Here is a 43,677-nt window from a genome sequence, read left to right on the forward strand (position 1 = left end):
TGCATGGCGGACACCGTCATGCACGCCATCTCCCGGTGGACCGCCGCCCCGCTCCGGGGGAACAGTGGCGGCCTCTGCTGTCTGACTACTCGTCGGCAGTTGCCGGAGTCAAGACGCGCGAAAGCCCGGATCCAGAAGGATCCGGGCTTTCATCATTGCGGTCCTGACGGGATTTGAACCCGCGGCCTCCACCTTGACAGGGTGGCGAGCACTCCAAACTGCTCCACAGGACCAGGTTTTCGCTGCTTGCCTTGCGGCTGGCTGCGAAGACAGACTGTACAGCAGGTCAGAGGCTCAGGTCGAACTCACTGAAGGTGGCGACTCCGTCACGGTCGGATCGGCCTGTCCGGGCGGGCCCTCTCACGGCGCCGCCGCGTCGATCGCCTTCACGATCCGCTTGTCGGAGACCGGATAGGCCGTCCCCAGCGCATGGGCGAAATAGCTGACCCGGAGCTCCTCGATCATCCAGCGGATGTCCAGCACCTCCTGCGGTACGGGCCTGCCCTGCGGCATCTGTTCGAGCAGCCAGGCGTACTCGTCCTGCATCTCGTGGACCTTCTCCATGCGCGTGGTGTCGCGCTGGACGGCCGTCGGCATCTGCTGGAGCCGGCGGTCCACGGCGACCAGATAGCGCATCAGGTCGGGCAGCCTGCGCAGCCCGGTCTTCGTGACGAAGCCCGGCGGCACGAGGGCCGCGAGCTGGTCCCGGGCGTCGGTGACGTTGTTGACCAGGACCAGGCTGTTGGTGGCCTTCAGGCGCCGCTCGCACGCCTGCCAGGCGGCCAGCACCTGCTGGACCTGCTTGACCGTGTGCTCGGTCAGGGCGACCAGGTCGGCGCGCACCTTGTCGTACAGCTTCCGGAACGACTCCTCGTCCCAGGCCGGCCCGCCGTGCGCGCCGATCAGCCGGTCGGCGGCCGCCGTCGCGCAGTCCTCGAACAGCGCCTGGATGGAGCCGTGCGGATTGCGGGACAGCGCCAGCTTCTGCTGGTTCGTCAGCTTGTCGGAGGCGAACTTCGCCGGGTTCACCGGGACATTCAGCATGATCAGCTTCCGGGTGCCCAGCCACATCGCCTGCTGCTGCTCGGCCTCGGTGTCGAAGAGCCGTACGGCGACGGTCCCGCCCTGGTCCACCAGCGCCGGGTACGCCTTGACCGGCTGGCCGGCCCGGCGGGTCTCGAAGACGCGGTTCAGCGTGCCGATCGTCCAGTCGGTGAGGCCCGAACGCTCGATGGACTCGCCCGAGGGCCCGGCGGTGGCCGCCGCGGCCTTGGAGAGCGCCTGACGGGCCTTCGGGCGCAGCTGGAGCTTCAGCGCCTCCAGGTCCTTGTCCTCGGCCACCTTGCGGCGCCGCTCGTCGACGATCCGGAACGTGATCTTCAGGTGGTCCGGGACGCGGCTCAGGTCGAAGTCGTCGGCCGAGACCGGGACGCCGACCATCCGCTGGAGCTCCCGGGCCAGCGTGACCGGCAGTGGCTCCTGCTGTGACATCGGGCTGCCGGAGGCGGACGGCACCGCCCGGTCCAGGAACTTGTCCGCGTAGTTCGGCGCGGGGACGTAGTGCCGACGGATCGGCTTGGGCAGCGAGCGGATCAGCTCGGTGACCACTTCCTCCCGCAGACCGGGGATCTGCCAGTCGAAGCCCTCGGGCGTGACCTGGTTGAGCACCTGGAGCGGGATGTGGACGGTCACACCGTCGGCGTCCGCACCCGGCTCGAACTGGTACGTGACCTTGAACTTCAGCTTCCCCTGGCGCCAGGAGTCCGGGTAGTCGTCCTTGGTGACGGCCCCGGCCTTCTCGTTGATGAGCATCGAGCGCTCGAAGTCCAGCGCGTCCGGCTCGTCCCGGCGCTTGTGCTTCCACCAGGAGTCGAAGTGCGCCCCGGAGACCACGTGCTCGGGGATCCGCTGGTCGTAGAAGTCGAAAAGCGTCTCGTCGTCCACGAGGATGTCGCGGCGCCGGGCGCGGTGCTCCAGTTCCTCGACCTCGCCGAGCAGTTTGCGGTTGTCGTGGAAGAACTGGTGGTGGGTCCGCCAGTCGCCCTCGACCAGGGCGTTCCGGATGAACAGATCGCGGGAGGTCTCGGCGTCGATCCGGCCGAAATTGATCTTGCGCTGGGCGACGATCGGCACCCCGTAGAGCGTGACCCGCTCGTACGCCATCACCGCCGCCAGGTCCTTCTCCCAGTGCGGCTCGCTGTAGGTGCGCTTGAGCAGGTGCTGGGCCAGCGGCTCGATCCACTCCGGCTCGACCTTGGCGTTGACCCGCGCCCACAGCCGGGACGTCTCGACCAGCTCGGCCGACATCACGAACCGCGGCTGCTTCTTGAAGAGCGCCGATCCCGGGAAGATCGCGAACTTGGCGCTGCGCGCGCCCAGGTACTCGTTCTTCTCGGTGTCCTTCAGACCGATGTGCGACAGCAGCCCGGACAGCAGCGAGGTGTGCACCGACTGCTCCGGCGCGTCCTCCTCGTTGAGCTGGATGCCCATCTGCTTGGCGACCGTGCGCAGCTGCGCGTAGATGTCCTGCCATTCGCGGATGCGCAGGAAGTTCAGATACTCCTGCTTGCACATCCGGCGGAAGCTGGACGAGCCGCGCTCCTTCTGCTGCTCGCGGATGTACCGCCACAGGTTCAGGAACGCCAGGAAGTCGGACGTCTCGTCCTTGAAGCGGGCGTGCTGCTGATCGGCCTGCGTCTGCTTCTCCGCGGGCCGCTCGCGCGGGTCCTGGATGGAGAGCGCCGCCGCGATGACCATGACCTCGCGGACACAGCCGTTGCGGTCGGCCTCGATGACCATGCGGGCCAGGCGCGGGTCCACGGGCAGCTGCGAGAGCTTGCGGCCGAGCTGGGTGAGCCGCTTCCCCTTCTTCCCCTCCTGGGGGGACTTCTCCTCCGCGTCCAGCGCACCGAGCTCCTGGAGGAGCTGGATGCCGTCACGGATGTTGCGGTGGTCCGGCGGATCGATGAAGGGGAACTTCTCGATGTCGCCGAGGCCGGCCGCGGTCATCTGGAGGATGACGGAGGCGAGGTTGGTGCGGAGGATCTCCGGGTCGGTGTACTCCGGACGGGTCAGGAAGTCGTCCTCGGAGTACAGCCGGATGCAGATGCCGTCCGACGTACGGCCGCAGCGGCCCTTGCGCTGGTTGGCGCTGGCCTGCGAGATCCGCTCGATCGGCAGCCGCTGGACCTTGGTGCGGTGGCTGTAGCGGGAGATCCGGGCGTTGCCCGGGTCGATCACGTACTTGATGCCGGGGACGGTCAGCGAGGTCTCGGCGACATTGGTCGCCAGGACGATCCGGCGACCGGTGTGGCGCTGGAAGACCCGGTGCTGCTCGGCGTGCGAGAGCCGGGCGTAGAGCGGGAGCACCTCGGTGTGGCGGAGATTGCGCTTGTTCAGCGCGTCCGCGGTGTCACGGATCTCCCGCTCGCCGGAGAGGAAGACCAGGATGTCGCCCGGACCCTCGGTCTGCAGCTCGTCGACGGCATCGCAGATCGCCGTGATCTGGTCGCGGTCGGAGTCGTCGCCCTCCTCCTCCAGGAGAGGCCGGTACCGCACCTCGACCGGGTACGTACGTCCGCTGACCTCGACGATCGGCGCCTCGCCGAAATGGCGCGCGAACCGCTCGGGGTCGATCGTCGCCGAGGTGATGACGACCTTCAGATCCGGGCGCTTGGGCAGCAGCCTGGCCAGGTAGCCGAGCAGGAAGTCGATGTTCAGCGACCGCTCGTGGGCCTCGTCGATGATGATCGTGTCGTACGCGCGCAGCTCGCGGTCCGTCTGGATCTCGGCGAGCAGGATGCCGTCCGTCATCAGCTTGACGAATGTCGCGTCGGGGTTCACCTGGTCGGTGAAACGGACCTTCCAGCCGACCGCCTCGCCCAGCGGCGTCTTCAGCTCGTCCGCGACGCGCTCGGCGACCGTACGGGCCGCGATCCGCCGCGGCTGGGTGTGCCCGATCATGCCCCGGACACCGCGCCCCAGCTCCATGCAGATCTTCGGGATCTGCGTGGTCTTGCCGGAGCCGGTCTCCCCGGCGACGATCACGACCTGGTGGTCGCGTATCGCCTTGAGGATCTCGTCCTTCTTCTGGCTGACCGGGAGCTGTTCCGGGTACGACACGGCGGGCATCCGCGCGGCACGCAGCGAAAGCCGCTCGGCTGCCTTTCCGGCCTCGGCGGCGATCTCGTCCAGCACGGACTGCAGGGCCTCGGGCTTACGGATGCGGCGCGCCCCTTCGAGACGGCGGCCGAGCCGGTGCGCGTCGCGGAGCGAGATCTGTCCGAGCCGGTTCTGGAGATCAGCGAAGGAAGTAGACATACGGAGCCCAGGATCTCACCCGGGCCCGACGAACGGCGAACACATTTCGTGCGGTCCGGATCACCCCTGGGCACCGCGCGGAGGCGCGGGATCACAGCACGTACCATTTCGGGCAGCTGACCACCCGTTGCCCCTGTCCGGAAAGGCCGGTCGCCGTGTCCCGTACGCAGTGGTGCTGCCTGATGGCGGTGCTCGCGGTCGTACTGGGGCTGTTCTGCGGACCGGGGAAGACCGCCCCCGCCGACGGCACGTCCGCCACCGCGTCCGCCACCGCCGTCGTGGCCGCCGCGACGGACAAGGACGCCCCGGTGGTGGCGACGGACTCCGACCGGCACCCGACGCCGGGCTGCGGCAGGACCAGGAAGCACGACGGCGAACCCGCGCTCCCGGGCCGGGCCCGTGCCGCGTACGACCAGGCGCCCGGCCTCGCCGAGTGGGGCCTGCCCGCCGCCACCGGACAGGTCCCGGTCCACCCACCCGTGCGGCTGAAACTGCGCGCCCCCGCGCCCGCCGCTCCCACCCCCGTCGAGCTTTCCGTGCTGAGGGTGTAGCCGGCCGTCCCCACCCGGCCGCTCTCTTCCCTTCCGCCTCACCAGCACGGAGTCCCGCATGCCCAAGTCCACGTCCACGTCCACGTCCGCACGCAAGCCCTCGCCCAGGAACAGAAAGCCGCTGATCTACGGCGCCGGAGTCGTCCTCGCCGCCGCGCTCCTCGGCTTCGTCTCCTACCGGGCCACCGCCCCCGACCACTCGGGCTCCGGCTCCTCCTCGGTCGCCGACGTCACCGCCGACCCGGACGCGGGCGTCTATCCGGAGCTGGCGAAGCTCGCCCGCCGCGACGCCGGCGACAAGCTCGCACAGGGCCGCGCCGACGCGCCCGTCGTCCTGATCGAGTACGCCGACTTCAAGTGCGGCTACTGCGGAAAGTTCGCCCGCGACACCGAACCCGCCCTGGTCAAGAAGTACGTCGACAACGGCACCCTGCGCATCGAGTGGCGCAACTTCCCGATCTTCGGCGCCGAGTCCGAGGCCGCTGCCCGTGCCGCGTGGGCCGCCGGGCAGCAGGACCGCTTCTGGCAGTTCCACGCCGCCGCGTACGCCGAGGGGGCCAAGGAGAAGGGGTTCGGCAAGGACCGGCTGAAGGCGCTCGCCCAGCAGGCCGGGGTCGCCGACCTCGACCGGTTCGCCCGCGACGCGGACAGCGCCGCCGCCTCCGCAGCTGTGAGCAAGGACCAGGAACAGGGGTACGGAATCGGCGCGACCTCCACCCCGTCGTTCCTGATCAACGGCCGCCCGATCGCCGGGGCCCAGCCCATGGAGACCTTCACCGCGGCCATCGAGGCGGCGGCCGAGAAGGCCCGCAACACCGAGGACGCCAAGAGCGGCAACGGCTCCCAGGGCTCCGGGGACGACGCGAAATGACCGCTGACATCGGCTACTTCGCGGCCTTCCTAGGCGGGCTGCTCGCCCTGGTCAGCCCGTGCAGCGCGCTGCTGCTGCCCGCCTTCTTCGCCTACTCCATCGACTCCACCTCGCGCCTTCTGGCCCGTACCGGCATCTTCTACGCCGGACTGGCCACCACCCTGGTCCCGCTCGGCGCCGCGGGCTCGTACGCCGGACGGCTCTTCTACCGCCACCGCGACGCGCTCGTTCTCGGCGCGGGCTGGCTGATCATTGCGCTCGGCATCGCCCAGATCGTCGGTCTGGGCTTCGCCTCGCGCCGGATCGCCGCCCTCAGCGGCCGGATCCGCCCGACCACCGCCGTATCGGTCTACGCACTGGGCGCCGTCTACGGTCTGGCCGGCTTCTGCGCGGGCCCGATCCTCGGCAGCGTCCTCACCGTGGCGGCGGTCAGCGGCAGCCCGGTCTACGGCGGACTGCTGCTCGCCGTCTACTCCCTGGGCATGGCGGTCCCGCTCTTTCTGCTCGCGCTGCTCTGGGAACGCTTCGACCTGGGCCGCCGGGCCTGGCTGCGCGGCCGCGCCTTCCGGCTCGGCCGCTTCGAGCTGCACACCACGACCCTGCTGTCCGGGTTCTTCTTCATCGGTCTCGGCGCGCTGTTCCTCGCGTACGACGGGACGACGGCGCTGCCCGGACTGCTGGACGTGGACGATTCGTTCGCCGTGGAGCAGTGGGCCCAGCGCATCGGCGAACACGTGCCGGACGCCATGGCGCTGGTGGCCGTGGTCGCGGTGGTGCTGCTGGTGCTGGCGGTACGGGCGTGGCGCGGCCGGGACGGCGCGAACTCGGCGGACCGGGAAGAGGCCTGACACGGCGAAGGCCCCGTCCGGTGGACGGGGCCTTCGGGTGGTGGCTGGGGCCGGGATCGAACCGGCGACCTATCGCTTTTCAGGCGATCGCTCGTACCAACTGAGCTACCCAGCCACGCAGCTCATGAAAGCTGCAGCGGTCCTGACGGGATTTGAACCCGCGGCCTCCACCTTGACAGGGTGGCGAGCACTCCAAACTGCTCCACAGGACCAAGCTTTGTGCGACTAAGTGTCGCACAGGTTGTGCGTGCCCCCAACGGGATTCGAACCCGTGCTACCGCCTTGAAAGGGCGGCGTCCTGGGCCACTAGACGATGAGGGCAGAACTGCTCTTGCTTTTGCTTCTTCGTCTGTCGCCCCGGAGGACGTGAGAAGCATGTGACTCCGCTTCCCCCAAGAGGTTCCGCTTCTCCTGCAACCTCTTGAGGTTGCAGAACGGTCAAGCCCTGACCGGCGCCCTTGGGCACGTCGCAGACTGTACTACGGCGTTTCTGCGTCAGCCAAACCGAATAGGCGCAGTAGGGGGTCCGGGCCGGGGCGCCGCGACCGGTAGTACGGGACAATGGCGGGGTGCTGGAGATGACGCGCGAAGAGTTCGAAGAACTGGTCGCCGAGGCGCTGGACCGGATCCCGCCGGAGCTGACGCGGCTGATGGACAACGTCGCGGTGTTCGTCGAGGACGAGCCCGACCCGGGTGATCCGGAGCTGCTCGGGCTGTACGAGGGCACGCCGCTGACCGATCGCGGCGAGTGGTACGCGGGGGTGCTGCCGGACCGGATCACCATCTACCGCGGGCCGACGCTCCGGATGTGCGAGTCCCGCGAGGACGTCGTGGCGGAGACCGAGATCACGGTCGTCCACGAGATTGCCCACCACTTCGGCATCGACGACGCGAGGCTGCACGCGCTCGGCTACGGATGAGCCCCCCGGGCCACCGCCGGGTCCGCCCGGCGGCGTGCGGACGGAACGTGGAAGGCGTGCGGGTGGTGTGCGGGCCGGGGGCCGGGGCGTGTCCCCGGCGGGGCAACGGGAGTTGGGCACGGCGCCCCCACTTCTTCCGTACCGCTCCGCTCCTTCCCCGTACCCCGGAGGTGCCTCTCGTGCGCCAGCTGTCCGTCCCCGTCCGATGGGCGGCCGTCGTCGCCGCGACGGTCGCCGCGTCCACCGGCTGCATGAGCGTCGGCGACGACGAAGAGAAACCGGCGCCGTCGTCGTCGCCCGAGCACGCAGGGAGCGCCGCCCGGCCGGACGGCGGCACCGTGGCGGGCACCGGCCGGGTCCGTACCGGTGGCGGCCGGGCCGAGGCGCACTCCGAGCGGGAGGCCGTCGAATCGCCGGAGCCCGGCGACTCCGCCGGGCCCTCGCACGCCACCGGTGGCGTGCGCCCGGGTGCGGAGCCGGGTGGGGCGGAGCCGCCCCGGGGCACTGTGCCGCCGGCGCCCTCGGCCTCGCACCCCGGGCCCGGGGTGCCGCAGCAGCCCGAGTCCCCGGTGCCTTCCGCACCGCCGACCCCCGGGCCACCGAGCTCTCCCGAGCCCGAGCCGGAGCCGTCCGAACCGCCGTCGGCGCCGCCGCCGTCCGCCTCGCCCGCGGCGCAGCTCCGAAGCGAGGCGACGGGGGCGTCGGCCCGGTCGGTGCCGCTGCGGACCCCCGAGGCGTCGCCGCAGGTGGGGCCGGTGTAGCGAGGGGCTGGGGAAGGCCGGTTTGCGCGATGTGGGGGGGAGTGCGTATGGTAGTAGATCGTTTGATCCCATTGCCCGGCGCCGAAACAGAAGCGCGCCGTGTGGCGCGTACTCTCCCTTGCCGTGGCTGGACCGCATTGAGGCGGTCGAAATTGCGAATCACGGAGTTACGGGCGCGTGCCGAGACTCCGGAAGGTTTCGCATTTCGCATGTCAATTTCCAGTTCTGACCACACCGTCATGCCCGAGAGCATCGAGAACGACGAGCTCGTCGAGGCCGCCGAGGCCGCCGAGGCCGTCGTCGCCGAGTCCGCCGACTCCATCGAGGCCGACGCCCCCCTGGCCGAGCAGGCCGGCACCGACTCCGCCGACACCGACACGGACGCCGAGCCGACCGTCACCTTCGCCGACCTGGGCCTGCCCGAGGGCATCGTCCGCAAGCTCGCGCAGAACGGTGTGACGGAGCCCTTCCCGATCCAGGCCGCGACCATCCCGGACGCCCTGGCCGGCAAGGACATCCTGGGCCGCGGCCGTACCGGCTCCGGCAAGACCCTCTCCTTCGGTCTGCCGACCCTGGCCACGCTGGCCGGCGGCCACACCGAGAAGAAGAAGCCGCGCGCCGTCATCCTCACCCCGACCCGTGAGCTCGCGATGCAGGTCGCGGACGCGCTCCAGCCGTACGGCGACGTGCTCGGCCTGAAGATGAAGGTCGTCTGCGGCGGTACGTCGATGGGCAACCAGATCTACGCGCTGGAGCGCGGTGTCGACATCCTCGTCGCCACCCCGGGACGGCTGCGCGACATCATCAACCGGGGCGCCTGCTCCCTGGAGAACGTCCAGGTCGCCGTTCTCGACGAGGCCGACCAGATGTCCGACCTGGGCTTCCTGCCCGAGGTCACCGAGCTGCTCGACCAGGTTCCGGTCGGCGGTCAGCGCATGCTCTTCTCCGCCACGATGGAGAACGAGATCGGCACGCTGGTCAAGCGCTACCTGGACAACCCGGTCAGCCACGAGGTCGACAGCGCCCAGGGCAACGTCACGACCATGACGCACCACGTCCTCGTCGTGAAGCCGAAGGACAAGGCGCCGGTCACCTCCGCCATCGCCGCCCGCAAGGGCCGCACCATCATCTTCGTCCGCACCCAGCTGGGCGCCGACCGCATCGCCGAGCAGCTCGTCGAGGCGGGCGTCAAGGCGGACGCGCTGCACGGCGGCATGACGCAGGGTGCCCGTACCCGGGTGCTCGCCGACTTCAAGGACGGTTACGTCAACGCGCTCGTCGCGACCGACGTCGCCGCCCGCGGTATCCACGTCGACGGCATCGACCTGGTGCTGAACGTGGACCCGGCCGGTGACCACAAGGACTACCTGCACCGCTCGGGCCGTACCGCCCGTGCCGGCAAGTCCGGTGTCGTCGTCTCGCTGGCGCTGCCGCACCAGCGCCGTCAGATCTTCCGTCTGATGGAGGACGCGGGCGTCGACGCCTCGCGTCACATCGTCGGCGGCGCGGGCGCGTTCGACCCGGAGGTCGCCGAGATCACCGGTGCCCGTTCGCTGACCGAGGTCCAGGCCGACTCCGCGAACAACGCCGCCAAGCAGGCCGAGCGCGAGGTCGCCGACCTGACCAGGCAGCTGGAGCGCGTCCAGCGCCGCGCCGGTGAGCTGCGCGAGGAGGCCGACCGCCTCGTCGCCCGTGCCGCGCGCGAGCGGGGCGACGACCCCGAGGCCGCCGTCGCCGAGGTCGCCGCCGAGGCGGAGGCCGCGATCGAGGCCGCCGTCTCCGTGCCGGAGCAGCCCGCCGCCCGTGACGACCGTCGCGACGAGCGCGGCAACTTCGACCGCCGGGACAGCCGCGGCGGTGACCGTGGTGGCTACCGCGGCAACGGCACAAAACACCGTCCGTCCGGTGGCTTCCGCCGCGACAACGACCGTCCGTCCTTCAACCGTGACCGCCGGGACGACCGCCGTGGCGACCGTGGTGGTTTCCAGCGTCGTGACGACCGTCCGTCCGGTGGCTTCCGCCGCGACAACGACCGTCCGTCCTTCAACCGTGACCGCCGGGACGACCGTCCCTCGGGCGGCTTCCGCTCCAGCGACCGCCGGGACGACCGCGGTGGCCGTTCCTTCGACCGCCGCGACAACGACCGTCCGTCGTTCAACCGCGACCGTCGTGACGACCGTCCGTCGGGCGGCTTCCGCTCCGGCGGCAGCGACCGGCCGTTCAACCGCGACCGTCGTGACGACCGCCCCTCCGGCGGCTTCCGCTCCGGTGGCGGCGACCGTCCGACCGGCCGCCGCGACGACCACCGGGGCTCCGGCACCAGCACCGGTTCCTTCGGCCGCCGCGACGACAAGCCGCGCTGGAAGCGCAACGGCTGAACGCGGTGAGGACCTGCTGAAGGTCCGCTGAAAGGTCTGCGGAAAGCGGGCCCGCTCTTTACGAGCGGGCCCGCTTTCTTTTCGCTTACCCGGCGCCGCGGAAGCCGGCCGGCACACGCTGGAATCCGGTTCAGCGGCGGGTTTTCCCAGTCGTGACCACGGCGACCGCATGTGTGCCACGGCGCGCGGGAATTGCTGGGTCCATGACAATCGACACGGGCGAGGACCGACCACCACCATCGGGCATCTCCGACGAGGAGCGCCTGGCGCAGCTCGGGTACACGCAGACGCTGGCCCGGCGCATGTCCGCGTTCTCCAACTACGCCGTCTCGTTCACGATCATCTCGGTGCTCTCCGGCTGCCTCACGCTCTATCTCTTCGGCATGAACACCGGCGGCCCCGCCGTCATCACCTGGGGCTGGGTCGTCGTCGGCCTGATGACGCTGTTCGTCGGCCTGGCGATGGCCGAGATCTGTTCGGCGTACCCGACCTCCGCCGGCCTCTACTTCTGGGCCCACCGGCTGGCCCCGCCGCGTTCGGCCGCGGCCTGGGCCTGGTTCACGGGCTGGTTCAACGTCCTCGGCCAGGTCGCCGTCACCGCCGGGATCGACTTCGGGGCGGCGTCCTTCCTGGGCGCGTATCTGAATCTCCAGTTCGGCTTCGGGGTCACCCCCACCCGTACGATCCTGCTCTTCGCCGCGATCCTGCTGCTGCACGGCCTGCTGAACACCTTCGGGGTGCGGATCGTCGCGATCCTGAACAGTGTGAGCGTCTGGTGGCACGTCGTCGGCGTCGCCGTCATCGTCGGCGCCCTGACCTTCGTACCGGACTCGCACCGGTCGGCGTCGTTCGTCTTCACCGAGTTCGTGAACAACACCGGCTGGGGCAGCGGCTTCTACGTCGTGATGATCGGGCTGCTGATGGCCCAGTACACCTTCACCGGCTACGACGCCTCCGCCCATATGACGGAGGAGACCCACGACGCGGCGACGGCCGGCCCGAAGGGCATCGTCCGGTCGATCTGGACTTCCTGGATCGCGGGCTTCGTCCTGCTCCTCGGCTTCACCTTCGCCATCCACTCGTACGACGGAGCGCTGAACTCGCCGACCGGCGCCCCGCCCGCCCAGATCCTCCTGGACGCCCTCGGCGCCACCACCGGCAAGCTCCTGCTGCTGATCGTGATCGGCGCCCAGCTCTTCTGCGGCATGGCGTCCGTGACCGCCAACAGCCGCATGATCTACGCCTTCTCGCGGGACGGGGCCCTGCCCTTCTCGCGCGCCTGGCACACGGTCAGCCCGCGCACCCGCACCCCCGTCGCCGCGGTCTGGCTGGCCGCCGCCGGCGCCCTCGCGCTGGGCCTGCCGTACCTGATCAACGTCACGGCGTACGCGGCGGTGACCTCGATCGCGGTGATCGGGCTCTACATCGCCTACGTCGTCCCCACGCTGCTCCGGCTGCTCCGGGGCGGCGACTTCACCCCGGGCCCCTGGCACCTGGGCCGCTGGTCCCGGCCGGTCGGCATCGTGGCGGTGGCCTGGGTCGTGATCATCACGGCGCTCTTCATGCTGCCGCAGGTCTCGCCGGTCACCTGGGAGACGTTCAACTACGCGCCCGTCGCGGTGCTGGTGGTCCTGGGCTTCGCGGCGACATGGTGGCTGGCGTCGGCGAGACACTGGTTCCTCAAACCGGATCACAAGGGCACGATCGCCCCGGACGAATCCCTCTGACGGACCGGGAATTCACCGTACCGGGGCCCGGTAACCGATACCCGATCGGCGACCGGGCCCCGGCGGGCTATGCTCAGGGGTGATTCGCCGAGGGCCGTTAGCTCAATTGGCAGAGCAGCGGACTTTTAATCCGTTGGTTGTGGGTTCGAGTCCCACACGGCCTACGCCTGGCGAGGGCGGAGTCCGCCTCCGCGACCCGCACGACAACGCCCCGACCGGTTCTGCCCGGTCGGGGCGTTCGTCGTTTGCGGGAGAGACCGGCGGCACCCGTACGGGGGAGGCGGGTGCCGCCGGTCTCCTGGGGGTGTTACCGGCCGAGGGAGGCCACACCGGCCTGGGCGAACTTCTCGTCGAGGTCGCCGCTCGGGGCGCCGGCCACGCCGATGCCCGCGATCGGGGCGCCCTTGGCGGTGACGGGGGCGCCGCCCGCGAGGAAGAGGGTGCCAGGGATGTCCTTCAGGGTGGGGGCGTTCGTCAGGCGCTTGGCCAGCTCGGAGGTGGGGGCGTTCCAGGAGACGGCGGTGTACGCCTTCTTCACGGCCGACTCGTAGGCCTGCGGGCCGGAGCCGTCGCCGCGCAGAGTGACGATGGTGTTGCCGTTGCGGTCGACGACAGCGACGGAGACGCGCTGGTTCTCCTTCTTCGCGGCGTCGAGGGTCGCCTGGGCGGCCTTGGTCGCGGCGGCCACGGTCAGGTGGGTGGTCTGCTGGAGGTTGCGGTTCGCGGCGTCGGCCTCGACGGCGGTGGGGGCGGCGGTCGGGGTGGAGGCGCTGGCGGAGGCGACTTGGAACGTGCCGACGGCGGCGGCGGCGACGGCACCGGTCAGGACACGGGCGCGCAGCGACAGCTTCTTCATGGTGAACGACTTCTCGGGTTCGGCCAGGGGCTCGGCAGGTTCGGGAAGCTCTGCGTTTCCCGCTCTGCATCCATCCTCGGGCCGGATCCGGTCCGCACCGGTCGGCCTGCGGGCTCCGTTCCCGGCCCTCGACGGCCGACGGCCGGGTCAGCCGATCGGATGATGCGGACGCCTTTCCCCGGGGGGTTCTTTCTGCGGACTCGCCCTGTACGAGCCGGTCAGGCGGCCGGCTCGATGTTCTGGTTGGCGTGGAAGAAGTTGTGCGGGTCGTAGGTCCGCTTGACGGCCGCGAGGCGGTCGTAGTGGTCGCGGTAGGTGGCGCGCACCCGGTCCGGGGTCTCGCCCGCGCCGATGAAGTTCACGTACGTACCGCCCATGGAGTGCGGGTGCAGCTCCTCCCAGTAGTCGACGCACCACTGCCTGAGCTTCTCGGCGTTGTCCGGGTCCGGGTCGACGCCCGCGATGACACCGGACCAGACCGCGTCCCGGTAGGCCCAGGCCGTGTCGTCCGGACCCAGCCGGTGGGCGGCCGCGTCGACCGGGTACAGGTGCATGATCGACAGGGCGGTGGGGAGGTTCTCGGCGTACTTCGCGTGTACGTCGACGGCGTCGTCGGTGATCCGGTCGAAGAGGTTGCCGCGCCAGTACCACTGGAGACCGGTGGGGAGCAGTTCGTCGAACATGGACTGCAGGGCGGTGTAGGGCATCGGAGCCGTGAAGTGGAAGGCGGGCGGGCCGGGGTCCTCGACGGGCTTGAGGGTGGCTTCGAGGAGCTCGGGGTCGCCCGTCCAGCACCACACCACACCGCACATCTTCTGACCGTGGATCTCCTCCGGGAACGGCGGACCGGGCGGCACGGTGAGCGCGGCGAAGAAGCCGTTCAGGTCCTCGGGGGCCTGTGGCAGGAAGTCGCGGTACCAGCGCAGTACGTCCTTGATCCGGTCGACCGGCCAGACGGTGATGGCGACGCCCACGGTGTCCACCGGGTGCAGCCGGAAGGTGAAGGAGGTGACGACGCCGAAGTTGCCACCGCCGCCGCGCAGCGCCCAGAACAGGTCGGGGTGGCTGGTGCCGTCGGCCGTCACCGCGGTGCCGTCCGCCAGGACCACGTCCGCGGCCAGCAGATTGTCGATGGTCAGGCCGTACCTGCGGGTGAGGTAGCCGTGGCCGCCGCCCAGGGTGAGGCCGCCGACACCGGTGGACGACAGGATTCCGGAGGGCGTGGCCAGCCGGAACGCGTGGGCGGCGTGGTCGAGGTCGCCGAGGGTGGCGCCGCCCCCGACCGTGGCGGTCCGCGCGCCGGGGTCGATGTGCGCCCAGCGCATCGGCGAGAGGTCGATGGTGACTCCGTCGTCCACCAGACACAGGCCCGCACCGCTGTGCCCGCCGCCGCGGACCGCGAGCGCGAGACCCTCGTCCCGGACGAAATCCACCGCCGCCATGACGTCCGCCGTGTCGGTGCAGCGCACCACTGCCGCCGGACGTCTGTCGATCATGGCGTTGTAGACCGTGCGGGCCCGGCGGTACTCCGGGTCCTGCGGGCCGATGACGGGACCGCGCAGCGCCGTCCGCATCGCGTCCAGGTCCTCGAGCGTGGTGCCGTTCATGACCGGGCCATCTCCTCGCGCTCCGAGATGGGGGCCGCACCCCCTCGGCCTCCCGCCGTGGCTGATGTCTCAAGCCTCCTCGGGGTCCTGGCGCCCTGCCAGTTCGCCGGACCGGGCGGAGAGCGGGATGCATGCCGCGCGGGGACCGTGCCGTACGGGAGGGTCAGACCAGGAGCTTCGTCTTCGCCCGCTGGTACTCCTCGTCCGTGATGGCGCCCCGGTCCCTGAGCTCGGCGAGCTTCGCCAGGTCGTCGACGTGGCTGCCCTTCTTCGTGGCGTCGCCGCCGCCCGCGTCGGAGGTGCCGGCGGCCTCCCGTACGTACGCCTTGAAGGCCGCGTCGCGTTCCTGGGCCTCCTTGATGTCCCGCTTGCTCATGGACTTGCCGCGCACGATCACGTACACGAACACGCCGATGAACGGCAGCAGCAGCGTCAGGACCAGCCAGCCGGCCTTGCCCCAGCCGCCGAGGTCGTGGCTGCGGAAGATGTCCGTGATGACCTTGAACAGCAGGAACAGCCACATGACCCAGAGGAAGAACCAGAGCATGGTCCAGAAGAGGTCGAGCAACGAGTAGTCGTCCACGGATCGCTCCTCGGTCGGCGCGAGTTCATCGCGGCTGCGGGTACCGGGTAAATCAGTCATATCACCACATATGGGCTCTCGCTTGTCGTCGTTCCGGGATGTTATGAGCCCTTCTGCGATGGTTGGCGCGGAGTACCGTGGAAACGTCGAGGCGGTGGTGCATGCACAGGGCAGATGAGTCCGCCCGCAGCCCGGTCGGGGCGATCGGCCGTGTGACCGTGCCGATTCCGTCCGATGGGCCGGGCGAAGTACTGGTGGCCGTGCGGGGTGGGTCCGAGGCCTACACCGCATGGTCGGCGACGTCGATCGACAGGGACGTGCGCGTCGTTGTCGTCGACTCGGTCTCGGCGCGCGGCGTGATCGTGGAACGCCTGCCGTCCTGAGCCGAAGCAGCGACGTACTCACGGAAGCTGGACATACGGCAGGAGTCTTGCGATGTTCTTCTGGCACGTTCCCGCCCCCAACGAGGCGATGCTCATATCCGGTTCCAAGGGGCAGACCCTGGACACCCAGTTCCGGATCGTCACCGGGCACGGCAGTTTCGTGCTCCCGGTGAAGCAGAAGGCACGGATGCTCTCCCTGGCACTGCGCGAGGCGGAGATCACCGAGGACTGCGTGACGCAGCAGGGCATCCGCCTCAACGTCCGGGCCGTGGCCGTCTTCAAGGTCGGTGACGACGCCGTGTCCATCGCCAACGCGGCCCGCCGTTTCCTGACCGAGCAGGACCAGATGGAGGAGCTCGTCGGGCGGATCTTCGCCGGGCACCTGCGTTCCATCGTCGGCGGGCTGACCGTGGAGCAGATCATCCGCGAGCGCAACCGGGTCTCCCAGGAGGTCATCGCGGGCAGCCACGGCGAGATGGAGAAGCTCGGCATCGTCGTGGACGCCCTCCAGATCCAGGAGATCGACGACGCCACCGGCTACATCAAGAACCTCGCGGCCCCGCACGCCGCCGCGGTCGCCAGCCAGGCCCGGATCGCCGAGGCCAAGGCCGACCAGGAGGCCAGCCAGCGCGAGCAGCAGGCCGCCGCGCTCAAGGCGGAGTACGAACGCGACACGGCGATCAAGCGGGCCGGCTTCCTCGCCGAGACCGAGCAGTACAACGCCCGCGCCGCCCAGGCCGGGCCGCTCGCCCAGGCCAGGGCCTCGCACGAGGTCATCGAGGAGCAGACCGCGCTGGCCGAGCGGCAGGCCGCGCTTGCCGCCCAACGGCTGAAGGCGGAGGTCGGGCGCCCGGCGGACGCCGAGGCCTACCGGCAGCGCACCCTGGCGGAGGCGGCCCGTGACCGGGTGAAGTTCGAGGCCGACGGCAACGCGTACACGGAGCGGACCCTCGCCCAGGCCCAGGCCGACGCCAACAGTGCGCGCGCCGCCTCGCTGCGTGACGGCAACCAGGAGCTCATCGCGGCCAACCGCATCGTGGAGAACCTGCCCGCCCTGGCCGACGCGGCCGCCCGGGGCATGTCCGGCGCCGACCTCACCGTCCTCAACGGCACCAACGGTGTCAACGAGATGGCGGCGGGCGTCGTCGGCCAGGGGCTGGCGATCCTCCACGCGCTGCAGCGCGGCGCGAACCCGATGAAGCCGCCGGCGGTCGACGGGAAGGCCGCTTCCACGCCCCGTATCTCCGAGACGAATCCGTCCTGAACCGGCCGGGGTGAAGGCCGGGCGAATCCGAGTGGTCAAAAGAGCGCTGGAGATGCCGTAGAGTTGTGTTCACCGACGCGGGGTGGAGCAGCTCGGTAGCTCGCTGGGCTCATAACCCAGAGGTCGCAGGTTCAAATCCTGTCCCCGCTACTGAAGAAGTCAGGCCCGGCACGCATATCGCGTGCCGGGCCTGACTTGTTTCGCTCCGCACCGCCCGCGTCCCCCCGATGGCCGAGGCGGAGTCGCCGCCCCGGTCCGCTCCGGTGAGCCTGGGAGCGGGGCGCGGTACCGTCCGCAGCCGCGCGCGTACCGGGCAGGAGACCACAGGTGTGGAAGCGGGAGAAGCGTCGCGGCCGACGCGCCGGGGGCGGTACCCGGGAGTTCGTGCGCGCGCTGCCCGCCCTGATGATTCTCGGCGGGCTGGTTTTCGACGCCCTCACCCCGGACACCTTCACCGCCATTCCGTTGTTCGTGGCCGCTCCGCTGATCGCCGCCCCGTTCTTCTCGCTGGCCAGCACCATCCGCACCGCTGTCGCCTCGATGCTGGCCGTCATCGCGCTGCGGCTGTCCAGCAGTACGTTGCCGGAAGTCGTGCCGTTGATCGAACTGCTCACCCTGGCCACCGTCTCGGTCCTCGCGGTGGTGATCAACGGGGTCGTACGGCGCAGCAATGAACAGCTGGCCTCCGCGCGGTTCATCGCGGAGACGGCCATGCGCGCGGTGCTGCCGAAGCCGGCCGACCGGATCGGCGGACTGCAGGTCGCGGCGCGGTACGAGGCGGCGCAGGCGGACGAGTTCGTCGGCGGTGACCTGTTCGCCGTGTCGGACACCCCGTGGGGAGTGCGGCTGGTGGTCGGGGACGTGCGGGGGAAGGGGCTCGAAGCGGTGGAGACGGTGGCGGTGGTCATCGGGGCGTTCCGCGAAGCGGCCGAGCAGGAGTCCTCGCTGGAGGGGGTGGCGGGGCGGCTGGAGCGTGCACTGGCCCGGGAGGAGGCGCGGCGGGGCGGGCTCGACGTGCTCGAAGGCTTCATCACCGCCGTGCTGGCCGAGATCCCGTCCGGGATGTCCCGGGTGCGGATCGTCAACCGCGGCCATCCCGAGCCGATCCTGCTGCACCCGGACGGGGTGCTGGAGGTGCTGAAGCCCTCCGTGCCGGCGCTGCCGCTCGGAATGGCCCTGGGGGCATGGCCGGAGCGGACGGACGAGTGGGATCTGCCGGCCGGGACGACCCTGCTCCTCTACACGGACGGGCTCTCCGAGGCGCGGAACGCCGAGGGGGTGTTCTACGACCCGGCGGCCCGGCTGCGCGGGCGGATCTTCCCGGGGCCCGAGGAGTTGCTGTCCGCGCTGACCGATGACGTACGCCTGCACACGGGCGGCGAGACGACCGACGACATGGCGTTGCTCGCGGTCGTACGCCCCGCACAGGGGCAGCCGGACCGGCGCAGGACCGTGCGGATCGTCGGCGCGGAGACGGCATCGGGCACGATGTCGGGCGCGACGTGAGGGACGGCGCACGAAGACGGCGCGAGGAACGGAATACGCGATGCCACCGTGTGTAATCGAAAGGCGCCGCTCCGCATAACATTTGACGCAACGTCAGAAACGGGGTAGTGGCTGAAGGGTGGTCAACTCGTCCGGTTGCACCCGCTTGTGTCCCGTAAAGTCCAGGCCAAAGACGTGAACGATCAGTGGGAACAGCTTGGAATACGGCCCCGGTGTCTATTAACGTTCGATAACGCAGCGCGGTCGTCCCAGCCGTCGTCAGTGGCGGCACCGTGCGCGAGCGCCGAATTCCGCAAGGGAACCGGGGAACCACCTACATGGGGTGAATCGGACACCTGTGTCTCGTGAGAGACGGAGGGGCCCGTAGGAGACCTTCCTGCTCCGAACCCGTCAGCTAACCCGGTAGGCGAGAAGGAAGGAAAGGAGTGCGCCCCCGTGGCGTCCAACAAGCCTGCCCCCGAGGCCCCGTCCCGGTTCCATCCCGACTACGGCACCGGCTACGGCGCCGAGTTCACCGGCGAGTTCGGCGGCGACCTCCGCACCGACGGCAACAACGGCGAACCGGAACGCGGTTGGGACGAGTGGAACCCCACCGAGGAATCGGTCCGCCCGGTGCGCGGCAGGCACCGCGTCGCCAAGCAGCGCAACGGACTCGCCCGCAGCTCCACGGTGCTGGGCGTCGGCGTCATGGCGGCGGTCGGCGCGGGCGGTATGGCCACCGCGCAGGGCAAGCCCCCAGTCTCCATCTCCGTGCCCGACGCCATCACGGACAACCTCCCCGACGCCAAGTCACTTCCCGGCGTGGGCTCCCTGTTCTCCGACGGGTCCCAGGCGGACAAGGCCGAGATCGCGGCCGCCAGCGCCCCGCTCACCACCGCCGGCATCACCACCGCCGAGGTCGAGCAGGGCACGACGGACGCGGGCGAGGTGCTCCGCGCCCGTATCCTCCAGCAGGCCGAGCAGCAGCAGGACGCCGCCGACGCCGAGGCCAGGGCGGCCCAGGAGAAGGAAGCCGCGGAGAAGGCCGCCGCCGAGGCCAAGAAGCAGCAGGACAAGGCCGAGGCCAAGGTCGCCGCCGAGAAGAAGAAGGCGGAGGAGGAGGCCAAGAAGAAGGCGGAGGCCCTGCGGCTCGCCAAGCTCGCCGCCAGCTACGCCATCCCGACCTCCTCGTACACGATCACCTCGACCTTCGGTCAGGCCGGCTCGATGTGGTCCTCCGGCCATCACACCGGCCTCGACTTCGCGGCTCCGACCGGCACCCCGATCAAGGCCATTCACGGCGGCACGGTCAAGTCGGCCGGCTGGTCCGGTTCGTACGGCTACCGCACGGTGCTGGAGCTCGACAACGGCACGGAATTGTGGTTCTGCCACCAGTCCTCGATCGGCGTCAGCGTCGGCCAGAAGGTCACCACCGGCGAGACGATCGGCCGGGTCGGCGCGACCGGCAACGTGACCGGCCCGCACCTCCACCTGGAGGTCCACACCGCCGACGGCACGGGCATCGACCCGATGGCCTGGCTCCGCGGCAAGGGCCTCAACCCCTGAGGCGACGCCCGCCCCGATGAACCCCGGCAGCCCTGACGCTCCCCCCCGACGTCAGGGCTGCCGGTCTGCTGAGAGGGCACGGAGAGCGAGCGACCGTGGCAGCGGACCCACCGGAATGCCGGAATCCGGAATAGCGGACGCACCGGAATTCGTTGATCCACTCATGACTTCTCTTCGCAGGCTGGGCTCCTCCGACCTCCAGGTATTCCCGCTCGCCCTGGGCGGCAACGTCTTCGGCTGGACCGCCGACGAGGCGCAGTCGTTCGCCGTACTGGACGCCTACACCGTGGCCGGAGGCAACTTCATCGACACCGCCGACGGCTACTCCGCCTGGGTATCGGGCAACGAGGGCGGGGAGTCGGAGACGGTCATCGGCAAGTGGCTCGCCTCCCGCTCCGGCCGCGACGCCGTCGTCGTCGCCACCAAGGTCTCCACCCACCCCGCGTACAGGGGGCTCGCGCCCGCCAACATCAAGGCCGCGGCCGAGGCCTCGCTGCGCCGGCTCGGCACGGACCACATCGACCTCTACTACACGCACTTCGACGACGAGACCGTCCCGGTCGAGGACATCATCACCGCCCTCGACCAGCTGGTGAAGGAGGGCAAGGTCCGGGAGATCGCCGCCTCCAACATCAGCCCCGAGCGGCTCCAGGCCTCCCTGGACTTCTCGGAGCGCGAGGGGCTGGCCCGCTACGTCGCCCTGCAGCCGCACTACAACCTGGTCTCCCGCGACACGTACGAGGGCGAACTCCAGGACACGGCGGCCCGCGCCGGGCTCGCCGCCGTGCCGTACTTCGCCCTGGCCTCCGGCTTTCTCACCGGCAAGTACCGTCCGGGCGTCATGGTGGAGAGCGCGCGGGCCGAGCGCGTCAGCGAGTACCGGGAATCGGAGCGGGGACAGAAGGTCCTGGCCGCCCTGGACAAGGTCGCCCAGGAGCACGACGCGCAGATCGCGACCGTCGCCCTGGCCTGGCTCGCCTCCCGGCCGACCGTGGCCGCCCCGATCGCCTCGGCCCGCACGGTCGAGCAGCTGCCCGCGCTGGTGGCCGTCGCGGACCTCTCGCTGACGGAGCAGCAACTGGCCGAGCTCACCGAGGCATCCGCCTGACGAGAGGGCCTACTGCGGTGGCTGCTGCCGTGGCAGCAGGTACGGGTTGTAGCCGGGGCTGCTGTAGCTGTTGCGGCAGCCGCCGTACTGCGGGTGCGGCGGTGGGGCCGTCCACGGGGGCGGCGGGTACGCGGGGCGCAGACGGCCCGTTGCCTGGGCCGCGTAGGCCAGGGCGGGGGAGGCCACCTCTCTGCGTTGCCAGAGGTGGTGCAGCAGCTCCAGCTCGCGGTCGGCGAAGTCCGGGCCGGCCGTACCGCGGCGGGCCTGCAGACGCAACGAGGCCAGTGAGGTTGCGAACGACTCGTACTCGGCGACGGCCTGCGCGGCCGCCTTCCCGTAGGCCTTCGCCGCGGCCTTCGCCTGGGCGGAGGGAGCGGGGGTGGGGCCGTACGGGCTCTGCCAGGTTCCCCGGGCCTCGACGGCGTAGCGTCGGCGGGCCGCGTCGCGGGCCAGGCTGCGGGCCCGCATCGAGGAGAGGGCGAGCGGCTCCGCCGGGGTCAGCCAGCCGGCCGCCGCGTAAGCGGGCAGCTCGGCGGAGAGCGTACGCAGCTCCCGCACGCGCGACCAGATCGCCAGCCAGGTCACCAGGCCGAAGACCGGGACCATGAACACCCCGTACACGGCGTAGAAGCCGTAGGGGCTGAAGACCGCCGAACCGTTCCACAGCGAATGCATGCCCATGGCGAGGACCAGCCCGAGCAGCGGCAGTGCGATCCGGCGGATGCGCCGGCGTCGTGGAGCGGCCGCGGCGAGCCCGAATGCTATGCCGGTCAGCACCGTGAAGAGCGGGTGCGCGAACGGCGACATCACCGCCCGTACGAAGAACGTCGCGGCCGTCACCGACACGACGCCCGAGGTGCCGATCTGCTGATCCTCGCCGAAGGCGTTGCCGAGGTAGAGGATGTTCTCGGTGAAGGCGAAGCCGCTCGCGGTGATCCCGGCGATCACGACGCCGTCGACGATCCCGGTGAACTCCCGTCTTCGGAAAAGGAAGATCAGCAGGACCGCGGCGGCCTTGGCGCTCTCCTCGACGACCGGCGCTATGACCGTGGCACCGAGGGTGTCGGCGTTCGACGGGTCGGCGGTGGCCGTGGCTATCCAGCGGGTGGCGAACGAATTCGCGAGGATCGCGACCAGGGCGGCGGCGAACGCACCCCAGGCGAAGGCGAACAGCACATTCCGCCAGGGGCCCGGATCGACCCGGTCCAGCCAGCGGAACGCCGCCATCAGGAGCGGCACGGGCAGTACGGCGAGACCGAGGCCCACGAGGAAGCCCTGCGTGCCCGTCTGGTCACGGACCAGGGCCAGGATCGCCAGACCGCAGAGCGCGAGCACCGTGAACACGGCCGCGACGCGGAACGTCCGGCTGCGCCACACCATGCCGACGCGGCGCGGCCGGTAGCGCCAGTGCCTGCGCTCCGGCACGGCAGCCAGAATCTCGCCGACCCGCTGCTCCTCGAGAAGCGGGACGGCCGGCTGCGACTGCCGCTGCTGGACAGACCCGTCGGACACCACGCAATGACCCTAACCAGCGGCACTGACACCTGACCATGGGGCGCCCGCGCCCGGCCACGGTCACCCGGGCCGCGCCCGCGTCTCAGCTGCGGGCGAAGAGCAGGTCGTGCACGACATGGCCCTTGTCCAGGCCCTGCCCCTCGAACCGGGTCAGCGGCCGGAACGCGGGACGGGGCGCGTAGCCGCCGTCCGCCACGGTGTTCTCGAAGAGGGGGTGCGCGCTCAGCACCTCCAGCATCTGCTCGGCGTACGGCTCCCAGTCGGTCGCGCAGTGGATCACCGCGCCCGGCTTCAGCCGCTGTGCCACCAGGTCGAGGAACTCCGGCTGGATCAGCCGCCGCTTGTGATGGCGCTTCTTGGGCCACGGGTCGGGGAAGTACACCCGCAGCCCGTCCAGCGAGTCCGGCTTCAGCATCTCGCGCAGCAGGATGATCGCGTCGCCGTTGGCCACCCGGACGTTGGACAGGCCGTTGCGGTCGGCGAGGCCGAGCAGATTGCCCTGGCCGGGGGTGTGCACATCGACGGCGAGGATGCCCGTGCCCGGGTCGGCGGCGGCCATCTGCGCGGTGGCCTCGCCCATCCCGAAGCCGATCTCCAGCACGACCGGGAGCCCGTCGAACAGCTCGGGCAGATCGAGGACGCGCTGTCCGTCGATGTCCAGGCCCCACTTCGGCCAGAGCCGCAGCAGGGCGTCCTCCTGGCCGGGCGTGACACGGCTGCGGCGCGGCTGGAAGCTGCGGATGCGGCGCTCGTGGTGCGAACCGGCCGGGTCGATGGCGGGCCCGCCCGGGAAGCGCGGCTCCTGGCGCAGCCGGCGCTGCCGCTCGAAGGAGGCGGCGCGCAGATCGTCCGGAATCCCGGCGGCGGACGGATTCCCGGCAGCGGGCGAGGAGAGGTTCTCGGAGGACTTCCCGGAGAGACTCTCGGAGGGGTTCATGGGCTCAGACACAATGCCCCGATTCTACGGCGGGCGGCCTCCACCCCGTCTCCCGTGCCCGGAGCAGCGCCCTGCGTGCCACCTCCCGCCCGATGGGCAGCGAGGCCGTGGCGGCGGGCGACGGCGCGTTCAGTACATGGACGGTGTGCGGGGCCTCGCGGATCAGGAAGTCGTCCACCAGGGTGCCGTCCCGCAGCACGGCCTGGGCCCTCACCCCGGCCGGGGCCGGTCCCAGATCGGCCTCCGTCACCTCGGGCAGCAGCCGCTGCACGGCCTGGGTGAACGCGTGCTTCGACAGCGAGCGGCGCACCTCGCCCGCCCCGTACCGCCAGTGTCTGCGCGCGATCTGCCAGGAGCCGGGCCAGGCCAGGGTGTCCGCCAGCTCGCGCGGGCGCACGACCGGCCAGCCGTATCCCTCACGGGCCAGGGCCGGCACCGCGTTCGGCCCGACGTGGACGCTGCCGTCGTGGCCCCGGGTCAGATGGACCCCCAGGAACGGGAACGCCGGATCGGGCACCGGATAGACCAGGCCGCGCACCAGCTCCGGCCGCGCCAGCTCGTAGTACTCCCCGCGGAACGGCACGATCCGCATCCCCGGGTCGTCGCCCGCGAGCCGCGCCACCCGGTCGCAGTGCAGCCCCGCGCAGTTGACCAGCGCCCGGGCCCGCACCACCACGCCGTCCGCCGTGCGCACCGCCACGCCCCAGGGGCGCCGGTCGATCGCGGTGACCTCCGCCCCGTAACGGATCACTCCGCCGGCGCCGCTCACCTCGGTGGCGAAGCGGGCCGCGACCGCCGCGAAGTCGCACACCCCGGTCGACCCGACCCGGATCGCGGCGAGGCCGCTGACCTGGGGTTCGTACGCGGTGATCTGGGCGGGGCCCAGCTCGCGCACCGGCAGCCCGTGCTGCCGGCCGCGCTGGACCAGGGCGTGCAGCCGGGGCAGCTCGGACCGCTCGGTCGCGACGATCAGCTTGCCGGTCACCGCGTGCGCGATGCCGTGCTCGGCGCAGAAGTCGACCATCTCGGCGGCACCGCGCACCGCGTAGCGGGCCTTGAGCGAGCCGGGGCGGTAGTAGACGCCGCTGTGGATCACTCCGCTGTTGCGTCCGGTCTGGTGCCGGGCCGGGCCCGGCTCCTTCTCCAGGACCGTCACCCGGGTGCCCGGAGCGGTGCGCGTGATCGCATACGCCGTCGACAGACCGACGATCCCGCCGCCGATCACCAGCACGTCGCAGTCGTACGCCGCGTGCGTCATCATCACGCCACCTCCCACCCCGATAGTGCACTGACCCACTGACAACGCACTCAAACCAGCGTGGCCCAGCGTGGCGCCGAATCTTTACGGCCCGGCTCCCGGCACGTCGGATTCCGTCTACGCGGGCGCCACCAGGAGCGGCCTGGCCCGCTCACGCAGCTCGGCGACGCGCGGCTCGTGCCCGTACGGTTCGAGCCGGTGCAGCAGATCCCGTACGTACTCCGTGGTCCGCGCCGAGGAGATGCGGCCCGCCACCTCCACCGCCCGGGTGCCCGCGGCGCAGGCGGCGTCCAGATTGCCCGACTCCAGCTCGGCCACCGCCGAGACCACGAGCCGCAGCCCGTGCGAGCGGACGAACTCCTCGGTGGGCCTGGACAGCGCCTGCTCGGTGAAGCGCCGCACCTGCCGGGGCGCCTTGAGATCGAGATGGCACTCCGCCGCGTCGGCCGCGAACCTGTCGTACGAGTAGAAGCCCAGCCAGGACGGGTCCCTGTCGCCGTCCCTGGAGCGCTCCAGCCAGCCCTCGGCGGCCTTCAGCGCGGAGCCGGCGGCGGCCGCGTCGTTCGCCTTGGCGTGGGCACGGGCCTCCACCAGGCGGAAGAAGCTCATGGTGCGGGCCGTGGCGAGGCCCCGGTTGCGTTCGACGGCGGCCTGCGCGAGGTCGACCCCCTCGTCGGCGAAGCCGCGGTAGGTGGCCTGCAGCGACATCGACGCGAGGACATAGCCGCCGAGGGGCACGTCGGCCGCGGCCCGCGCGAGTCTCAGCGCCTGGATGTAGTAGCGCTGCGCGGCCTCCTGCTGGCCGGTGTCGAAGGCCATCCACCCGGCGAGCCTGGTCAGCTCGGCGGCCGCGCCGAAGAGCGCCCGGCCGACCTCGTCGCTGTACGAGCCGAGCAGCAGCGGCGCCGCGTCGACCCGTAAACACTCCGGAACCATGGAGGACCGCCAGTCCCCGCCGCCGTACTTGGAGTCCCAGCGCCGGGCGTCCTGGGCCGCCTCCCGCAGCTTGGAGACATCGCTGTGGCCCACTCGCAGCGGGGAGATGTCGCTGGGGGCGGTGACGGGGGCGGGCGGGGCCGCGGACGTGGATTCGGGGCGCGGCTGGGCGGGGATGGAGGGCGCCTGCCGCGTGCCCAGTGCTCCCAGGGTGCCGAGTGCCGTCCGGGCCGCCTGTGCGGTCAGCGTGGCCCGGTCGCCGGGTGTCGGCTGCGCCCCGGATGCCGGCGGAGCGACGGGCACCGGCTCCGTGACCTCCGCCGCCCTGCCCGACGGGCCCTGCGCCCCTGCACCGCCCTGTGCGCCCCGCGCGCCCTGGGTGTCGAGGGCGGTCGCCCCGATCGCTGTCGCGTCCCGTGCCACGGTCGCATCGGCGGGGGATATCAGCCAGCGGGACGCGGGGGTCGCGTACGCGCTCACCGAGAACGAGCCCGCGAGCGACTGCCAGATCCCGCCGCCGCCCGCCCGCCGCCCGGCCAGATCCAGCCGGTACAGCTCGGTCGCCGAGCGGACCGCCTCGCCCACGTCGCGCGGGAAGGCCAGCCCGACCTCCGGCGCCGGATCGGCGTCCGCGAGCCCGATCTCGTGCAGCGGGACCGGCCGGCCGAGCTTGGCGCCGATCGCCGCGGCGATGAGATGGGGCGCGGCGCCCTGCGGCACCATGCCCTTGGAGACCCACCGGGCCACCGAGGTCTTGTCGTACCGAAGTGTCAGACCGCGCTGCGCCCCGAGGTCATTGACCCGCCGGGCGAGCCCGGCATTGCTGATTCCCGCGAGGGCGAGAACGGTTCCGAGCTTCTCGTTCGGTCCGCGTTGCTCCCTGGACATGCGCCACCCCTCGACACACAGACAGCCGCCGCGTCACCGTTGCGGCGCGCGGCATTCGTACCGTGTCCTCCCCAGCGACGAACCCCGGCACTCCGGCCGCACACGCATATGGCCGAGCCCCGAGGAATATGCCTCCTGCAGAGAACCTCAGTAAACCCAGCGTAGTTCGCCGCATCCCTACCGTTAAGGGGCAGACGTCCGTATGGCGGGATTGTTGTCCGTGCGGATGCGGACGGCGGCCGGGGCGCGGACCGGGCGCGGATCGGAAGTGGATCGGAGGCGGTCCGCGCGCGGTCCGGACGCCGGGTGGACCGGGCCCGCGAAACTGCCCGACGGCGCACGGGAACGGCACGTGGGAGCCCTGTTCGTACGTGGTGCCGGCGCCGCGCGCGGAGCCCCGTACGTGCTCCTGGTGTGTGGCCGTGCGCCCGGCCGTGCGCTCTCGTCCGGCCGTTTCGGAAGCGTTTCCATGGGTGCTGCGTGGGTCGGCCCACTGCACAGAACTCAGTGGGCTGGGGGACACTGCCGCCTCATTCCCCGCAGGCGGCGGACCGGTCCGGGAGGTGGACGACGCCTCCCGGACTGTGCGTCGGCGGTCCCGGTGGAGATCGGTCGCGGCTGCCCGGGGTTCCAGGAGGCATTCGGGAAGGTTCAGGGAATCAAGTGGGGCGAAAGCGGACTTCTGATGCGGTGAGTTGACCGGCGCGAGGTTGCAACCTGCTCTGAAAATGGCCGAATGTCGTCGGTCGTCCGAGGTTGGGCCGTCCGTTTCGCGGACATCTCGCCGACCGTCCGGCAGTCGCCCCTCGGCGGCTCGCGGACGACGCGCGGGCGATTCCCGGGTGGCCGGATTTCGGCCGGTTGATCCGGCTCGTACGGGGAAACCAACGCGCCCGTCTCGTACGTCAGTTGACGGGCGAGGTGCCCGGTGCGGGCCGTGCGCGACCCCCTTCCCCTCAAGAGCCGCCCGATGTGCGCCCGCCCGCACCCGGTCCGGCCTTCCGTCCCGCCCGGCCTTTGCCAGGGGCGCATGCCCTTCCGACGTGCGCCCTACGTAGCCCCTCCTGTGCGCCGTTGTCGTGGCAGCATGTTCGCAACGGCGCCGCGCGTTACCGGAGTTCTCCCGCTACTGCCCTGCTGCGCCGTTTTGTCCACAGCCTGTGGAGGCGGCGATGCGTTGGTTGGTGGGGTGGAGCAGTATCGCCGCGAGCTTCGGTACGGCCGGTGCGGTCGGCCCCAGCGACGAGGGGCGCACGATGCACCCCGTGGGATCCCAACTCCTGTGGGGCGACCCGGATCCGCTCTGGGCCGTGGGCGACTGGCGCCCCGACGAGATCCGGATCACCACGGTCGAGACCACCGAGGGCGCGCCCACCGCCCGGATGGCCGTCCTCGGCTGCTGCAGCGCCACCGACGAACAGCTGCGCTCCGGCCTCCTCGCCGCCCGCGGCGGCGCCCTGCGCCACCTCACCTCCTGGCCCGGCAGCTACACGACCGTCGTCCAGATCGGCCGCCGGATCACCGTCATCGGGGATCTCGCCGGTGCCCGCCCCGTCTTCTACACGCCCTGGGCGGGCGGCACGGCGTACGCCACCGCCGCGCTCCCGCTCGCCGACCTCATCGAGGCCCAGCTGGACATCGGCCACCTGGCCGCCCTGCTCGCCTGCCCCGAGACCCCGGAGGCGCTGCGCGACGGCACCCCGTACGCCGGGGTGAAGCGCATCCCGCCGGGCCACGCGCTCATCCTCCGTGAGGGCTCGCGCGAGATCACCGGTTACGAGGCGGTGGCCTCCCTCGCCGTCGCCGCACCCCAGCTCGACCCGGTCAGCGCCGTCGACGGCGTACGCGACGCACTGGTCGAAGCGGTACGCGCCAGACTCCTGGCCCCGCGCCACGCGCCCGAGACCCTGCCGCCCGACCCCGGCCCGGTCCCCGGCATGGGCCCGGCCGAACGGCGCGCCGCCCGCGGCGCACCGGTCCCCGGCATCGGCGCCGACCTGTCCGGAGGGAGCGCCTCCGCCACCCTCGCCCTGCTCGCCGCCGGGCTTCCGGGCCTGCCCGGCACCCTCCTCGGCCACGGCACGGAAGCGGGGGAGCGGCTGCTCGCCGTCACCCTCAACGACCTCACCGCGCACGGACACGAGGACGAACTCGAACGCGCCCGCGTCATCGCCGCCAACCCGCGCCTGCACCATGTGGTCGTCGCGGCCGGTGAGGAGGCCCTGCCCTACGCCGGCCTGGGCGGCGGCCCGCTCACCGACGAACCCGCCCCCTCGCTCGTCGTCGCCGAGCGCCACCGCCGGCGCCTCGCGTCGGGCAGCGCCGACCACTTCGTCGGCGGTGGCGCCCGGCAGGTCCTGGACGCCCACCCGGCCCGCCTCGCCGACCTGCTGATGGACCGTCGCCGACGCCATCTGCTGCGCCCGGTCGCCGCGCTCGCCAAGGCGGAGGGCCCGAGCGCGCACTCCCTGTTCGTGCCGCTGACCGTCTACCGCGCGGCCCGCCGCCTGTCCCGTACGTCGTACCGCACCGGCCTGGAAGCGGCGGCCGACCGGCTGCCGGACGCCAACCGGAACTCCCCCGACCTCGACACCCCCGCCGATGCCTCGCTGGCCGCCCTCGCCTGGTCACGGCCCGGCCCCGCCGCCCGCTGGCTCACCGGGGAGGCGCTCGCCGAGGTGTCGGTCCGGCTCCAGGAGGCGGCCATCCGCCCCGTCTCCGTCCAGCGCCCCGGCGAGGCCCGCGCCAGGGCGGCCCTGGCCCGGTACGCCGCCGACCACCGGATCCTGGAGCAGGCCGCCGAGAACCGCAGCCAGCGGCTGCACGCCCCGTACCTCGACAACCAGGTCGTACGCGCCGCCCGTGCGCTCCCCGAATCGCTCCGGGTGCAGCCGGGCGCCCGCGCCGCGATCCTGCGCCGGGTGCTCGCCGGCGCGGGCGTCCACGAACTGCCGCCCGGCTGGGGCACGCCCTCCCTCGCCACCTCGAACGCGACCGCCCGCACCGGTCTGCGCGCCGCCCTCCCGGAGTTGATCGCCCTCTTCGACGCCCCGCTGCTCGCCGACGCGGGCCTGGTCGAGGCCCGCGTCGTACGCAAGGCCCTGCGCGCGGCCTCCGAGGGTGAACCGCTCCCGCTGGACGGCCTCGCGCACCTGGCGTCCACGGAGCTCTGGCTCCGCCGCCTCGTGTCGCGGCGCGGCACCTGCTGGACGGGCACGGCGGCGCCCCGCCAGCGCGCGGTCGCGGGCGGAGTCGTCCCGGCCAGGCGGACGCTGCAACGGTAGGCGCGGGGGCGGAACGGCCGCTGCGGCGCGCGCCGAGGAGTAGGGAGCTCGCCGCGGTCGCGGGACACAATGGCCCGGTGCGGTATCTGATCCTGGGCGTCACCGAGGCGCGAGACGAGAACGGCGCTGCCCTGCCCGTGAGCGGTACGCGGCTGCGCGCGCTCCTCGCCGCCCTCGCGCTGCGCGCCGGACGCCCCGTCCCCGTCGCCGATCTGGTCGACGACGTATGGGCCGCCGACCCCCCGCACGACGCCCCCGCCGCGCTCCAGGCCCTGGTGGGCCGGCTGCGCCGGGTGCTGGGCAAGGGCGCGATCGCGAGTACCCACGGGGGCTACCGCCTGGCGGCCGGGCCCGACGAGGTCGACCTGTACGTGTTCGAGCGGCTCTCCCGCCAGGGGGCCGAGGAGCTCGACGCGGGCGACCCCGCGACTGCCGCGCGCACGCTCCGTACCGCGCTCGCCCTGTGGCGCGGCCCCGCGCTGGCCGATCTGCCGGACCGGGACCACGGCCACGGCCTGCGCCCCGAGGGCCACCGCCTGGCCGCGCTGGAACGCCGTATCGAGGCCGACCTGCGGTGCGCGGCGACGGGCCCGGACGCGGGGAGGCGGACCCTGGTGCCCGAACTCATGGAGCTGACGGCCGCCCACCCGTACGACGAACGCTTCCGCGCCCAGCTGATCCGTGCCCTGCGCGCCGAGGGCCGTCAGGCCGACGCGCTGGCCGCCTACGAGGACGCCCGCCGCGCCCTCGCCGACGGTCTCGGGGCCGATCCCGGACCGGAACTGATCGCGCTGCACCGGGAGTTGCTCTCCCTGTCGCAGGCGCCGTCCGGGTCGGCGGCGCGGCCGGCGATGATGCGCCCGCAGTATCCGCTCGACGCGTCCGGCCCCGCCGTCGGGCACGGCAATCTGCGGCCCCGGCTGACCTCGTTCGTCGGGCGCGAGCCGGAACTGCGTTCCATACGCGCCGATCTGACCCGTTCCCGCCTGGTCACCCTCACCGGCCCCGGCGGCTCCGGCAAGACCCGGCTGGCCGAGGAGGCCGCCGCCGCGCACGGCGGGCAGCCGGCGCCCGCGGCCGACCAGGCCAACCCGGCCGAAACATCCGACGCGGACGCCTGGATAGCCGAACTCGCCTCCGTGGACGACCCCGTCGACGTACCCGGAGCCGTGCTCTCCGCCCTCGGGCTGCGCGAGACCGCCCTCCTCCGTGACAGCAACCGCGACGGACAGCTGCCGCGCACCGACCCGACCGACCTCCTCGTCGAGCACCTGGCGCACTGCTCCCGCATCCGCCCCTTCCTGCTCATCCTGGACAACTGCGAGCACGTCATCGAGGCGGCCGCCACCCTCGCCGAGACCCTGCTCACGCACTGCCCGCAGCTGCGCATCCTCGCCACCAGCCGTGAACCCCTCGGCGTACCCGGCGAATCCGTACGCCCGGTCGGTCCGCTCCCGGCCGACCCCGCCCACCGGCTGTTCGCCGAGCGTGCCCGCACCGTACGCCCCGACTTCGACCCCGGGCAGGAGGCCGGGCGCGATGCGGAGGCCGTGGCCGAGATCTGCCGACGGCTCGACGGGCAGCCGCTCGCCATCGAGCTCGCCGCCGCCCGGCTGCGGATGCTCAGCCCGCGCCAGATCGCGGACCGGCTCGACGACCGCTTTCTCCTGCTGACCGGCGGGAGCCGGACCGTACTGCCGCGCCAGCAGACGCTGCGTGCCGTCGTCGACTGGTCCTGGGACCTCCTGGACGAGGACGAACGCACGGCGCTGCGGCAGGTCTCCGTCTTCGCGGGCGGCTGGGACCTGCGGGCCGCGGAAGCCGTCGTCACACCCGGAGTCGTCACACCTGGAGCGGGCCCTGCCGGAGCCGTGTCCTCCGGAGCCGTGTCCTCCGGGCCCGTCCCCGCCGGGCTCTCGACCGCCGACCTGATCGGCGCCCTCGTCGACAAGTCTCTCGTCGTCGCGACCCCGACCGCCACCGGCGAGATGCGTTACCGCCTCCTGGAGACCATCCACGAGTACGCCACCGAACGCGCCGCCGAGGTCCCGGAGATACGTGCCGCCGCCGCGAGCGCGCACACCGCGTACTTCCTCGCCCTCGTCGAGCGGGCCGAGCCGCGCATCCGTTCCGGCGACCAGCTGCCCTGGATCGAACGCCTGGAGACGGACCTCGACAACATCCGGGCCGCCCTCCACCGGACCGTCGTCACCGGCCCGTCCGAAGCGGAAGCCGTACGGCTGGTTCTCGGCATGGGGTGGTTCTGGTGGCTGCGAAACTTCCGCTCCGAGGGCCTCACCTGGGCCGAGCGCGCCGTGGCGCTGGGGCCGGAGCCGGTGAACGCCGACGACCCCCGCTACTGGCCGCGCATGCATCTGGAGATGCTGCGGTACTTCCTCGCCGTGGAGTCCGGGCCTGCCGAGGCCGTCCACGGTGACGACCGCTTCCGGGCCGTGATGGACCGGGTGACCGAGGCGTTCAGGTCCTCGGGACCGCAGTCCGCACGCTTCCCGGGCATGCTCTGGCCGATGGCCCTGTTCGCGGCCCGGACGACCACCGAGACCCACGCGCTGATCGATTCGGTGGTCGACAACGCCCGGACCCATGGCGGCGCCTGGGAGTACTGCCTCGCCCTGATGTTCCGTACCCACATGGTCGTCGACATGCCGGGCGGCATGCCCGGGGTCGACGCCGATCTCGCGGAACTGCGCGAGCTGAGCCGCCGCGTCGGCGACCGCTGGATTCGTGCGCAGGTGGCGAGCGCGGCCGCGGAGGCGGGCGTGATGCGCGGACGGTTCCCGCAGGCCCGGGCGGCGTACGAGGAGGCGCTGCTGCTGTCCCGTGAGGTCGGCGCGCATGCCGAGGCGCCGTTCCTCCTCGCCCGCCTCGCGGAACTCGCCTACCGGACCGGGGACATGGCGGACTTCGAGCGGAACCTGACCGTGGCGGAGCGCGAGGCGGACCGCTACCAGGTGCACGACGCCCACGCCTACATCCATTTCCTGCGCGCCACGGCGGCCCTGGAGCGGGGGGAGACCGCCCGGGCGCGGCAGCTGGTCACCGAGGCGGCGCATGCGATCGGGCGGGGCAGCCCGCCGTCGCACTTCAGCGCCGTGGTCGAGGGTCTGGCCGCCCGGATCACGGTGCACGAGCCGGGACCCGACCGTGGTCCGGCGGCGGGCGTGCGAGGCCTGACGGCGGCACTCCGCGGGGCGCGGGACGCCCAGTGCGCCGAACTCGTCACCGGGCATCTGGCGGACTGCGTGGCGGCCGTGCTGCCGAAGGTGGGCCACCACCGGGCCGCGGTACGGATCCTGGCGGCGGCGGACGGCTGGCGCTTGTTCGGCCCCAGGACCGAGGCTCAACAGGCCGAGGTGGACGGGGCCGAGCGGCAGGCGCGCGAGGAGCTGGGACCTCAGCTGTACGAGGCCGAGCGCACCGCGGGCCGCGCACTGACCCTCGACGACGTCATCGAGCTCCTGACCCGCATCACCGAGGAGCTCCCGGAGGCGCCGGGGTGCGTGGAGGTCCTGGAGCGCGGGGACGCTCCGGTCCACGCGGAAGCGCCGGGGTTCACCTCCGGCCTCACCCCGGACCGGCTCACCGGCAACTGATCGTCGAATTCGCCCAGTCGGCGAGCGCCATGACGCCACCGGGCCGGGCGCGCTCGACCACCAGCCGGATGCGCTCCTGACCGGCGATACCGACGCCCACCGGCACGGCCGGGGCGTTGCCGTTCATCACCGGGGACTGCCACAGCCGTGCCCCGTCGCCGTTGAAGACGGAGAAGCGCACCGAGCCGAGTCCCATCGTCATGTCGTCGATCCCGACCATCGCCTGGTACCGCGTGCACTCCTTGTTCAGCCGGATGGTGACCGAGGAATTGCTGTTGACGGTGACCCCGTGCGCGTACGTCGTGCCGCCGATCGACACATCGGAACGCTGCCAGACCCAGCTGCTCTCACCGAGCACCACCTCCGGTTCGGTGTGGTCGCCCAGGAGCGAGTAGCTGAGTTCGCTGATCTGGTAGACGGTCGGCGCGGGAGGCGGCGGGGTCGGTGTCGGCGTCGGAGTGGGCGTCGGGGGGAGCGTCGGTTCCGGCTTGGGCTTCGGCGCGGGCGGCGTCGGCTCGGGAGCGGGCTTCGGGGGCGGTTTAGGGGTGGGCGTCGGCTTGGGCTCGGGCCTGGGCGGCGGTGTGGGCGCCGAGGGCGCGGGCGGCACCGGCGGAGCGGGCTTCGGTGCGGACGGCTTCGGTGCGGGCGGCTTCGGTGCGGGCGGCGGTGTCGGGGCCGGGGGCGCCACGACGGCCGGCTTCGCCACATGCTTGGCCTCGGGCTTCGGCTGGTCGTCGCCGACCAGCGCCCAGACGAGTCCGGCCGCCGCGGCCACGACGACCGCGGCCGCGATACCGGCCTTCGCCGGGGCACCGAGCCCCTCCGAGGCCGCGGCACCACCGGCCGAACCTCCGGTGGAGCCGCCCCCGGACGCCGCCGCGGCGGCACCCGCACCCGCGGCTCCCGCCGCGCCACCGGCGACGACTCCGGCTGCCTTGAGCGCGTACCCGGCGGCGAACCAGCCGATGACCGCGACCGGCAGCAGCGCGGGAATCCCGGCGTTGACATGGGCCAGCTCGCCCGCGGCGAGCCGGCACTTCGAGCATTCCTCCAGATGTCCGCGCAGGCCGCGCTCGGCCCGCATGCGGAGCCCGCCACGGGCGTAAGCGCCGAGCCGGTCGGCGTAGCGCGCGCAGTCGCCGCCCGCGGTGAGCGCCTGGCTCACATGCGCCTGCAGATAGGCCTGCTTGAGACCCTCACGGGCCCGGCTGGCCAGCACCGCCGTGGCATTGGCGGTCAGTCCGAAGAGCGGGGCGATCTCGCTGGGCGACTCCTCCTCGACGGTGGTGTGCCACAGCACGGCCTGCCAGCGCTCCGGCAGGCTGCGGAACGCCTGCATCGCCATCGACTGCTCGGCCTCGTGCATCGCCAGCACATCGGCGCCGAGGTCGAGCGTGTCCGCGTCCGACACCTGGGAGGTCTGGGCCGCCTGCGCGGCGAACACCGCGAAGTCGTCGACCAGTTGCTCCCGCTTCGCGGTCTTGGTCCAGGCGGCGCCGACGTGGCGGACGGCCGTCATGAGATAGGCCCGTACGGCCTCCTCGGGCCCCTTGCCCCGGCGTACCGCCTGCAGGGTGCGGGCGAAGACCTCGGCCGTCAGGTCGTCGGCCGTGTGGGCGTCCCGGCAGCAGCTGCGCGCGTAGCGCCGCACGGCGTCGGAGTGGCGCCGGAAGAGCTCCTCGTACGCGAGATCGTCGCCGTCCCGCATCTGCCGGATCAGATCGGCGTCGGAGGGCGCGCCGCCCGAGGCATCGGTGGCGCCGGTGCTGCCGCCCTCCCGCTGCATCGGCACCGCGGCGTCGGCCCCGGGGCCGGCATCGACCGGCGCCGACCACGGACCCGGCAGTACGGTGCCGCCCTCGGCGTCACCGCTCGACCGGCCCGGCCCGGCCTGACTCGGCACCTGCCGGGCGGAAAGCCCACCGGCCTCCGCGACACCACCCACTGCGGAGACGTCGTCGAACGACTCTTCCTGCTGCCCGTCACCGCTCATCGCGGTAGCCCCCGTATGCGCTGTCGGACCCGAACTTCGGGCAAGAGTGCCACATGGCGCAATCACGACGGACCCTCAGCCCCCGCAACCACTCATCCGGGGCGTTTTTCCGAATGTGAGTACTAACGGCCATTCATTCGGGGAAAGCTCGACAATCTCTTTTGCGAGGCCGAGTTGGAGCCGCAGTACGCGATTCGGGAGCGACAGGCGTGCTACTGGAGGGCGATGCGGGTTTCGGCAGCAGTAACGGCGGTCGTGGACGCCGGACTCGAAGGCCGGACGGATGATGACGGGCTGTCGATCGAGACCCCATCAAAACGGGCCACATCGACCAAACGCGCACGGAAGTGGAGTCAGCGGTTCGACAACACGCCCGCGAGTCGGCAACGCGCGGGCGCAGCGGCAGCACACGCCACTGCGCCCGCGCATCCCGAAGATCCTGCGCATTCCGGGGATCCTCAGGTCCCTCAGGTCCCTCAGATCCCCAGACTCCGCTCAGGCGGCCGGCCGGGAGCGCAGTCCCTCCAGCAGGATGTCCAGGAGCCGGCTCGAAGCGGCGGCCTGCTGGGCGGCGTCCGGCAGCGAAGGTGCTGCTGTCGCTATCACCAGCAGTACATCCGCGACCGTCACGTCGCGGCGCAGTTCACCGGCTGCCCGTGCCCGGTCCACCAGACGGCCGACCACCTCCAGCAGCTCGCCGGCTCCCGCGTCGTCGTCCTCGACACCGGTCTCCGCAGCGGGCCGCTCGTCGGCCGGCCGGGGGTCGGCCTGGCCGGCGCCCTGGCGCTGCTGAGGCACCCGGGCCTCGTCCCGACCACTGCCCGGAACCGATGCGGAGCCCGACGCCGAGCCCGACGCCGAGCCCGATACGGCCGCCGCCGAACCATCGCCACTGCCGTCGCCGTTGCCGTCACCGATGCCATCGACATCGACATCGACGCCGACCCGCAGCACCTGAGGCGGCAGCAGCCGCCCCGCGCCCGAGGCCACGGACGTCCGCAGGAAGCGCGACAGCGCCGACCACGGCTCGTCCTCCTGACCGAGCGCGGTCCGGGCCTGGTCCGTCAGCCGGGAGGTCTCCTCCGCGGCTATCCGCCGGACCAGCACGTCCTTGCTCGGGAACCGCCGGTACACCGTGCCGACCCCGACCCGGGCGCGACGTGCCACGTCCTCCATCGGAGCCCCGTACCCCAGCTCCCCGAACACCTCGCGCGCGGCCCGCAGGACATGCTCCAGATTGCGCTGGGCGTCCACGCGGAGCGGAGCCGTACGGCCATGCGCGTCGGCCGTCCCGGCTGCTCCGGTCGCGCCGTTCGTCCCGTTCACCCCGACCGTGGCGACCGGGCTCGTCGACGACGCCGCTCCGACCGCGCCGACCGCGCCGACCGTTCCGACCGCTCCGTTTCGTCCCGTTCCGTCGGACGAATGGGACGAAACCGCGGCAGCGGTCGGCCAATGAGAATCCTGAATGTGCATAACTGTTCCCCCGGTTATGACGTCTCCCCCCGGAGACTTCCCGCCGTTTGAGCCAGGGAGCGGATCACGGTCCCCACCCGACACCCCGACGACATACGAACATAGTTGAGCCCGGCTCAATTCAGAAGGGGGTAGTTCCGCATGGAGCGCCCCCCGATCGGAGCAAGACCGGTTGGTCACTGATTCGACCCCCGCCCACGGCCCCCCACCCCGACCCCTGACCTGCACGGCTTGCGTACCACCGCCGGGCCCCGCGGCAACCGCCCGCCCAAAACCTCCGGTCACACAATTTGCCGAGCCTGTGGACAAACCCTTGAGCACGTTGCGTCATGGGGTGGTGATGGCTTCAGAATCCGGGGGAACACCCCCAGGACCCCCGCCGGGCGTGCGCATTCTCGTCATCGGTGGTGGCTACGTCGGGATGTACACAGCACTGCGTCTCCAGCGGAAGCTGAAGCAGAGACTCAGAAGCGGCGAGGCCGAGATCGTGGTCGTCACCCCCGAGCCCTATATGACGTATCAGCCGTTCCTGCCCGAAGCGGCCGCCGGTTCGATCTCGCCGCGCCATGTCGTCGTCCCGCTCCGCCGCGTCCTCGCGCACTGCAAGATCGTGATCGGCGAGGCGCAGCACATCGACCACGCCAAGCGCACCGCGACCGTCACCACCCTCGCCACGGGGGAGGACGGCACCGGCGCGGTCGAGATCCGGTACGACGAACTCGTCCTCGCCCCCGGCTCCGTCTCGCGCACCCTCCCGGTCCCCGGCCTCGCCGACCACGGCATCGGCTTCAGGACCGTCGAGGAGGCCATCGGCCTGCGCAACCACGTCATCGAGCAGATGGACATCGCCTCCGCCACCCGCGACCCCGCCATCCGCGACGCCGCGCTCACCTTCGTCGTGGTCGGCGGCGGATACGCGGGCGTCGAAGCCCTCGCCGAGCTGGAGGACATGGCCCGCTACACCTCGCGGTACTACCACAACATCAAGGCCGAGGACCTGAAATGGATCCTCGTCGAGGCCTCCGGCCGCATCCTTCCCGAGGTCGGCGAGGAGATGGGCACCTACGCCATCCGTGAGCTGCGCGGCCGCAACATCGACGTACGCCTCGACACCCGGCTGGAGTCCTGCGAGGACCGGATCGCCGTCCTGAGCGACGGTTCCAGGTTCCCGACCCGCACCCTCGTGTGGACCGCGGGCGTCAAACCCGCGCCGGTCCTCGCCGCGACCGACCTGCCGCTCGACGAACGCGGCAGGCTCAGATGCACGGCAGAGCTCACCGTCGAGGGCGTCGAGCACGCCTGGGCCGCCGGGGACGCCGCGGCCGTACCCGACCTCACCGCCGCCGAGGCGGGCAGGGCGACCGCGCCCAACGCCCAGCACGCGGTGCGCCAGGCCAAGGTCCTCGCCGAGAACATCCTCGCCTCGATCGCCGGAGAGCCCCTGGAGGAGTACCGGCACAGCTACGCGGGCTCCGTCGCCTCGCTGGGCCTCCACAAGGGCGTCGCCCATGTCTACGGCCGTAAGCTCAAGGGATATCCGGCCTGGCTGATGCACCGTACGTACCACCTCAGCCGTGTCCCGACGTTCAACCGGAAGGCCCGCGTCCTTGCCGAATGGACCCTCGCCGGGCTCTTCAAGCGCGAGATCGTCTCCCTCGGTTCGCTGGAACACCCGCGCGCCGAGTTCGAGCTCGCCGCAGGCGGCAGACGCCCCGGGCCGAACGGCCCGCCGGACCCGGACTCCCCGCCGGGCCCAGGCAACTCGCCGGGGCCGGACATTCCTTCCGGGACCGACGGCTCGCCGCCGAACGGCGGCTGACGGGCCGTCGACCCGCCCGTGCATCCGCCGGGGGGAGGACCGTACCGACAACAGTCAGTACGGTCCGCCACACTGGACGTGTGACCATAGGTGGGCCCACATCTGCACAGAGTGACCCGGCCGGCAGTGACCGACAGTGAGCAGCCCGCAAGAGCGGACCAGACCGACACACGAGGCCAGAAATTCCGTGAACTTCACGCGCTGGAGCGCCCGCCTACCCGGAACGCAGCGCCGCGCCGCCGCACGGGACGACCGCAGTTCCGTGCCCCCGGCCCGCGCCGAGTACGCACAGCCCGAGGCCGGGCCCCGCCCGCCGGGCGGCGACACCCGCGGCGGGACGAGCCACGATCCCCGGGACGACTCGCGCGGCGAGGCCCGGCCGGGCGGCCCCACCCCGGAGGATCTCTCCGCCCGGGACATCCTCGGTCAGCTGCCCGCCCTGGTGGCCCTGGTGTACGGCCCCGACCACCGGATCGCGTACGTCAACGACGCCTACACCGCCGCCTTCGGGCCCCGCCCGGCCGGCGCCACCGCCGCCGAGGCCATGCCGGAGCTCCACGAACTCAGCCTGCTGCCCCTCATGGACCAGGTCCTGCGCAGCGGCACCCCTCGCACGGTCAAGTCCCGCAAGGTCCGCGGCGGCAACTCGTACACCGTCACCTGCACTCCCGTACACCGGGACAGCGACGACGAAGGCGCAGGTGAGGGCGGCAAGGGCGGCCTCAAGAAGCAGAGCAGGAACAACAAGGGCAGCGGGAGAGACCGAGGGAGCGAAGGCGGCGTGCTCGTGTACGCCGCCGATGTCACCGACCACGCCGAAGCGGCCGAACGGCTCCGGGCCAGCGAGCGCCGCCACCGCGAAACGGCCGTCACCCTCCAGCGCTCCCTGCTCCCGCAGGAGCTGGAGCAGCCCGACGACCTCCGGATCGCCGCCACCTACCAGCCCGGCGGCACCGACGCAGCGGTCGGCGGCGACTGGTACGACGTCATCACCCTCGGCGCGGGCCGCACCGCCCTGGTCATCGGGGACGTGATGGGACGCGGAGTGCGGGCCGCCGCCGTCATGGGCCAGCTCCGTACGGCCGTACGCGCCTACGCCCGCCTCGACCTCCCGCCGCACGAGGTGCTTCAGCTCCTGGACGGTCTCGCCGCCGAGATCGACGCCAGCCAGATCGCCACCTGCGCCTACGCGGTCCACGACCCCAACGAGGGCCGGCTCGTCTACTCCTCCGCCGGCCACCTCCCGATCCTGGTGTGCGACGAGGACGGCACGGTCCACCGCGCCGAGGACCCGACGGGACCCCCGCTCGGCACCGGCGGCTGGATCCACACCTCGGGCACGATCCCGCTGCCGCCCGGCTCCACCGCGGTCCTCTACACGGACGGCCTGGTGGAGCGGCGCAGCGAGGACATCGACGAGGGCGTCGCCGCACTGGAACGCGCCCTGTCCGGTGCCAAGGGTTCACCGCAGGTGGTCTGCGACCGGCTGATCCGCTCCCTCGGCGTCACCGCGGAACACGACGACGACGTGGCCGTACTGGTGGTCCAGCACCCCGCCCGCACGGGGGCGGACGCGGAGCTGTTCCACAACGCCTCGCTCGATCTCCTCGGCGGCATCGAGGCGGCCCCGCGCGCCCGCGCCTTCGCGACCGGGGTCCTGACCTCGTGGCGATTCCCGGTCGATCTCTGTGACCTGGGCGTCCTGGCCGCCGGCGAACTCGTCGCGAACTCCCTCAAGCACGGCACCCCGCCGATGCGCCTGGGGCTGCGCCGTACAGACCGGCGGCTGATCATCGAGGTGACCGACGGCGACGACCACCTGCCGCGCCGCCGCCGGGCCGACCCGGCGGACGAAGCGGGCCGCGGCATCTCCATCGTCGCGACGATCGCCTCGTCCTGGGGCAGTCGTCGCACACCGGGCGGCGGCAAGGCGGTCTGGTGCGAATTCGCCCTGCCGCGGTGAGGGCCCTGCCGAGGGCAGGGCCCGGCCGCTCAGCGAGCAGCGGCAGCCGTGGAGGCGGAGGCGGAGCCGGCCTCGGCATCCGGCAGTGACACGGCCACCACCCTGGAAGGCACCGTCTCCAGCGAAGGCCGGTCCTGTGCGGGGGTGAGCCGCCGGCCGAGCCGCAGAGCCAGCGCCGTGATGCCCAGCGAGAACAGCACGAACGTCACGATGTACGGCCCGTGCAGCGTCGCCCCCATGGGCCCGCCCACGGCCGGACCGACCGCCAGCGCGAGCTGCTTGCACAGGGCGAACGCAGAGTTGTACTGCCCGACCATCGACTCCGGCGCCAGATCGGCCACCAGCGGGGCCACGGTCGGCGACAGCATCGACTCGCCGAGCCCGAACAGTGCGTACGTGGAGATCATCGCGGCCGTCGCCATGGTCTGGCTGCCGTGCCCGAGCCCCGCGTATCCGGCCACGATCCAGGCGAAGGCCCAGATCAGACCCACCGAGGCGATGACCCGGCTGCGCCTGCGGCGCTCGACGAACCGCAGCACGACGAACTGCGCGACGACGATGACGGCGGTGTTGGCGGCCAGGGCGATCCCGAGCGTCGAGGGCTGCATCCCGGCGGCCTCGGTGCCGTACGCCGCGAGCCCGGACTCGAACTGTCCGTAACAGGCGAAGAACAGCACGAAGCCCAGCACGCACAGCTGCACCATGGCCCGGTGCGAGAGCAGCGCCCGCAGCCCGCCCGGCGCCTTGGTCCCGTCGGTGGGCCTGGCGTCCGAGAAGGACGGCGTACGGGTCAGCCGCACCGTGGAGGCGATGACACCGAGCACGACGAACATCGCGGCCTCGATGAGGAACAGCAGGGTGAAGGTCTCCGGCCGGTTCGTGTCGACGATCTGTCCGCCGACGAGCCCGCCGATGCCCAGCCCGAGGTTCTGCAGGAAGAACTGCATGGCGAAGGCGCGCGTACGGGTGGCGGTGCTGGAGCACCACACGAGCATGGTGGCGAGCGCCGGCTGCATGACCGCCGTACCCGCGCCGAGGACCGCGGCCGACAGCACGGAGGCGGTCACGCCCGACGACAGGCCGAGGGCGGCAGCGCCCAGGGTGGCGACGGCCGAGGCGACGACGAGCACGGGCAGCGGCCCGCGCCGGTCGATGGCCCGTCCGGTGAAGGGCAGAACGGCCAGCGCGGCCATGGCGAAGACCGCCAGTACGACTCCCGCGGTGCCAGCACCCAGATCACGTACCTGTGCCACATAGACGTACAGATACGGAACGGTGAACCCCAGCCCGAACGCGCTCAGCGCGCTCCCCAGCTGGATCCGCCGCAGTGCTGCACCCATCTCCCTGGTCACACTCACCTACCTCAAAGTCTCGAAGCGACATGCCGAGCCATCCGAACGACTCGAACCCGAAGACTTTAGCACTAAAGTTAGAACCTCAACAATACAGCTCGAAGGACTTCGACGGCTTTGGAGGGCGTGCCATACTGCCCGCCATGCCTGACACCACCGAGCAGCCCGGACCACAGGAGCCGAGCCTCGACGAGCAGATCGCCGCCTACCAGCGCGAATTCCGCGACCTGGATCCCCAGGTCGAGCAGGTCGTCTCGGCCCTGGGCCGGCTGAACCGCCGGATGAACGTGGCGTACGGACGCCAGCTCGCCGCCCTCGGCATCAGCAACGCCGAGTGGGAGGTCCTCAAGACCCTGGTCCTGGCCGGCTCCCCGTACCGCCTGGGCCCGGGAGAGCTGGCCAAGCGCCTGGGACTCACCCCGGCGGCGATGACCCACCGCATCGACCGCATGGCGGGCGAGGGCCTGGTCACCCGCGACCGGGACGAGAACAACCGGGTGCGCGTGATCGTCGAGCTGACCGACGAGGGCCGTACGAAGTGGCTGGAGGCCATGCGGATGGCCACCGACTTCGAGGAGGACCTGCTCCAGGACCTCACGGGCGATGAGCGCGGGGGCCTCGGCGACATGCTGATCCGCCTCCTGCGCCGCGTGGAGCACGCCCAGCCGGACGCCGGCGGCCGCCTCACCGACCTGGACTGAACCCGTGTCCGGCACGTGGGAAAAGGGCTTGACCTGGCGGGGTTGACACACCCCTCCTCGCTCCGTAAGGTTCTTCGAGTTGTCACGGAGCCGGAACGGTTCTGCGACAGCCGATCCCGCCGCGAATGCGGCAACCAAAACTCAGCACGATCTCCCACTCGGGATAATTTCGGCATGCCGAAATTGATTTCGAAGACTCGATTATGAGTTGCCGGGAAAATCCGCTAGAGTTTGGACGTCGGAACGGCCCAACGGTCGGGAAGACGAGCCCCGCTGACTGGGAATCAGGCCCGAAAGGATCTGATAGAGTCGGACTCGCCGGAAAGGGAAACGCGAAAGCGAAGAACTGGAAAGCAGAGCAGGACCCGCTTCGACCGGGAATCGGACACGAAAGAGTCTGATAGAGTCAGAAACGCAAGACCGAAGGGAAAAGCCCGGAGGAAAGCCCGAGAGGGTGAGTACAAAGGAAGCGTCCGTTCCTTGAGAACTCAACAGCGTGCCAAAAGTCAACGCCAGATATGTTGATACCCCGGCCTGCTTCGGCAGGTTGGAGGTTCCTTTGAAAGTCCCACGGGGTCACTGACCCGGTGGGCAATTACACAGCGAGGACGCTGTGAACGACCGGTCTTATTCCGTCCGGTCGTTCCGCTCTCGTGTTGTGTTGTCCCGATCACGGGAAAACATTCACGGAGAGTTTGATCCTGGCTCAGGAC

Annotated in this window: 29 protein-coding genes, 6 tRNA genes and 1 riboswitch (1 of these 36 cut by a window edge); of the genes, 19 read left to right on the forward strand and 16 right to left on the reverse strand. The window is 71.6% G+C overall.

Going from position 1 to position 43,677, the window contains the following annotated elements; all coding sequences use genetic code 11:
• The 3 genes from BT364_RS31175 to hrpA all read right to left on the reverse strand — a co-directional run.
• Positions 1–5 carry the 5' portion of a DUF6274 family protein gene (locus BT364_RS31175; RefSeq protein WP_371268669.1) on the reverse strand. It extends 214 nt beyond the left edge of the window, so 5 of the gene's 219 nt are visible here — the first part of the coding sequence; it begins with the start codon at positions 3–5; the stop codon falls past the left edge of the window.
• 153 nt (positions 6–158) lie between these two features.
• A tRNA-Asp gene (locus BT364_RS31180) sits at positions 159–233 on the reverse strand.
• 127 nt (positions 234–360) lie between these two features.
• Positions 361–4,320: an ATP-dependent RNA helicase HrpA gene (gene hrpA / locus BT364_RS31185; RefSeq protein WP_072488583.1), complete on the reverse strand. Its 3,960-nt coding sequence runs from the start codon at positions 4,318–4,320 to the stop codon at positions 361–363.
• A gap of 155 nt (positions 4,321–4,475) precedes the next feature.
• Here hrpA and BT364_RS31190 point away from each other — a divergent pair, with 155 nt between their 5' ends.
• Genes BT364_RS31190 through BT364_RS31200 form a run of 3 tightly spaced genes read left to right on the forward strand, consistent with a single transcriptional unit; the run spans position 4,476 to position 6,590 of the window.
• Entirely contained in the window at positions 4,476–4,871 is a 396-nt protein-coding gene (locus BT364_RS31190) for a hypothetical protein (protein ID WP_072488584.1), read from the forward strand.
• A gap of 58 nt (positions 4,872–4,929) precedes the next feature.
• Positions 4,930–5,742: a DsbA family protein gene (locus BT364_RS31195; RefSeq protein WP_072488585.1), complete on the forward strand. Its 813-nt coding sequence runs from the start codon at positions 4,930–4,932 to the stop codon at positions 5,740–5,742.
• Positions 5,739–6,590 carry a cytochrome c biogenesis CcdA family protein gene (locus BT364_RS31200; protein WP_072488586.1) on the forward strand — a complete coding sequence of 284 codons (852 nt, stop codon included), beginning with the start codon at positions 5,739–5,741 and terminating at the stop codon, positions 6,588–6,590. Before BT364_RS31195 ends, BT364_RS31200 begins: the two co-directional genes overlap by 4 nt.
• Before the next feature lie 38 nt (positions 6,591–6,628).
• Here the strand turns inward: BT364_RS31200 and BT364_RS31205 are convergent.
• The 3 genes from BT364_RS31205 to BT364_RS31215 all read right to left on the reverse strand — a co-directional run bounded on the left by BT364_RS31205 (position 6,629) and on the right by BT364_RS31215 (position 6,911).
• Positions 6,629–6,705, reverse strand: a tRNA-Phe gene (locus BT364_RS31205).
• Between the two features lie 22 nt (positions 6,706–6,727).
• Positions 6,728–6,802: transfer RNA gene (locus BT364_RS31210), tRNA-Asp, on the reverse strand.
• Between the two features lie 36 nt (positions 6,803–6,838).
• Positions 6,839–6,911: transfer RNA gene (locus tag BT364_RS31215), tRNA-Glu, on the reverse strand.
• A 248-nt stretch (positions 6,912–7,159) separates the two neighbouring features.
• On the opposite strand from BT364_RS31215, the gene BT364_RS31220 reads away from it, so the two are divergent.
• The 5 genes from BT364_RS31220 to BT364_RS31240 all read left to right on the forward strand — a co-directional run bounded on the left by BT364_RS31220 (position 7,160) and on the right by BT364_RS31240 (position 12,540).
• Positions 7,160–7,510, forward strand: coding sequence for a metallopeptidase family protein (locus tag BT364_RS31220; RefSeq protein WP_206433537.1), 351 nt, complete (start codon positions 7,160–7,162; stop codon positions 7,508–7,510).
• 179 nt (positions 7,511–7,689) lie between these two features.
• Entirely contained in the window at positions 7,690–8,271 is a 582-nt protein-coding gene (locus BT364_RS31225) for a hypothetical protein (protein ID WP_072488587.1), read from the forward strand.
• 239 nt (positions 8,272–8,510) lie between these two features.
• On the forward strand, positions 8,511–10,649 hold the full coding sequence (locus BT364_RS31230) for a DEAD/DEAH box helicase (RefSeq protein ID WP_072488588.1): 2,139 nt from the start codon (positions 8,511–8,513) through the stop codon (positions 10,647–10,649).
• Between the two features lie 203 nt (positions 10,650–10,852).
• The gene (locus BT364_RS31235) at positions 10,853–12,376 is read left to right on the forward strand and encodes an amino acid permease (protein WP_072488589.1); all 1,524 of its coding nucleotides are present in this window, start codon (positions 10,853–10,855) and stop codon (positions 12,374–12,376) included.
• Between the two features lie 91 nt (positions 12,377–12,467).
• Positions 12,468–12,540: transfer RNA gene (locus tag BT364_RS31240), tRNA-Lys, on the forward strand.
• Between the two features lie 143 nt (positions 12,541–12,683).
• Here BT364_RS31240 and BT364_RS31245 read toward each other — a convergent pair.
• The 3 genes from BT364_RS31245 to BT364_RS31255 all read right to left on the reverse strand — a co-directional run bounded on the left by BT364_RS31245 (position 12,684) and on the right by BT364_RS31255 (position 15,422).
• Complete coding sequence (locus BT364_RS31245; RefSeq protein WP_072488590.1) at positions 12,684–13,232, reverse strand: GlcG/HbpS family heme-binding protein; 549 nt, start codon at positions 13,230–13,232, stop codon at positions 12,684–12,686.
• A 218-nt stretch (positions 13,233–13,450) separates the two neighbouring features.
• Positions 13,451–14,839 (reverse strand): FAD-binding oxidoreductase, encoded by a 1,389-nt coding sequence (locus BT364_RS31250; protein WP_072488591.1) that lies wholly within the window; start codon positions 14,837–14,839, stop codon positions 13,451–13,453.
• 163 nt (positions 14,840–15,002) lie between these two features.
• A complete protein-coding gene (locus BT364_RS31255) occupies positions 15,003–15,422 on the reverse strand; it encodes an SHOCT domain-containing protein (protein WP_072488592.1) in 420 nt (139 codons plus the stop codon).
• A 161-nt stretch (positions 15,423–15,583) separates the two neighbouring features.
• Between BT364_RS31255 and BT364_RS31260 the strand changes: the two genes are divergently transcribed.
• The 6 genes from BT364_RS31260 to BT364_RS31285 all read left to right on the forward strand — a co-directional run bounded on the left by BT364_RS31260 (position 15,584) and on the right by BT364_RS31285 (position 21,228).
• A complete protein-coding gene (locus BT364_RS31260) occupies positions 15,584–15,805 on the forward strand; it encodes a hypothetical protein (RefSeq protein ID WP_256260295.1) in 222 nt (73 codons plus the stop codon).
• Between the two features lie 52 nt (positions 15,806–15,857).
• A complete protein-coding gene (locus BT364_RS31265) occupies positions 15,858–17,069 on the forward strand; it encodes an SPFH domain-containing protein (protein WP_072488593.1) in 1,212 nt (403 codons plus the stop codon).
• 76 nt (positions 17,070–17,145) lie between these two features.
• Positions 17,146–17,219 (forward strand) — tRNA-Met (locus BT364_RS31270).
• A 177-nt stretch (positions 17,220–17,396) separates the two neighbouring features.
• A complete protein-coding gene (locus BT364_RS31275) occupies positions 17,397–18,575 on the forward strand; it encodes a PP2C family protein-serine/threonine phosphatase (protein WP_072488594.1) in 1,179 nt (392 codons plus the stop codon).
• Positions 18,576–18,846: 271 nt separating this feature from the next.
• Positions 18,847–18,999, forward strand: a riboswitch (cyclic di-AMP (ydaO/yuaA leader).
• A gap of 11 nt (positions 19,000–19,010) precedes the next feature.
• Entirely contained in the window at positions 19,011–20,120 is a 1,110-nt protein-coding gene (locus BT364_RS31280; protein WP_072488595.1) for a M23 family metallopeptidase, read from the forward strand.
• A 163-nt stretch (positions 20,121–20,283) separates the two neighbouring features.
• Entirely contained in the window at positions 20,284–21,228 is a 945-nt protein-coding gene (locus BT364_RS31285; RefSeq protein WP_072488596.1) for an aldo/keto reductase, read from the forward strand.
• Between the two features lie 9 nt (positions 21,229–21,237).
• Here the strand turns inward: BT364_RS31285 and BT364_RS31290 are convergent, their stop codons facing one another.
• The 4 genes from BT364_RS31290 to BT364_RS31305 form a co-directional block, all read right to left on the reverse strand.
• Positions 21,238–22,740 (reverse strand): PrsW family intramembrane metalloprotease, encoded by a 1,503-nt coding sequence (locus tag BT364_RS31290; protein ID WP_072488611.1) that lies wholly within the window; start codon positions 22,738–22,740, stop codon positions 21,238–21,240.
• Positions 22,741–22,825: 85 nt separating this feature from the next.
• Positions 22,826–23,680: a tRNA (guanosine(46)-N7)-methyltransferase TrmB gene (gene trmB, locus BT364_RS31295; RefSeq protein ID WP_072488597.1), complete on the reverse strand. Its 855-nt coding sequence runs from the start codon at positions 23,678–23,680 to the stop codon at positions 22,826–22,828.
• A gap of 4 nt (positions 23,681–23,684) precedes the next feature.
• Entirely contained in the window at positions 23,685–24,941 is a 1,257-nt protein-coding gene (gene lhgO / locus BT364_RS31300; RefSeq protein WP_072488598.1) for an L-2-hydroxyglutarate oxidase, read from the reverse strand.
• A gap of 114 nt (positions 24,942–25,055) precedes the next feature.
• Entirely contained in the window at positions 25,056–26,762 is a 1,707-nt protein-coding gene (locus BT364_RS31305) for an NsdA family TPR-like regulatory protein (protein ID WP_072488599.1), read from the reverse strand.
• 1,172 nt (positions 26,763–27,934) lie between these two features.
• Between BT364_RS31305 and BT364_RS31310 the strand changes: the two genes are divergently transcribed.
• Together BT364_RS31310 and BT364_RS31315 are read left to right on the forward strand one after the other, a co-directional pair.
• The gene (locus BT364_RS31310) at positions 27,935–30,046 is read left to right on the forward strand and encodes an asparagine synthase-related protein (protein ID WP_107408347.1); all 2,112 of its coding nucleotides are present in this window, start codon (positions 27,935–27,937) and stop codon (positions 30,044–30,046) included.
• Between the two features lie 77 nt (positions 30,047–30,123).
• Positions 30,124–33,660 carry an ATP-binding protein gene (locus BT364_RS31315; RefSeq protein WP_072488600.1) on the forward strand — a complete coding sequence of 1,179 codons (3,537 nt, stop codon included), beginning with the start codon at positions 30,124–30,126 and terminating at the stop codon, positions 33,658–33,660.
• Here the strand turns inward: BT364_RS31315 and BT364_RS31320 are convergent.
• Both BT364_RS31320 and BT364_RS31325 read right to left on the reverse strand, forming a co-directional pair.
• Positions 33,647–35,653, reverse strand: a complete 2,007-nt coding sequence (locus BT364_RS31320; RefSeq protein WP_079179706.1) for a sigma-70 family RNA polymerase sigma factor — start codon at positions 35,651–35,653, stop codon at positions 33,647–33,649. The genes BT364_RS31315 and BT364_RS31320 overlap by 14 nt on opposite strands.
• Before the next feature lie 495 nt (positions 35,654–36,148).
• Positions 36,149–37,129 carry a TetR/AcrR family transcriptional regulator gene (locus BT364_RS31325; protein WP_079179707.1) on the reverse strand — a complete coding sequence of 327 codons (981 nt, stop codon included), beginning with the start codon at positions 37,127–37,129 and terminating at the stop codon, positions 36,149–36,151.
• 340 nt (positions 37,130–37,469) lie between these two features.
• On the opposite strand from BT364_RS31325, the gene BT364_RS31330 reads away from it, so the two are divergent.
• Entirely contained in the window at positions 37,470–38,948 is a 1,479-nt protein-coding gene (locus BT364_RS31330) for an NAD(P)/FAD-dependent oxidoreductase (RefSeq protein ID WP_079179708.1), read from the forward strand.
• 187 nt (positions 38,949–39,135) lie between these two features.
• The gene (locus tag BT364_RS31335) at positions 39,136–40,911 is read left to right on the forward strand and encodes an ATP-binding SpoIIE family protein phosphatase (protein WP_072488603.1); all 1,776 of its coding nucleotides are present in this window, start codon (positions 39,136–39,138) and stop codon (positions 40,909–40,911) included.
• Positions 40,912–40,940: 29 nt separating this feature from the next.
• Here the strand turns inward: BT364_RS31335 and BT364_RS31340 are convergent, their stop codons facing one another.
• The gene (locus BT364_RS31340; RefSeq protein WP_072488614.1) at positions 40,941–42,251 is read right to left on the reverse strand and encodes an MFS transporter; all 1,311 of its coding nucleotides are present in this window, start codon (positions 42,249–42,251) and stop codon (positions 40,941–40,943) included.
• A 155-nt stretch (positions 42,252–42,406) separates the two neighbouring features.
• On the opposite strand from BT364_RS31340, the gene BT364_RS31345 reads away from it, so the two are divergent.
• On the forward strand, positions 42,407–42,964 hold the full coding sequence (locus tag BT364_RS31345; protein WP_072488604.1) for a MarR family winged helix-turn-helix transcriptional regulator: 558 nt from the start codon (positions 42,407–42,409) through the stop codon (positions 42,962–42,964).
• Positions 42,965–43,677: the final 713 nt, after the last annotated feature.

The organism is Streptomyces atratus, assembly GCF_900119365.1.
Classification (GTDB): Bacteria; Actinomycetota; Actinomycetes; order Streptomycetales; family Streptomycetaceae; genus Streptomyces; species Streptomyces atratus_B.

Coding starts and splice junctions, on each gene's coding strand:
- hrpA (WP_072488583.1), bottom strand. CDS start 4,320: ATGTCTACTTCCTTCGCTGATCTCCAGAACCGGCTCGGACAGATCTCG.
- BT364_RS31195 (WP_072488585.1), top strand. CDS start 4,930: ATGCCCAAGTCCACGTCCACGTCCACGTCCGCACGCAAGCCCTCGCCC.
- BT364_RS31200 (WP_072488586.1), top strand. CDS start 5,739: ATGACCGCTGACATCGGCTACTTCGCGGCCTTCCTAGGCGGGCTGCTC.
- BT364_RS31230 (WP_072488588.1), top strand. CDS start 8,511: ATGCCCGAGAGCATCGAGAACGACGAGCTCGTCGAGGCCGCCGAGGCC.
- BT364_RS31235 (WP_072488589.1), top strand. CDS start 10,853: ATGACAATCGACACGGGCGAGGACCGACCACCACCATCGGGCATCTCC.
- BT364_RS31245 (WP_072488590.1), bottom strand. CDS start 13,232: ATGAAGAAGCTGTCGCTGCGCGCCCGTGTCCTGACCGGTGCCGTCGCC.
- BT364_RS31250 (WP_072488591.1), bottom strand. CDS start 14,839: ATGAACGGCACCACGCTCGAGGACCTGGACGCGATGCGGACGGCGCTG.
- BT364_RS31260 (WP_256260295.1), top strand. CDS start 15,584: ATGCACAGGGCAGATGAGTCCGCCCGCAGCCCGGTCGGGGCGATCGGC.
- BT364_RS31265 (WP_072488593.1), top strand. CDS start 15,858: ATGTTCTTCTGGCACGTTCCCGCCCCCAACGAGGCGATGCTCATATCC.
- BT364_RS31285 (WP_072488596.1), top strand. CDS start 20,284: ATGACTTCTCTTCGCAGGCTGGGCTCCTCCGACCTCCAGGTATTCCCG.
- trmB (WP_072488597.1), bottom strand. CDS start 23,680: ATGAACCCCTCCGAGAGTCTCTCCGGGAAGTCCTCCGAGAACCTCTCC.
- lhgO (WP_072488598.1), bottom strand. CDS start 24,941: ATGATGACGCACGCGGCGTACGACTGCGACGTGCTGGTGATCGGCGGC.
- BT364_RS31305 (WP_072488599.1), bottom strand. CDS start 26,762: ATGTCCAGGGAGCAACGCGGACCGAACGAGAAGCTCGGAACCGTTCTC.
- BT364_RS31310 (WP_107408347.1), top strand. CDS start 27,935: ATGCGTTGGTTGGTGGGGTGGAGCAGTATCGCCGCGAGCTTCGGTACG.
- BT364_RS31320 (WP_079179706.1), bottom strand. CDS start 35,653: ATGAGCGGTGACGGGCAGCAGGAAGAGTCGTTCGACGACGTCTCCGCA.
- BT364_RS31325 (WP_079179707.1), bottom strand. CDS start 37,129: ATGCACATTCAGGATTCTCATTGGCCGACCGCTGCCGCGGTTTCGTCC.
- BT364_RS31330 (WP_079179708.1), top strand. CDS start 37,470: ATGGCTTCAGAATCCGGGGGAACACCCCCAGGACCCCCGCCGGGCGTG.
- BT364_RS31340 (WP_072488614.1), bottom strand. CDS start 42,251: ATGGGTGCAGCACTGCGGCGGATCCAGCTGGGGAGCGCGCTGAGCGCG.
- BT364_RS31345 (WP_072488604.1), top strand. CDS start 42,407: ATGCCTGACACCACCGAGCAGCCCGGACCACAGGAGCCGAGCCTCGAC.